Source organism: Hanstruepera ponticola (assembly GCF_002940745.1).
GTDB classification, from domain to species: Bacteria; Bacteroidota; Bacteroidia; order Flavobacteriales; family Flavobacteriaceae; genus Hanstruepera; species Hanstruepera ponticola.
Map to the genome: position 1 here is coordinate 1,845,487 of NZ_POTB01000001.1, position 57,671 is coordinate 1,903,157.

The 57,671-nt window shown below is 33.7% G+C and carries 56 protein-coding genes and 1 tRNA gene (2 of these 57 only partly in view); 31 read left to right on the top strand and 26 right to left on the bottom strand.

Going from position 1 to position 57,671, the window contains the following annotated elements; genetic code table 11:
* The 3 genes in view from rsmI to C1S72_RS08415 are tightly spaced (at most 47 nt apart) and all read left to right on the top strand, a layout consistent with a single transcriptional unit that may run on beyond the window.
* Positions 1 to 502: the 3' portion of a 16S rRNA (cytidine(1402)-2'-O)-methyltransferase gene (rsmI, locus tag C1S72_RS08405; protein ID WP_104735164.1), read on the top strand. It extends 167 nt beyond the left edge of the window; the window shows 502 of its 669 coding nt (coding positions 168–669); the start codon falls outside the window, past its left edge; it ends in the stop codon at positions 500 to 502.
* A 47-nt stretch (positions 503 to 549) separates the two neighbouring features.
* The gene (locus tag C1S72_RS08410) at positions 550 to 1,122 is read left to right on the top strand and encodes a uracil-DNA glycosylase family protein (RefSeq protein ID WP_104735165.1); all 573 of its coding nucleotides are present in this window, start codon (positions 550 to 552) and stop codon (positions 1,120 to 1,122) included.
* A 41-nt stretch (positions 1,123 to 1,163) separates the two neighbouring features.
* Positions 1,164 to 2,879, top strand: coding sequence for a M28 family peptidase (locus tag C1S72_RS08415; protein WP_104735166.1), 1,716 nt, complete (start codon positions 1,164 to 1,166; stop codon positions 2,877 to 2,879).
* Positions 2,880 to 2,945: 66 nt separating this feature from the next.
* Here the strand turns inward: C1S72_RS08415 and C1S72_RS08420 are convergent, their stop codons facing one another.
* Genes C1S72_RS08420 through C1S72_RS08430 form a run of 3 tightly spaced genes read right to left on the bottom strand, consistent with a single transcriptional unit; the run spans position 2,946 to position 5,179 of the window.
* Complete coding sequence (locus tag C1S72_RS08420; RefSeq protein ID WP_104735167.1) at positions 2,946 to 3,383, bottom strand: DUF6527 family protein; 438 nt, start codon at positions 3,381 to 3,383, stop codon at positions 2,946 to 2,948.
* Complete coding sequence (locus C1S72_RS08425; protein WP_104735168.1) at positions 3,367 to 4,545, bottom strand: ThiF family adenylyltransferase; 1,179 nt, start codon at positions 4,543 to 4,545, stop codon at positions 3,367 to 3,369. Before C1S72_RS08425 ends, C1S72_RS08420 begins: the two co-directional genes overlap by 17 nt.
* The gene (locus tag C1S72_RS08430; RefSeq protein WP_104735169.1) at positions 4,520 to 5,179 is read right to left on the bottom strand and encodes a multiubiquitin domain-containing protein; all 660 of its coding nucleotides are present in this window, start codon (positions 5,177 to 5,179) and stop codon (positions 4,520 to 4,522) included. Before C1S72_RS08430 ends, C1S72_RS08425 begins: the two co-directional genes overlap by 26 nt.
* 470 nt (positions 5,180 to 5,649) lie before the next feature.
* Here C1S72_RS08430 and C1S72_RS08435 point away from each other — a divergent pair, with 470 nt between their 5' ends.
* Together C1S72_RS08435 and C1S72_RS08440 are read left to right on the top strand one after the other, a co-directional pair.
* Entirely contained in the window at positions 5,650 to 5,997 is a 348-nt protein-coding gene (locus tag C1S72_RS08435; RefSeq protein WP_104735170.1) for a helix-turn-helix domain-containing protein, read from the top strand.
* Positions 5,994 to 6,902: an ImmA/IrrE family metallo-endopeptidase gene (locus tag C1S72_RS08440; RefSeq protein WP_104735171.1), complete on the top strand. Its 909-nt coding sequence runs from the start codon at positions 5,994 to 5,996 to the stop codon at positions 6,900 to 6,902. The genes C1S72_RS08435 and C1S72_RS08440 overlap by 4 nt, the downstream gene beginning before the upstream one ends.
* Here the strand turns inward: C1S72_RS08440 and C1S72_RS08445 are convergent, their stop codons facing one another.
* Positions 6,903 to 7,493: a carboxymuconolactone decarboxylase family protein gene (locus C1S72_RS08445; RefSeq protein WP_104735172.1), complete on the bottom strand. Its 591-nt coding sequence runs from the start codon at positions 7,491 to 7,493 to the stop codon at positions 6,903 to 6,905.
* Positions 7,494 to 7,571: 78 nt separating this feature from the next.
* Between C1S72_RS08445 and C1S72_RS08450 the strand changes: the two genes are divergently transcribed.
* The 4 genes from C1S72_RS08450 to C1S72_RS08465 all read left to right on the top strand — a co-directional run bounded on the left by C1S72_RS08450 (position 7,572) and on the right by C1S72_RS08465 (position 12,178).
* The gene (locus tag C1S72_RS08450) at positions 7,572 to 7,997 is read left to right on the top strand and encodes an OsmC family protein (protein ID WP_104735173.1); all 426 of its coding nucleotides are present in this window, start codon (positions 7,572 to 7,574) and stop codon (positions 7,995 to 7,997) included.
* A gap of 111 nt (positions 7,998 to 8,108) precedes the next feature.
* Positions 8,109 to 9,809 (top strand): single-stranded-DNA-specific exonuclease RecJ, encoded by a 1,701-nt coding sequence (recJ, locus tag C1S72_RS08455; protein WP_104735174.1) that lies wholly within the window; start codon positions 8,109 to 8,111, stop codon positions 9,807 to 9,809.
* Positions 9,810 to 9,856: 47 nt separating this feature from the next.
* On the top strand, positions 9,857 to 10,903 hold the full coding sequence (locus tag C1S72_RS08460; protein WP_162919947.1) for an OmpA family protein: 1,047 nt from the start codon (positions 9,857 to 9,859) through the stop codon (positions 10,901 to 10,903).
* A 3-nt stretch (positions 10,904 to 10,906) separates the two neighbouring features.
* The gene (locus C1S72_RS08465) at positions 10,907 to 12,178 is read left to right on the top strand and encodes an MFS transporter (protein ID WP_104735176.1); all 1,272 of its coding nucleotides are present in this window, start codon (positions 10,907 to 10,909) and stop codon (positions 12,176 to 12,178) included.
* Here the strand turns inward: C1S72_RS08465 and C1S72_RS08470 are convergent.
* Both C1S72_RS08470 and C1S72_RS08475 read right to left on the bottom strand, forming a co-directional pair.
* A complete protein-coding gene (locus C1S72_RS08470) occupies positions 12,175 to 12,927 on the bottom strand; it encodes a UDP-2,3-diacylglucosamine diphosphatase (protein ID WP_104735177.1) in 753 nt (250 codons plus the stop codon). The two genes, C1S72_RS08465 and C1S72_RS08470, sit on opposite strands and share 4 nt — an antisense overlap.
* A 48-nt stretch (positions 12,928 to 12,975) precedes the next feature.
* Entirely contained in the window at positions 12,976 to 13,425 is a 450-nt protein-coding gene (locus C1S72_RS08475) for a 6-pyruvoyl trahydropterin synthase family protein (protein ID WP_104735178.1), read from the bottom strand.
* A gap of 91 nt (positions 13,426 to 13,516) precedes the next feature.
* On the opposite strand from C1S72_RS08475, the gene C1S72_RS08480 reads away from it, so the two are divergent.
* Complete coding sequence (locus C1S72_RS08480; RefSeq protein ID WP_104735179.1) at positions 13,517 to 14,158, top strand: 2OG-Fe(II) oxygenase; 642 nt, start codon at positions 13,517 to 13,519, stop codon at positions 14,156 to 14,158.
* An 84-nt stretch (positions 14,159 to 14,242) separates the two neighbouring features.
* Here C1S72_RS08480 and C1S72_RS14445 read toward each other — a convergent pair whose 3' ends face one another.
* Genes C1S72_RS14445 through C1S72_RS08490 form a run of 3 tightly spaced genes read right to left on the bottom strand, consistent with a single transcriptional unit; the run spans position 14,243 to position 16,274 of the window.
* A complete protein-coding gene (locus C1S72_RS14445) occupies positions 14,243 to 14,419 on the bottom strand; it encodes a hypothetical protein (protein WP_162919948.1) in 177 nt (58 codons plus the stop codon).
* Between the two features lie 23 nt (positions 14,420 to 14,442).
* The gene (locus C1S72_RS08485; RefSeq protein WP_104735180.1) at positions 14,443 to 15,777 is read right to left on the bottom strand and encodes an MATE family efflux transporter; all 1,335 of its coding nucleotides are present in this window, start codon (positions 15,775 to 15,777) and stop codon (positions 14,443 to 14,445) included.
* Positions 15,774 to 16,274, bottom strand: a complete 501-nt coding sequence (locus tag C1S72_RS08490) for a GNAT family N-acetyltransferase (protein WP_104735181.1) — start codon at positions 16,272 to 16,274, stop codon at positions 15,774 to 15,776. The genes C1S72_RS08485 and C1S72_RS08490 overlap by 4 nt, the downstream gene beginning before the upstream one ends.
* Before the next feature lie 57 nt (positions 16,275 to 16,331).
* Between C1S72_RS08490 and C1S72_RS08495 the strand changes: the two genes are divergently transcribed.
* Together C1S72_RS08495 and C1S72_RS08500 are read left to right on the top strand one after the other, a co-directional pair.
* Entirely contained in the window at positions 16,332 to 17,129 is a 798-nt protein-coding gene (locus tag C1S72_RS08495) for a universal stress protein (RefSeq protein ID WP_104735182.1), read from the top strand.
* A gap of 3 nt (positions 17,130 to 17,132) precedes the next feature.
* A tRNA-Ala gene (locus tag C1S72_RS08500) sits at positions 17,133 to 17,206 on the top strand.
* Positions 17,207 to 17,233: 27 nt separating this feature from the next.
* On the opposite strand, the gene C1S72_RS08505 is transcribed toward C1S72_RS08500, so the two are convergent.
* The 5 genes from C1S72_RS08505 to C1S72_RS08525 form a co-directional block, all read right to left on the bottom strand.
* On the bottom strand, positions 17,234 to 17,767 hold the full coding sequence (locus C1S72_RS08505) for a hypothetical protein (protein WP_104735183.1): 534 nt from the start codon (positions 17,765 to 17,767) through the stop codon (positions 17,234 to 17,236).
* Positions 17,768 to 17,773: 6 nt separating this feature from the next.
* Positions 17,774 to 20,536, bottom strand: a complete 2,763-nt coding sequence (locus C1S72_RS08510; RefSeq protein ID WP_104735184.1) for a PD-(D/E)XK nuclease family protein — start codon at positions 20,534 to 20,536, stop codon at positions 17,774 to 17,776.
* Between the two features lie 70 nt (positions 20,537 to 20,606).
* The gene (locus C1S72_RS08515) at positions 20,607 to 21,971 is read right to left on the bottom strand and encodes an OmpA family protein (protein WP_104735185.1); all 1,365 of its coding nucleotides are present in this window, start codon (positions 21,969 to 21,971) and stop codon (positions 20,607 to 20,609) included.
* Between the two features lie 126 nt (positions 21,972 to 22,097).
* A complete protein-coding gene (gene kbl / locus C1S72_RS08520) occupies positions 22,098 to 23,291 on the bottom strand; it encodes a glycine C-acetyltransferase (protein ID WP_104735186.1) in 1,194 nt (397 codons plus the stop codon).
* Between the two features lie 22 nt (positions 23,292 to 23,313).
* Entirely contained in the window at positions 23,314 to 26,451 is a 3,138-nt protein-coding gene (locus C1S72_RS08525) for a UvrD-helicase domain-containing protein (protein WP_104735187.1), read from the bottom strand.
* Positions 26,452 to 26,574: 123 nt separating this feature from the next.
* Between C1S72_RS08525 and C1S72_RS08530 the strand changes: the two genes are divergently transcribed.
* On the top strand, positions 26,575 to 27,183 hold the full coding sequence (locus C1S72_RS08530) for a superoxide dismutase (protein ID WP_104735188.1): 609 nt from the start codon (positions 26,575 to 26,577) through the stop codon (positions 27,181 to 27,183).
* Positions 27,184 to 27,672: 489 nt separating this feature from the next.
* On the opposite strand, the gene C1S72_RS08535 is transcribed toward C1S72_RS08530, so the two are convergent.
* From C1S72_RS08535 to purN, 4 genes are all read right to left on the bottom strand, one after another.
* The gene (locus tag C1S72_RS08535) at positions 27,673 to 29,571 is read right to left on the bottom strand and encodes an amidophosphoribosyltransferase (RefSeq protein ID WP_104735189.1); all 1,899 of its coding nucleotides are present in this window, start codon (positions 29,569 to 29,571) and stop codon (positions 27,673 to 27,675) included.
* Positions 29,572 to 29,651: 80 nt separating this feature from the next.
* Positions 29,652 to 30,578 carry a PfkB family carbohydrate kinase gene (locus C1S72_RS08540; RefSeq protein WP_104735190.1) on the bottom strand — a complete coding sequence of 309 codons (927 nt, stop codon included), beginning with the start codon at positions 30,576 to 30,578 and terminating at the stop codon, positions 29,652 to 29,654.
* A 56-nt stretch (positions 30,579 to 30,634) separates the two neighbouring features.
* Positions 30,635 to 31,276, bottom strand: coding sequence for a ribonuclease H1 domain-containing protein (locus C1S72_RS08545; protein WP_104735191.1), 642 nt, complete (start codon positions 31,274 to 31,276; stop codon positions 30,635 to 30,637).
* Positions 31,277 to 31,306: 30 nt separating this feature from the next.
* Complete coding sequence (gene purN / locus C1S72_RS08550; RefSeq protein WP_104735192.1) at positions 31,307 to 31,873, bottom strand: phosphoribosylglycinamide formyltransferase; 567 nt, start codon at positions 31,871 to 31,873, stop codon at positions 31,307 to 31,309.
* Between the two features lie 275 nt (positions 31,874 to 32,148).
* Between purN and C1S72_RS08555 the strand changes: the two genes are divergently transcribed.
* The 5 genes from C1S72_RS08555 (at position 32,149) to pyk (ending at position 36,441) form a co-directional block, all read left to right on the top strand.
* The gene (locus C1S72_RS08555) at positions 32,149 to 32,382 is read left to right on the top strand and encodes an acyl carrier protein (protein WP_008269813.1); all 234 of its coding nucleotides are present in this window, start codon (positions 32,149 to 32,151) and stop codon (positions 32,380 to 32,382) included.
* A gap of 11 nt (positions 32,383 to 32,393) precedes the next feature.
* Positions 32,394 to 33,644 carry a beta-ketoacyl-ACP synthase II gene (gene fabF, locus C1S72_RS08560; protein ID WP_104735193.1) on the top strand — a complete coding sequence of 417 codons (1,251 nt, stop codon included), beginning with the start codon at positions 32,394 to 32,396 and terminating at the stop codon, positions 33,642 to 33,644.
* Between the two features lie 8 nt (positions 33,645 to 33,652).
* Entirely contained in the window at positions 33,653 to 34,393 is a 741-nt protein-coding gene (rnc, locus tag C1S72_RS08565; protein WP_104735194.1) for a ribonuclease III, read from the top strand.
* Between the two features lie 120 nt (positions 34,394 to 34,513).
* Positions 34,514 to 34,999 carry an IPExxxVDY family protein gene (locus C1S72_RS08570; RefSeq protein WP_104735195.1) on the top strand — a complete coding sequence of 162 codons (486 nt, stop codon included), beginning with the start codon at positions 34,514 to 34,516 and terminating at the stop codon, positions 34,997 to 34,999.
* Positions 34,999 to 36,441, top strand: coding sequence for a pyruvate kinase (pyk, locus tag C1S72_RS08575; RefSeq protein ID WP_104735196.1), 1,443 nt, complete (start codon positions 34,999 to 35,001; stop codon positions 36,439 to 36,441). The genes C1S72_RS08570 and pyk overlap by 1 nt, the downstream gene beginning before the upstream one ends.
* On the opposite strand, the gene C1S72_RS08580 is transcribed toward pyk, so the two are convergent.
* Both C1S72_RS08580 and dinB read right to left on the bottom strand, forming a co-directional pair.
* On the bottom strand, positions 36,438 to 37,190 hold the full coding sequence (locus C1S72_RS08580) for a DUF6090 family protein (protein WP_104735197.1): 753 nt from the start codon (positions 37,188 to 37,190) through the stop codon (positions 36,438 to 36,440). The genes pyk and C1S72_RS08580 overlap by 4 nt on opposite strands.
* Positions 37,191 to 37,299: 109 nt before the next feature.
* Complete coding sequence (gene dinB / locus C1S72_RS08585) at positions 37,300 to 38,406, bottom strand: DNA polymerase IV (protein ID WP_104735198.1); 1,107 nt, start codon at positions 38,404 to 38,406, stop codon at positions 37,300 to 37,302.
* 108 nt (positions 38,407 to 38,514) lie between these two features.
* On the opposite strand from dinB, the gene C1S72_RS08590 reads away from it, so the two are divergent.
* Together C1S72_RS08590 and C1S72_RS08595 are read left to right on the top strand one after the other, a co-directional pair.
* A complete protein-coding gene (locus C1S72_RS08590) occupies positions 38,515 to 38,988 on the top strand; it encodes a CYTH domain-containing protein (protein WP_104735199.1) in 474 nt (157 codons plus the stop codon).
* Positions 38,985 to 39,515 carry a YciI family protein gene (locus tag C1S72_RS08595; RefSeq protein WP_104735200.1) on the top strand — a complete coding sequence of 177 codons (531 nt, stop codon included), beginning with the start codon at positions 38,985 to 38,987 and terminating at the stop codon, positions 39,513 to 39,515. Before C1S72_RS08590 ends, C1S72_RS08595 begins: the two co-directional genes overlap by 4 nt.
* Here the strand turns inward: C1S72_RS08595 and C1S72_RS08600 are convergent.
* The gene (locus tag C1S72_RS08600; protein WP_104735201.1) at positions 39,507 to 39,821 is read right to left on the bottom strand and encodes an antibiotic biosynthesis monooxygenase family protein; all 315 of its coding nucleotides are present in this window, start codon (positions 39,819 to 39,821) and stop codon (positions 39,507 to 39,509) included. The genes C1S72_RS08595 and C1S72_RS08600 overlap by 9 nt on opposite strands.
* Positions 39,822 to 39,916: 95 nt before the next feature.
* Between C1S72_RS08600 and C1S72_RS08605 the strand changes: the two genes are divergently transcribed.
* Positions 39,917 to 41,791 (top strand): T9SS type B sorting domain-containing protein, encoded by a 1,875-nt coding sequence (locus C1S72_RS08605; RefSeq protein ID WP_104735202.1) that lies wholly within the window; start codon positions 39,917 to 39,919, stop codon positions 41,789 to 41,791.
* A gap of 1 nt (position 41,792) precedes the next feature.
* Here C1S72_RS08605 and C1S72_RS08610 read toward each other — a convergent pair whose 3' ends face one another.
* A complete protein-coding gene (locus C1S72_RS08610; protein WP_104735203.1) occupies positions 41,793 to 42,866 on the bottom strand; it encodes an isoaspartyl peptidase/L-asparaginase family protein in 1,074 nt (357 codons plus the stop codon).
* Between the two features lie 123 nt (positions 42,867 to 42,989).
* Here C1S72_RS08610 and amaB point away from each other — a divergent pair, with 123 nt between their 5' ends.
* From amaB to C1S72_RS08625, 3 genes are all read left to right on the top strand, one after another.
* Positions 42,990 to 44,543 (top strand): L-piperidine-6-carboxylate dehydrogenase, encoded by a 1,554-nt coding sequence (gene amaB, locus C1S72_RS08615; RefSeq protein WP_104735204.1) that lies wholly within the window; start codon positions 42,990 to 42,992, stop codon positions 44,541 to 44,543.
* A 146-nt stretch (positions 44,544 to 44,689) separates the two neighbouring features.
* A complete protein-coding gene (locus C1S72_RS08620; protein WP_104735205.1) occupies positions 44,690 to 45,619 on the top strand; it encodes an OmpA family protein in 930 nt (309 codons plus the stop codon).
* Between the two features lie 16 nt (positions 45,620 to 45,635).
* Positions 45,636 to 46,112 carry a hypothetical protein gene (locus C1S72_RS08625; protein ID WP_104735206.1) on the top strand — a complete coding sequence of 159 codons (477 nt, stop codon included), beginning with the start codon at positions 45,636 to 45,638 and terminating at the stop codon, positions 46,110 to 46,112.
* Between the two features lie 255 nt (positions 46,113 to 46,367).
* Here C1S72_RS08625 and C1S72_RS08630 read toward each other — a convergent pair whose 3' ends face one another.
* From C1S72_RS08630 to C1S72_RS08645, 4 genes are read right to left on the bottom strand one after another with little or no spacing between them, the layout of a single operon-like run.
* Entirely contained in the window at positions 46,368 to 47,501 is a 1,134-nt protein-coding gene (locus C1S72_RS08630) for an ATP-binding protein (RefSeq protein ID WP_104735207.1), read from the bottom strand.
* A 34-nt stretch (positions 47,502 to 47,535) separates the two neighbouring features.
* A complete protein-coding gene (locus tag C1S72_RS08635) occupies positions 47,536 to 48,594 on the bottom strand; it encodes an SIR2 family protein (protein WP_104735208.1) in 1,059 nt (352 codons plus the stop codon).
* A 3-nt stretch (positions 48,595 to 48,597) separates the two neighbouring features.
* Positions 48,598 to 49,353 (bottom strand): SDR family NAD(P)-dependent oxidoreductase, encoded by a 756-nt coding sequence (locus C1S72_RS08640; RefSeq protein ID WP_104735209.1) that lies wholly within the window; start codon positions 49,351 to 49,353, stop codon positions 48,598 to 48,600.
* A 10-nt stretch (positions 49,354 to 49,363) separates the two neighbouring features.
* Positions 49,364 to 50,227 (bottom strand): aldo/keto reductase, encoded by an 864-nt coding sequence (locus C1S72_RS08645; RefSeq protein WP_104735210.1) that lies wholly within the window; start codon positions 50,225 to 50,227, stop codon positions 49,364 to 49,366.
* 304 nt (positions 50,228 to 50,531) lie between these two features.
* Here C1S72_RS08645 and C1S72_RS08650 point away from each other — a divergent pair, with 304 nt between their 5' ends.
* The 7 genes from C1S72_RS08650 to C1S72_RS08680 form a co-directional block, all read left to right on the top strand.
* A complete protein-coding gene (locus tag C1S72_RS08650) occupies positions 50,532 to 51,341 on the top strand; it encodes a DUF4382 domain-containing protein (RefSeq protein WP_104735211.1) in 810 nt (269 codons plus the stop codon).
* A 155-nt stretch (positions 51,342 to 51,496) separates the two neighbouring features.
* Entirely contained in the window at positions 51,497 to 52,498 is a 1,002-nt protein-coding gene (locus tag C1S72_RS08655; RefSeq protein ID WP_104735212.1) for an AAA family ATPase, read from the top strand.
* A gap of 114 nt (positions 52,499 to 52,612) precedes the next feature.
* Complete coding sequence (locus C1S72_RS08660; protein WP_104735213.1) at positions 52,613 to 53,479, top strand: DUF58 domain-containing protein; 867 nt, start codon at positions 52,613 to 52,615, stop codon at positions 53,477 to 53,479.
* A 150-nt stretch (positions 53,480 to 53,629) separates the two neighbouring features.
* Positions 53,630 to 55,207: a hypothetical protein gene (locus C1S72_RS08665; RefSeq protein WP_394338527.1), complete on the top strand. Its 1,578-nt coding sequence runs from the start codon at positions 53,630 to 53,632 to the stop codon at positions 55,205 to 55,207.
* Positions 55,207 to 56,211 (top strand): vWA domain-containing protein, encoded by a 1,005-nt coding sequence (locus tag C1S72_RS08670; protein WP_104735215.1) that lies wholly within the window; start codon positions 55,207 to 55,209, stop codon positions 56,209 to 56,211. Before C1S72_RS08665 ends, C1S72_RS08670 begins: the two co-directional genes overlap by 1 nt.
* Before the next feature lie 2 nt (positions 56,212 to 56,213).
* On the top strand, positions 56,214 to 57,251 hold the full coding sequence (locus tag C1S72_RS08675; protein WP_104735216.1) for a VWA domain-containing protein: 1,038 nt from the start codon (positions 56,214 to 56,216) through the stop codon (positions 57,249 to 57,251).
* A 64-nt stretch (positions 57,252 to 57,315) separates the two neighbouring features.
* A protein-coding gene (locus tag C1S72_RS08680) for a tetratricopeptide repeat protein (protein ID WP_104735217.1) crosses the window boundary here: on the top strand, positions 57,316 to 57,671 show its 5' end (the start). It continues 490 nt past the right edge of the window; the window shows 356 of its 846 coding nt (coding positions 1–356); it begins with the start codon at positions 57,316 to 57,318; its stop codon lies off the right edge, out of view.

Sequence of the window (57,671 nt, forward strand, 5' to 3'; positions counted from 1 at the left end):
GCACAACGAGCATAAAACAGTTGAAGGATTAATAAACAAGCTAAAAAGTGGCGTAAATATAGCCTTGATAAGTGATGCTGGCACACCAGCCATTTCCGATCCTGGTTTTTTATTAACGCGCGCTTGCATTGAAAACAATATTGAAGTAGAATGTTTACCAGGCGCAACAGCATTTGTTCCAGCATTAGTAAACAGCGGATTGCCTAATGACAAATTTGTATTCGAAGGCTTTTTGCCAGTTAAAAAAGGACGACAAACCCGATTAAAATTACTAGCTGAAGAAACCCGTACCATTATTTTTTATGAGAGCCCTCATAAACTTCTAAAAACACTGGCTCATTTTTGTGAATATTTTGGTGAAGACAGACCAGTTTCTGTATCACGCGAACTCACCAAACTCTATGAAGAAACCATTCGCGGAACTGCCAAAGAGGTTTTAGATTATTATAACAATAAACCACCAAAAGGTGAAATTGTGGTTGTGGTTGGAGGGAAAAAATGACGTCAGTTCGAATGTCATTGTGCGCTTAACGTATTTAGAACATATTTATGAAGAGTCTATTAAGCGACATAAAACACTGCAGCATTTGTAAAGACCATTTACCATTAGGTCCAAGACCTGTTGTTTCGGCCGATATAAATTCTAAAATTGTAATTGTTGGTCAAGCTCCGGGAACCAAAGTTCATGCTTCGGGTGTTCCTTGGGATGATGCCAGTGGCAAGCAATTGCGAACCTGGCTGGATGTTACAAACGAACAGTTTTACAATCCTAAACATTTTGCCATTATCCCAATGGGATTTTGTTATCCAGGCAAAGGAAAAACAGGAGATTTACCACCGCGACCGGAATGTGCGCCTCAATGGCACAAACCCTTATTTGATAACATGAAACAAGTTGAATTGGTCCTTTTAATTGGCATGTATGCGCAGAAATACTATTTAAAAAATAATGCAAAAAAAACGTTGACAGAAACCGTTGCCAACTATACTAATTATCTCCCCAAGTATTTACCGTTGCCTCACCCAAGCCCTCGAAACCGATTTTGGCTTACCAAAAACCCTTGGTTTGAGGTCGACGTTTTGCCGGAGTTAAGAACGCGAGTCCAACAATTACTTACTTAAAAAGAGTTACATTTATCTTTTAAAATGTATTTCCAAAACCTATGATTAATACAAAATCACTTGTCACTGCCCTTATTTGTTTGGTAATTAATTTATTATCAGCCCAAGAGCAAAAAGAAAACCACTATTCAGATTTAATAAACGAACAATTCACAGGTGATTTAGCCTATGAAACCACGGCATTTGTAGAACAGTATTGGCGCGTGGTTGGTAATACAGGTTTTAATAAAAGCATTTTTTTTATTGCAGAACATTTAGAGCAAGCCGGATTTGTTTTAGAAGAAAAAGCTGCTTCAACAAACCGCCTAACCTATAGAATTGAAAAGCGCCCTTTAGATAAACCGACTTGGGAAATAGTAGATGCCAGCTTGAATATTGAAGGCGATGATAAACCATTATTAACACATGCCACTAACAGCAACATGGTGGCTTTAAATTCTTATAGTACACCTCAAGTAGGTACCACTGCCGAAGTTATTTACATAAAAGACGTCAAGAAAATTAAAGACCTAGATGTAAAAGGCAGAATTGTCTTCGCTGAAACAAGTCCATATTATCTGTTTAATGCGGCAGTTGTTCAAGGAGGTGCAGCAGGCATTTTAACTTACGATATGCCATCATATCTACAACCAGAAAAAAACACGACATCCATTCAGTTTCGCTCCATTCAATTATATCCAAAACTAAAACCATGGGCAATAGCCTTGTCTTATGAAGCGAAGGAGCGCTTAAAAAAGCGTTTAGAAAAAGGCAAAGTAAATCTTAGGGTTAATATTGAAACCAAGATTTATGAGTCTGAAGAATTGACCCTTGTTGCTGATATTAAAGGAGCGACTTTACCAGATGAGCGATTAGTATTCAGTGCACATGTTCAAGAGCCAGGTGCTAATGACAACGCAACTGGAGTTGGTGTCGCATTAGAAATGGCAGCAGTTACGGCTAAATTAATGCAAGAAAACAAAGTTAATCCGAAACGCACATTAACCTTTCTTTGGGGAGACGAAATCGTTTCAACAAGACGCTATGTTCAGGAAGATAAAGCGCGTGCTAAAAATATAAAATGGGGAATTAGTCTCGATATGGTTGGAGAAAACACAGCAATAACTGGAGGCACGTTTTTAATTGAAAAAATGCCTGACCCAAGCGCCATTTGGACACGCGGAAATGACAAGCACACAGAATGGGGAGGAAGTAAAATGAGTTTGTCTCAAATGAAACCACATTATTTAAACGACTTTTTAATTGGCGAATTTAAGGCGCAAGGCAAGCGAACCAATTGGGTAGTTGAAACCAATCCGTTTGAAGGTGGTAGCGACCATGTACCATTTTTACGAGGCGATATACCAAGTGTGTTGTTTTGGCATTTTACAGATCAGTTTTACCATACGGATAATGACAGGTTAGATAAAGTCTCAAAAGAAACCTTAAAAAATGTAGGAACGGCAGCTTTAGTTTCTGCTTACAAACTTTTAAATGCTGATGAAACCACAGCCAAAGACATTATTAATAATATTGAAACAGCAGCTATTTCTCGACTCAATGAAGAACTCAAACAAGGTAAAAGAGCGATACAGAATGGCGAAAAGCAAGCAGTTCAAATTGAAATTATTAAAGCTTGGGAAGATTGGTATCTAAAAGCATTAGAAACTACAAAAGATATGGTTTTGGATGAAGTGCCTATTGAAGATAGCATTGATAAATCGAAGGCATTTATAAAAGAAACAGCAAGGGATATTATTGTTGGACTTAAAGAGTAGTTTCGCTATTTATAGTCAAAGTTAATAAAAATGCGTTAGCAAGAAACTAACGCATTTTATTCAAAACTATTTCCAAAATAAGAGCTTCTGAAACCAACTCTTCTTTTTAGGTTCATGTTTAGGTAATTCAACAGAATCACTTAACCCCTCCTCTAAATTATGCGAGTCTTTATTACTATAATACTCCTCTCTTTCGGAATCTTCAACTGCTCTAACTTCACGTATAGTTTCGTCAGACCATTTTAATGACCATTCAACCTCGTTGTTAGTAATCCAATAATGAGATTTACAATCAAAACTCCAGTTGCCAACCGATGGTTTTAAACTGATTGCTTCTCCATTATAAATCATTTTCCATCCTGTAGGAGTTAAAGGCGTATTAACTTCACTTCCACAACCACAGGCACATTTATGAATCACAGTACCATAATCTAAAGAAATGTACAGAATACCTTCTTCAATTTTATCTGGTATAAAGTCAACGAACTTATGCTGAAATCTCATCACTTACTAATTGATTAACGTTAATCGAATAAGTGCTGTGATGTTCATTCTCAAGGTCATTTAAAACACCATAACGCTTGTAAAACTTAATTACAGCAAACGTTGCATTTAAACAGTTCAAAGGAGCAATTTGGATATTGGAAGCATACTCTTCATTTTCTTCATCAGCAAATGAAATACATCCACTCCAAACATGATCTCTTTTATTTTTAGTACTCGTAGTAGTCCTAATCATTCCTATTAAGGAATCATCAACTCGTTCCACTCCAATTCCTGTATCAATAAATTCGACCCCTTCATCTTCCAGTTTTTTAAATATTAATTCTTTGATTTCACTTTTGTCAATACAAACAAATACAAAATCCAAATCTTTAAGCATACCTACATTAGATTCATTTATAAACAAACCATGAGTTATAATATGCTTGTGCATTTTAGAATAAATATTGTAAAGATAATCTACCTTTAAAACGGATTCATTGAGTTCTTCCAACGAAGGTGCACCAGGTGCTCTAAAAGCATTATGTTGTAAAAACTTATCACCATCATACAAGTGTATTTTGCCTACATAAGTTTTTGCTATGAAATCTAATATGTAAGAACCTGTACCTCCAAGACCTATAATGCCAATTTTAAGCCCTGACAACTTCTGGTTAATAGCTTCAATTTCAGCTTTTGAAGAATTTGTGTCACTATAATTTAATACTGACTCCCCATCCAATGACTCAATAACTTTATATGTTCGAGCAGTAGCACTAGGGTCAATATTTCTGGCAGGTGCTGAAATTATTTCAGCATACTGCACCATTTTATCATAGTAATTCTGATAACCATTTGCAGGTTTATTTGAAAATGAATGGTTTACAACAATCCTATCAGTTAAATTCGTAGTTCGGCTCGAATGCTGTAACTGACGAATTATAGTTCCATCAATGTTACAAGGAAATTCACCTGCAAAATGAATTACATGTGTATTAGGCTTTGTAACTTGATTGTTAGCAATAGACACGTTGCTAACCAACGTGCCTTTTACTACTTCTTTATTAGCGTTCAAATAAGGAACACTATGCACCAATAAGTAATTTCCAATTACTTCTACTTCGTAACCATTGTCACGAAGTTTTTTGACATCTGAACTATGATCTATTAGTTTGTGTGACATTGAAAATCATTTTATTTTTAACATATATCACTTCACCTTTAACCATACTTCCTTCTGGCTTACTAGGTACACCTCGCTTGTAATTTATTGTATAAATCACATTAGGATTAGTGGAAACTTCTCCATAAGCAAGTTTTACAACATCATCGAAAGAGATTTTTTCATTGCTCCATGCCTTTTCTCTGGCATTTACAATAACGCATTTAATCTCTTCTCGTTCACAGCTCACAAAACATGATGTTTTGGTTATAGCTATCTTATGTTCGACATCATCTTTATAAGATACTTCAACGTTACCTTTACGAATCTCTTTTAGATAGAATCGGTCAGGATTAATACCTGCTACTTCCATTATTTCTAAAGGAGTCATAAAACACTCTTCAACTTCGTATTGCTTGTTATCAACTTTTATTTTCAGCTTTCTATAAGGTTTTGCCTTGAAGCCTTCAATACCTGCTGTTTTGAGGTCAACTGTCTCATCAAGTTGAATTGGCGTAAAACCCTTCTCATTGATTTTGTATAGTAACTCAAAATCCTCTACAGGAGTCAAATTAGCAATAGTTAATAGTTCGTGTCCAGATATTTTTGATTTGCTGGACTCAAATCTTTTGCTATTAATCTTATATATATACATAATATAAATTTTAATTTTTTATAATTTTTTTGCTTCAAAAGTTTTTTGCATCCTATAATTTTGAAGCTCACATCTTCAAGATGTTGAATAAAAGCTCTTAACTTGCTTTCTTTTTAAGGAGTAAACGTTGGAGTTTGCGTAATGTTAATTTTTTGACTGTTAATAAATAACCGAGCATCGTTTCCAGATTTGGCTATATGAAGAAGAAAACATACCTTTATAGTTCCTAAGCTAAAAGGATAACTAGATTTACGAAACCTAGCTTATTCTTAGATAATAACAAAATCAGGTAGTTTTTCTGCCTGGTTTTTTTGTTTAACACATTTATTATTGTAAAATGTATTAGCGCAAATATAAACAAAAATCTATATATAGCAAATTATATTCTAAATATATCTATCTTAATTTAGAGAGAAATTTTCTTGATAAAATAAAAATATTTCATTACCTTTGCAGTAAACAAACAAACAATGAATAAGCTCGGAGAAACTTTAAAAAGCCTCAGGAACCTAAACTCTTTAACTCTTAAAGAGGTTGAATTAAAATTGGGAATATCAAATGCTTATTTGAGTCAATTAGAAAATGATAAAGTAAAACAGCCTTCTGCAAACACTCTTTATAAACTTGCAAAATTATATAATGTAGATTTGGACGTTTTGCTTTATTCTGCAGGTATAATTGAAGAAAACCCTGTTAAAAAAAGAAGCGAAGCAACTAAATTTATGAATGCTATCGCATACTCCTCTAGTGGTTTAACAAAAAAACAAAAAGAATCGGTTTTGGATTATTTGGAGTTCATTAAAAGTCGCAAGAAATGATTGAATCTACAAAAAAGGACATCGAAGAGGTGTCCTTTGAGATTTTAAAACAAAGCAAATCTTTAGATATATTTCCGACACCAGTTGATAAAATTGTTGAGCATTCAGAATTAGTTGTGAATAGTGAAATAGACCTTAATAATATTGAAAGGTCATTTATTGATTCCATAAAAGAAAAAGCTGGCGAAGGATTTAAAGTATTGCAAGATGGATTAGCAAATATAAGAGGGCTTTTTGATCGTACTGAAAGCACTATATACTTATCACAAACTAGACATTTAGGCAGAAGGAATTTTGTTAAATTGCATGAGACAGGTCATGGTGTCCTGCCATGGCAAAACGCAGTAATTGGAGCATTTGATAATTCTTCGACGCTTAACCCTGATTTTGAGGATCAGTTTGAAGAAGAAGCTAATTACTTTGCTTCAATTACTTTATTCCAGCATAATAGGTATGACAGGGAAATGAAAAAGGTTGATTTCGGCCTTCCAGGAGTGATAGCATTATCGAAAAAATTCGGATCTTCTGTTCACGCTTCTTTTAGGAATTATATTTTTAAAACGAATAAGCGCTGCGCTTTATTAGTTCTAAATCCAGTTCAAAACAAGAATTTTAATGAGCCAATATGTTCCAAAAAAAACCTATTTCACTCAAGGTTATTTATAAAAGAATTTGGAAAAATTAAATTCCCTAACAAGTTTAATTATAAATGGGATTTTATTCAAAGGTATCTTTCTAAAGCCGCTTTTATTGTTAATGGAGAAATAACTATAAGCCTAGAGAATGACGAAGTTTTAGATTGTAATTATCATCTTTTTAAAAACGGTTATAATGCTTTTGTATTAATTTTTCCGAGAGGTGAAAAAAATAAAAGAGTTAAGAACAAAATAATACTACATGAGTAATTAACCATGCTTCCCTTTCTCCCAACCATGTTTTCCTAAATACTGATTTCCACTTTCTACAGCGCCATCTTCAATAGATGTTCCCATAGAATCGTTCCAACGGTTCAGATATCCAAACAATGAAATAACACCCAACATTTCAACTATTTCACCTTCATTCCAATATTCGTATAAGCGTTTTTTAATGGTTTCATCAACAGCATTAGGCACTTGGCTGGCAGCTAAACTAAAGTCTAATGCTGCACGTTCGGCTTCAGAAAAAGCAGGATGTGTTCTGTATTCCCAAATGTTATCTAATTGTTCTTGTTCCGCACCATAGCGTTCAGCAGCACGAATGGCATGTGCTTGGCAATAACGACAACCAGTTGCATTACTACTTACCCAAGCAATCATACGTTTTAAGGCAGATGTCACGCGACCTTCGTTAGCCATTACCGCTTTGTTGAGGTTTATAAAGGCTTTTGAAATGGCTGGTCTGCGTTGCATGGTCAATACCGAATTTGGGCAAAATCCTAATGTTTCATTAAAGAATTCTGCTAATTCTTTGGTCTCTAAATCGTGTTCGGCTGATAATGGTGTTACTAATGGCATAGTCTATTTTTTATTGGTATTTTTGAAAGAACAATTCGACATCTTTTATTTATCACAATAAACGAAAAATCTACAGCAATGGCAACAAATAAAGTTACGACACACTGGAAAGGGAATATGCAATTTGAATCAGACAATCCGAATGGGAAAACGGTTTTAATGGACACGAGTCCCGAACATGGCGGACATAATTCCGGTTTGTCACCCAAAGCTATGATGCTCTCGGCTTTGGCTGGTTGTTCGGGCTTGGATGTGGTATCAATTTTAGATAAAATGAAGGTGAAACTCGCCGATTTCAGAATGGATACTTATGGCGAATTAACCGAGGAACACCCAAAATATTATCATTCTGTAACTGTTGAATATCACTTTTATGGAGAAGACTTAAACACGGGTAAAATTCAAAAAGCGGTTGATTTATCCATTGAAAAATACTGCGGTGTTATGGAGATGTTTAGAAAGTTTGCAGACGTGAAGACGTCAATACATTATCATAATAAGTAATTAACTATTATGTCAGGTCGAGCGGAGTCGAGACCTTGTGAAAAAGTAGCGAACACAAATTATATTGAGATGCTTCGACAAGCTCAGCATGACACTTAAGATTTATAAAATATGCGCTGGACGCTAAAACCAAAACCAGATTCTAAAAAACTAAAAGACCTTCAAGCAGCATTACAAGTTGATGAGATTGTTACAACATTGTTATTGCAACGGGGCATCGAAACGTATGAAGATGCCAAAACCTTTTTTCGCCCGAGTTTAAACGATTTGCATGATCCGTTCTTAATGCAAGACATGAATAAAGCTGTTAAACGCATTGAAACAGCAATTGCTGAAGGCGAAAATATTTTGGTTTATGGCGATTACGATGTAGATGGAACGACGTCAGTTGCCTTAATGAGCTCCTATTTAAAAACAAAAACCGAAAATGTTGCCACCTATATTCCAGATCGATATGATGAAGGTTATGGTGTGTCGTTTAAAGGTATCGATTTTGCAGAGGATAACGGATTTTCATTAATTGTTGCTTTGGATTGTGGTGTTAAAGCCGTAGACAAGGTATCTTATGCCAAAGAAAAAGGTATCGATTTTATTATTTGTGACCATCACAGACCAGGAAATAACTTACCAAATGCTATTGCTGTTTTAGACCCTAAACGTGAGGATTGCGAATATCCTTATAAAGAACTATGTGGTTGTGGTGTTGGGTTTAAACTCATTCAAGCGTTAGCCTCAAAACAAGGTCAGACGGTTGAAGATTTAGCCGAATATTTAGATTTGGTTGCCACAGCTATTGGCGCTGATATTGTACCAATTACTGGAGAAAATCGTGCTTTAGCTTATTTTGGTTTACAAGTGATTAATACCAATCCTCGACCTGGCATAAAAGCCATAATAGCGGAAGTTAAAAAAGAAGAACTTACCATTACCGATGTGGTTTTTATTGTGGCTCCACGAATTAATGCAGCAGGACGTATGAAACATGGTAATCATGCGGTAACCTTGTTGACTGAAACCGATTTTAATCAAGCCGTAGAATACGCTGTTGAAATAGATACTTTTAATACCGATAGACGTGAAACAGATAAACGCATTACAGAAGAAGCTCTTAAACAAATTGAAGAACAAAAAGAACAGGAACGTTTTACTACTGTTGTTTACCATGAAACTTGGCATAAAGGTGTTATTGGTATTGTGGCTTCTAGATTGATAGAAACCTATTACAGACCAACTTTGGTTTTTACAAAAAGTGGTGATAAACTAGCAGCTTCTGCACGTTCGGTTTCTGGGTTTGATGTGTATAATGCTTTAGAGGCGTGTAGTGAACATATAGAGCAATTTGGAGGCCATAAATATGCTGCAGGATTAACACTCAAAGAGGAAAATTACGAAGCCTTTAAACAAGCATTTGAAGATGTGGTTTCTGAAACCATCGATACCAAATTATTAACTCCAGAAATAAAAGTTGATTTGAATATTAATCTCTATCAGGTTGATGATAAATTATTGCGTATTATTAAACAATTTGCACCATTTGGACCAGGCAATATGACACCTGTTTTTATGAGTGAAAATTTATGTGATACAGGCTACGGAAAATGTGTGGGTGAAGACGAATCCCATTTAAGATTAACGGTTATGTCACCTCGAGCGGAGTCGAGAGGTCAAAAAATTATAGCTATTGGTTTTGGACTTGGATTTAAATATGATTTGATTTCGGATAGAAAACCATTTAAAGCAGTTTATACCATTGACGAAAACCATTGGAACGGAAAGACAACTTTACAACTGAAATTACGCGATATAAAATAATGAATAAAATCCTATATGTTCTTTTTATATTAAGTTTTAAACTTACTATGTCACAAAATTTGGTTTTAAACTCCAGTTTTGAGGAGCATAAAACATGTCCGAGACTCATAGGAGGGTTTAATCATAATGTTTTGGATTGGAACACACCAAACATTGGCTCAACCGATTATTTTAATTCATGTAGTAAAGAGATTGGTAATATTAACTTTTTTGGAAATCAAAAAGCCAGAACAGGAAAAGGCTATGGTGGCATGTATGCAATGGCTCCTGAAAATTATAAAGAATATGTTCAAGGTGAACTATCAAATACTTTGACTGCTGAAAAAAAATACACATTTACTTTTTACATCAGTTTAGCAGAAAATTGTAGTCATGCTATTCGAGATTTAGGTGTTTTGTTTCTGAAAGAGCCTCTAAAGGAGAATTCAGATAAATATATAAACCTAAATGAGGTTTTAAACACAAAGCACAACAGTCATTTTGTGCTGATAAATAGTCAGGATTATTATTCTGAAAAAGTAGGATGGGAACAAGTAACTTTTGAATATATAGCGAAGGGATTTGAATCCTATTTTATCATTGGAAACTTTGATAAGAATAGTAAAATATCCAAGATAAAAGTTCATAATTCAAAAGATCCAGACGCATCTTATTACTATATAGATGATGTTAGTGTCGAGCCTTTTGAAACGGAAAAACAAGCTAGTATTGAATCCAATTTAATTTCGGAAAACCAAGAATTAGAGAATGATAAAGTTTATATGCTTCAAAACGTCCTATTTGATTTTGACAAACATAATTTGATCGCATCTTCAAAAGCCGAATTAAGCCAACTATACAATTACCTTAACGCTAACAAGCGCTTACAAATTGAAATTTATGGACACACCGATGATGTTGGCACTCAAAAACGTAATGATGAACTATCTTTGTTACGAGCCAAAGAAGTCGCTTTATATTTAATTTCAAAAGGCTTAAGACCAGAACGCATTACTGCCACAGGCTATGGTAATAAATTTCCAGTAGCCAACAATGATACTGAAACAGGACGTGCTTTAAATAGGCGTGTGGAGTTCAAATTAATATTTAAATAATCTATGCAGAAGAATGACCCGTATGCTGCGCTACGCATTAAAGAATTCAACATTTTTTTGATTTTGCGTTTTGCCTTGGTTTTGGCCTGGTCTATGCAATTTGTAGTCATAGAATGGCAAGTCTATGCCTTAACTGAAGATCCTTTGGCACTTGGTATAATTGGTCTTTGTGAGTTTTTACCCGCTTTTTTATTGGCACCTTTTGCTGGACATATTGTCGATAAAAAGGAAAAACGAAATTTATTCATGCGCTGTATTGCCTTGTTTTCATTAATAAGTTTTGGTCTGTTTTGGTTGACATCAGAAACCATTGAAACCTCATGGAGTACTAAAGCTATTTTATATGGTATTTATAGCTTGGTATTTTTTGGAGGTGTATTGCGATCTTTTTTTGGCCCAACTATTTTTTCGTTGATTGCGTTATTGGTGCCTAAAAGAGTTTATCCTAATGCTGCAACATGGAGTAGTAGTACATGGAAAGGTGCCAATGTTTTTGGAGCACTTTTAGCAGGTTTTTTAATTGCGTGGATAGGGGTTCACATGACGTTGGGTATTATATTTTTATTGGTTCTTTTAGCCTTGTTTTTGGTTTTTCAAATAAAACAGAAGCCTATTTTAAACAAAGAAATTTATGAATCTGTAAGAGATAGTTTAGAGGCAGGAATACGGTTTGTATTTAATGACAAGGTTATTTTAGGAGCACTAACTTTAGATATGATAGCCGTATTATTTGGTGGTGCTGTAGCTATTTTTGCCGTATTTGCAAAAGATATTTTAGATGCTGGACCTAAAGGTTTCGGGATGTTAAATGCAGCGCTTTCCTCTGGAAGCATTATTACTATGTTGGCAACAACCTATATTCCCATAACCAAGAATACCGGAAAGAAATTACTGATATCGGTTTTTGGTTTTGGCATATGCATGATAATTTTTGGAGCATCAAAACTGATGTGGTTAAGCATATTGGCCTTATTCTTTTCAGGTGTTTTTGATGGTATTTCTATGGTGGTACGTCAAACGATTTTACAACTGAAAACACCTGACGATATGAGAGGTCGTGTAGGCGCTGTTAATTCTATGTTTGTTGGATCGTCAAATGAACTTGGCGCATTGGAGAGCGGTATTGCTGCCAGAATATTTGGTGCACCATTAGCAGTGATGTTAGGTGGTACGGTTACGTTAGTAGTTGTAGCTATTATGGGTGTAAAAAATAAGCCATTGAGAGAACTAGACTTGACAAGAGATATAGAGGAGCATGAAAAAGAAGATGATTAAAATTTTTTTAGCTCAAAATTCTCACCATCAAAAACACCATAGGTATAGTAATTTATCCAGTCACCAAGATTGATGTATTTAGATGTTTGATTGAGGTCAATTTCCATTGGTAAATGTCTGTGACCAAACACAAAAAAATCGTAATGTCTGTCTTCTAACTTGCGTTTACAGTATTGCACCAACCACTCGTTGTCCTCACCTAAAAACTTAGCATCTTCGTCACCAGATATCAACTTGTTTTTTACACTCATATATTGAGCAAGCTTCACACCCAAATCGGGATGCAACCATCTGAATAGCCACTTGCTAAACGGATTGGTAAAAACCTTTTTCATGCGTTTATACCCTTTGTCACCAGGCCCTAAACCATCGCCATGACCAATTAAAAAGGTTTTGTTGTTAAATGTGTATTCTTGAGGTTTATGATAAACAGGAATGTTAAGTTCTTCTTCAAAATACCCATTCATCCACAAATCGTGATTGCCCACGAAGTAATAAACAGGAATGCCAGAATCACTAATTTCTGCAAGTTTACCTAATGTTCTAGTAAAGCCTTTTGGAACCACAGTTCTATACTCGAACCAAAAATCGAATAAATCACCCATTAGGAAAATGGCAGCGGCATCTTTTTTAACCTCATCTAGCCAAGACACAAACTTCTTTTCACGTGGTCGAGAAGCTTCGGAAGTTGGTGCACCCAAATGATTGTCTGATGCGAAGTATATTTTTTTTCCTTTCGGGATTTTCATGTAGTAAATATAATAGATGCTGAAACAAGTTCAGCATGACAAATTAAATTAATTGTCACTAGCATACCATTCCGCAAAACTGGTTTCGGTTTCCTGCAGTTTTAGTGAGTGCAAATTAATGTGGTTCGGTAAATGTTGCTTAATCTTTTGAGCAAAGTCAATCACCATCATTTCACTTGTTGGTTGGTAATTAACCAACAGCACATTATGGCCTCTATCCTCAAGTTCTTTTGCCAACTCGACATGAGGCGTATTCTTGTTAAAAACTGTTGCATGGTCAAATATATCTACAATTTCAGCTTTTACAATTTTTTTTAAATCTCCAAAGTCTATAACCATGCCATGTTTAACATGTGAGGCATCATCTATAGGTTTTCCAATAACTGTAACCGATAATTTATAACTGTGTCCATGAACATTTTTACATTTGCCATCATAGCCATACAAAGCATGTCCAGTTTCAAAAGAGAATTGTTTGGTAATTCGAATAGTACCCATAATCTTGTTTTTCGATGCAAAGATAATTGTTTTGTAAAAGCAATTGATTTTTAGATTACATTTGCGCACTTTTTTAAAATTTTTGTAAATAATGGATCAGTTGTTTGAAGAAATTTCTTTTGTTGAAAACCCTCAATATGAGCGAATTATAAGCGATCTTTTATTGCATAAATACAGTGTTGTAGAAAACTTTTTTTTAGATGAAGAGGTCTGTATTTTAAGAGACTCTTTAGTAAGCAAGCATGAAGAAAACGTCTTTAAAAAAGCGGCCATTGGCAATCGTTTGAATGAAACGATTGTAAAATCTATTCGCGGTGATGTGATTTTATGGATGGATGAGCAACAAGCTGATGATTCAGAACAATTGTTTTTTAATAAAATAAACAACTTGGTCGATTATTTAAACAAGACTTGCTTTTTGGGAATTATACATAAAGAGTTTCATTATGCCTTATACCCTGAAGGGACATATTATAAACGACATTTAGACACGTTTCAAAATGATGACAGACGAAAATTGTCCTTTGTTTGTTATTTAAATGAAGACGGTTGGTCACCTGAAAACGGAGGCGAACTGGTATTATACCTAAATAATGACGGACAGGAAACTGAAAAGGTTGTTTATCCATTTCCAGGGCGCGTTGTTATTTTTGAAAGTCAGATTTTAGAACACGAAGTTAAACCGGTTAATACAGAACGACTGAGTATTACGGGATGGCTAAAAACCAGATAATCTAACGACGTTTGTTTCTGTTATACACGTAAATAATAATTAGTACTACTGCGAGCACTAAAAAAAGCATATTACCTCCCATAATTATTCTTTGTTAAGTTTGTTTTTGTTATATCTGTAAATGGCGTAGGCTGCTAAAACCAACAGTACAAAAGGCAGCATGGAGCCTATAAAAACACCTATTTCATACCATCCATTAGGCGCATCCTTTATTTTTTCTTCGATGTTAACCTGTTGAAGCCTATTTATTAATACAATCATAATGAGATATTAGTAAATCAAATTTAGCCTTTTTGTGATAGCGGCAAAAATTCTTTTCTAAATTTTATAATGAGCGGAAGACCTCTAGCAATAATCCAGAAAGTAAATGCAATAAAAATGGCGTAAAGTTTATAGTCAAGTGAATCCAGCCAAAACAGAATAGGAACAAAAACTAAAAAGGTTGAAAACAGCAATACATTTCTTAAGGTTTTCATTTTCCCTAAACCTTTAAACATACCATCAAAAATAAAAGCTAATGCACATAAAGGCTGCATGGCTAAAACCATCCAAAACACCTTGTAAAATTCGTTTAACACAGCTTCATCTTTAGTAAAAACCGTGCCTATGGGATAATATACTAACGCACCTACAACGGCCATTACAGCGCCTACAATGATACCGTATTTAATAAGTTGGTTACTTAAGGTAATCAGTTTACTGTAATCTTTGGCGCCATATAATTTACCAGAAAGGATGTTTCCGGCACTGGCATAGCCATCAATAATAAAAGCGCCTAAAAACCATAAGTTAATAGCAATGGTGTAAGCAGCAATATATTCCTTACCATAACTGGTTGAAAAGGCACTCGCGTTATACAACGTCACATTAAGCGCTAAAGTTCTAATAAACAGATTTACAATCATGAGTAGAAATCTCTTAATTTCATTATTAAAAGGTAAACTAAAACGTAAAGGAATAGTCGTTTTTGTTAGTAAAAAATAGGCTGAAACCAATGCCATTAACAGTTGCGCAATAACACTAGCATAAGCAGCTCCTTTAATATTCATGGCAGGAATAAAGCCTTCAATGCCAAATACCAAAACAAAATCTAAAACAATATTTGCTGTGGCACCAACAATCGCAATTATCATAGGATAAAAGGTGTTTTGAAGCCCTCTAAACGTACCAAAAACAGCAATGGTGAATAAAGTAAAAGGAAAACCAAATACACGAATCCTATAATAATCTACGCTATATTTTAAAATCAGGTCTGAAGCATTGTAGAGTTTAAAAATGGAATCAGCAAACGGATAGGTCATAAATATGATTAGGATACTTAATGACGTTATTATAAAAATGGCTTGAGCAGGAAGGTTTTTTACCTTTTCTAAATTATCAGCGCCAACATACTGTGAAACTATAGATGAAATGGCGCTTCGCGTTTGTCCTAAAACCCAAATAAGCATGGAAATAAAAGCACCTACTATTCCAACGGCTGCTAAAGATTCGGTAGCATCAACTGGCATATTCCCAACAATGGCTGTATCAGTAATTGATAAGATAGGCTCTGACACTCCCGAGATTAGTGCAGGTATGGCTAACTTGTTTATATGTTTTAAGGTTATTGGTGTGCTCACAGAACTAGTTCATAACAATAAAAAGGATGATTACTTTGATTTGGAAAATAAACAGAACCTAATTTTTTATAACCACGAAGTTCGTAAAACTTTTGGTTTCTTTTATTCTTTGAAAACGTATCTAATCTTATAGATGTATAGTTGTTATTTATGGCAAATTCTTCTGCAAAGTCCATAAGTTTTTGAGCGTATCCTTGCCCTTGATAATCAGGATGAACAGCGAGTCTGTGGATATATATATTATTACTGTTGGTTGTGAGCCACTTTATGGGAATGTACTCAGAATCCATATGGGTTGAGATAGTGATGGCTCCAATGAGATTCTTATCTACTTCCAAAGCGTACAATTCGCCCATTTTAGCATCATTTACGAAAGCTGACTTATTTGGATAAAACTCATTCCACTGAAAAATATTTTGATTGATCATGAATTGGGCACAAGCTTTGGTGATTTCCAAAATAGAATCAATATCAGCAATAGTTCCTTTTCGAATCATATTTAATGTTTACTTTTGCAAAAATTTCTTGTAAATTTAGTTTTTAAATTATTGATTATGAAGAATATTTTAGTTCCTGTTGGATCATCTAAAAATGCGGTAAGTCATTTACAGTATGCGGTAGATTTCGCGAAAGTTTTTGGAGCAAAATTATATGTAGTTCAAGTCTATAATGTATACACTAAGGCAGGAACAATGATTAAGGTTGATCATATTTTAGAGAGAGAAAGTCTTGATTTTTTACATAGTCATGTGAAAAAAGTGAACACCAAGGGTGTTGAGGTAATTGTAAAAACTTTTAAAGGAAAACTTATTGACACGTTAGAATTGGTTTGCCAATCATTGGATATTGATTTAATCATGATAGAACCTAGAACCAATTCAGTAAACGAAGAGGTGTATTTAGGTAAAACCTCTGGAAAGATTATAAAACAGACCAACATTCCAGCTTTAATTGTTCCTGAAGGCTTAAAATTCAAACCCATTATTTATATATTAATGGCTTTAAAATCGGCCGTGATTAGAAAAGAAAATGCCTTAAAACCATTAATTTCTATAAAAGACCAGTTTAAATCTATTGTGAATTTACTGTTGGTTAAGACACCGTTTTACAATGAAGGTGATTTTGATGTAAATCCTGAATTAGCAAAATTGATTACCAATACCACAAAAAGCGAGAACGCAACAACATTTCAAGGTGTATTAGAACACTACAAAGATAATGATCCAGACTTATTGTGTGTTGTAAGACGAAAGCGAGGGTTTTTTACTAAACTCTGGGAGAATAATACTATATTGAAAAAAGATTTTTATAGTTCGACATTGCCAGTTTTAGTGTTGAGTGGAATAAAATAATCTGGGGCATTAGCTCAGTTGGCTAGAGCGCTACGCTGGCAGCGTAGAGGTCATCGGTTCGAATCCGATATGCTCCACAAAACCGTTCTGAAAAGAACGGTTTTTTATTTTAGTTGATTTTTTAAATCCGTTATTGAGTTAACATTATTTAAATCCTTATTATCAATTTCATACAAATCTGCGAAGGTTGTAAATGTGGTTTTATCAAAACGTGTTCTGATACTGCCTTTTGGATAAAAACGTCTTTTTACCACAAAATCTTCTTTTGAAATCCAACCACAAACGGTTAGAACCTGTTTGATTTTGTGATAGCTACAAAATATATATATATCGGTATCAAAATAATCCTGAAGTTTTAAAAAATTATTTGTGTAACCAGATTTTACGGCAGTAGTTCTTCCCATAGTTTTTACATCAATAGTTTTGTCAGCAAATACCAAGTCAACGCCTTCATCAAAACCATAAGAACCATCAACATAACCCTTACCGAAGAAATCCATCACAACAGATTGACCAATTATGCCAGTAAGTTGTTGTTCTTTAGTCCCATTGGCCGTAAAACGTTTACCAAAATCATGTTTTGAAACCATGACTTTGCAATGCTCAATTAATTTTGGATCAACAGAAACCGTAAACATAATAGATTATTTAATTTCTTTCTCCAGAAAAGGAATATCTGGATTACAAATTTCAATGATTAGGTTTTTCAATTCATTGTAAAAATCATTTAAAAGCTCCTCGTTCAAGGACTCAATCTTTTTAGCGTAAGCTCCAGGCTTATCTTTTTTTGCAAACTTTAAGAAGCCTTCATTTAAATTTTTAAATGAAATGACACCTACTTCAATAGGCTCATTGAATCTATTAAAAACATCCATCATTAAGGCATATGACAAAACTTGAAACGATTTGCTATACTTGTCATAATCTGAAGTGATATCTTCCCAGTTAATAATCTCAAGTTTATTTTTATCTACTTTACCTGATTTGTAATCAATAATTCTAACGACTCCATTTCTTTTATCAACACGATCTACAGTACCTTTTAAAAATACTGGAAAGTGTAATTCTGGTATATCTAACTCCAAACGATTTTCTAGTTCAACTGCAATGATTTCAATGGTGTTACCATTTTTTAAATCCGTAGCCTCTAAATCCAAAAAGTTATTAATATATCTTTTGGCTATTTCAAAAATAATGAGGTTTTTGCCTTTTGAAATATCCCCTTCCTTATAAACTTCTTTAAAATATTTTGTAACTGTTCTATCAACATTGGATTTCATTGAATCGATATTCTCAACTGTTATATTTTTACCTACAAAAGGTTCATAGAATTCTTCTAGGGTATTGTGTATAATAGTTCCTAGTGTATTTGCTGCAATAGTCTCTTCAATATCATCTTGTTCTTTGATTTTTAAAACTTTTTGAAAGTAAAAATCAATGGGATTTCTAACGTAACTAGTAAGAGCTGAAGGGGAAAACCCTTTTGCTGCATAGGTTTCTATACTTTTAAGAACAGAATCTGTTTTAGGAATTTCAATTAGAGGGTTTTCTGTTTTTGGAACTTTAGGAACAACTGTTTTGTGATTAATTTCGTGAATATCTTCTAGTTCCAGTTGGGTAATAAACCTACTTTTTTCACCGCCTGAAAGCGCATCAACTTCGGTATTATAAAGAATAAATACTTTTTTTGCTCGCTGTATTAGTCTGTAAAAATGATAGGCATATACTGCATCTTTTTCTTTATAGGTAGGCAGTTGATTTTCAATTTTTACATCAAAAGGAATAAAGGAGTTTTGAGTTTTTCCCGAAGGTAATGTGCCTTCGTTAACAGATGAAATAATAACTGTTTCAAAATCTAGAACACGAGACTCGAGCATACCCATAACCTGTAATCCTTCTAGAGGCTCACCCTTGAAGTCCAAGGTTTCAGAATTCAGTAGTTCAGTATATACACTATAAAGAGATGAAACAGAATTTAAAAAAGCGTATTCTGAGTTTAATTGAGTAAGCTCGTTAAACAGTGAGTTAAAATGAAATAAGTATTCTAATGATAGTATGTTTTCCTTTTTATTAAGGGTAAGAGCATTTTTTATTTTTAGTATCAAAGATTGACATTGTTCCAAAGCTTTAGATACATTATTATCCCAGTTGGCAAACAAAGTTTCAAATAGTAGTTTATGTGTTGGGCTTATTTTAATTAAATCGGCTATTGAGATGTAAATTAAGTTATTTGTTTTTATTGTTTTAGTGATCTTGTTTAGGTGGTTTTCATCATCAATTTGCAATAAAGGCGTTATAAATGCATGTGATAATATATTTAATACATCTTTATAGTAGAAAGAAGAAGATGGGTTTTTATGAATTAAAAATAAATGCTGAAATAGGGTTGCTAATGGAATTGTTTTTAAAGGTAATCCCATGGTAATGTTTAAAGCGGTTATGTGCTTAGGGATAGAATTTAAAACAGGAATTAAAAGCGATTCGTCACCTAGAACCAACGCGGTTTTATCAAGCGTATGATTGTTCGCTTTTAAGTTGTTTAATATGGTGGCAATATATTTTGATTGCCCCACATTTTTTGGTACGCCTATCACGTCAATTTGTTTTGCTTTGGAATAATGGTTAGATACCCAATTAAAAGGATTCTTTTTAAAGTATTTCCAATTGTCATAGTACTTGGTTACAAATAGACTCGCATCGTGGTTTTTTGCATTAAAAAAACCCTCATCTATATCCCAATATATTTTTGCTAGATTGTTTTGTAGTAACTCTTGAATAATGGTTTCTTCAGCGGTGTTTAGGGCATTAAAACCTAAAAACACATGCATTTTTGAAGATGTATTTTCTATGTAATTTTGAACGTTTTCCAAAGCCTCCCTATAAATAAGCCCTTGATAACCGAAGCCTTTGTTGATAAGGTGATTTGTAAACTGTTTGTAGTAAACCTTGAGCCGTTTCCAAAAGTCTAAATAATTACTTACAAGTCTTGTGGGATTCTCATTTAATGACCAATGGTTTATTTCCTGTATAGCTGATAGATAATCAAAAATGGATTCTTCAGAGATTAAATAGCGATCAATTTCATTGAAATCCTGAATGAGTATTTGTGCCCATTTAGAGAATGTCTCAAAATTATCTTGTTTATTACTAGGTGTTAGCTCTTTATAAACTAAATAAAACTCAAACAGTAGCTCTACATTGTTAATGGATTGCAATTGAGACAGTTCCTCGACAAATGCTTCAATGCTAAAAATTTCAGGTGAAAATACAGGTTGTTCAGTAATTTTAGAAAGTTCATGTCTAAAGAAAACGCCTGCACGTTTACTGGGTAGGACAATAATTAAATTTGATAAATCTGTTTTTGATTTTTTTAAATCCTGTAAAACATCACTAATAAATGTAGCCATATTATAAAAATAAAAAACGCCTCGATATTCGAGGCGTTTTTCTATATAATTAGTGAAAAAATCTAATTAATTACTTAATTAAGTTAATTTCAACTCTTCTGTTGTTTGCTCTACCAGCTCTAGTTTTGTTAGAATCAATTGGTCTTGACTCACCATAACCAGCATGCTCTAATCTACTTGAAGCAATACCGTTAGTGATTAAGTAATTCATAACCGAACTAGCTCTTTCTTGAGATAATTTTTGGTTTAATGACTCACTACCCACACTGTCAGTATGACCATCAATTGAGAATCTAGCATTAGGATATTCTTTTAAGATATCAATAATGTTTTGTAAAACTTCTTCAGATTGAGATTTGATAGTTGATTTTCCAGTATCAAATAAGATAGTTTTAGCATAAGCGTTTAATGCTTTTTTAACAGCTTCAGTAACTTCTGGGCAACCATTGTTTGCTACAGTACCTACTAAATCTGGACACTGGTCGTCTTTATCAACAACACCGTCACCATCTCTATCTGGCCAAGGGCAACCATTGTTAGCAGCAGGACCAGCTTCATTTGGACACTCATCATCTTTATCAGCAATACCATCACCATCAGCATCTGGACATCCATTTAATTCTTTTGGACCAGCTTCAGTTGGACAAGCATCATCTTTATCAGCAATGCCATCACCATCAGAATCAGGACATCCGTTAAATTCAGCAGGACCAGCTTCTTGAGGACAAGAATCTTTTCCATCTTCAATACCGTCGCCATCAGAATCAGGACAACCATTAAATTCAGCTAAACCAAATTCTTCAGGACAAGCATCGTCTTTGTCATAAATGCCATCGCCATCAGTATCCTTTCCACCAAACTTAACAGTTACACCAGCAGTGTGTTGGAAATGTGTATCTAAATAATCCTCGAATGCATGCTTATATGAAGATTGAACTGTTAAGCCAATATTTTCTGTAACCCAGAAATTTAGACCAAAAGTACCGTTTAAAGTACCTGCACCGATTTTGTCAACCCAAGTGTAACCACCACCAACGCCTAAATAAGGGTCAATGCAGTTTGAGCCAATCAAATCAGCAAAACTATATTTTACAATACCGTCTAATCCGAAATAAGTAACTTCGTTATATCTATCACGGTCGTCACCAAATTTATCAATTTTATTGATAGACGCAGTTGCACCTACAGAAAACCCGCTGTTTACATAGCGTGCCACTGAAACGGATGACAATGAAGGTAAAATGTTGTAATGATCTTCTGAGTTAAAGAATTCATCAAAATAACCTCCAAGTGGAGCGTCTTCACCAGTTGGATAAAAATCAACCGCATTTATACCAAAACTGATAGCCCATGGGTTGTCCTCATCTTGTGCGTAAGTATTGCTTAAACCTAAAATAAGCAACATAGCGAACAATAATCTGCTAAGATTTTTCATATTCAAAAATTTAATTTTTAAGTGTTAATTGTAAGCAAAAGTAAGTTGTTAAATATTATTAACAAAGACAAATATAGAAAAATATTGGATAATTAACCTAAAATGTCATTGTTTGTCCTAAAAAATTTAAATAATTTCGAGTGTTTTTCCAACTTTTATAAAAGCAGAAACAGCTTTATCCAAATGTTCTTTTTCATGAGCAGCAGATAATTGCACTCTAATACGTGCTTTTTCTTTGGGTACTACTGGAAAAAAGAAACCTATAACATATATACCTTCTTCCAATAACATATTTGCCATTGTTTGCGATAATTTGGCATCATATAACATGATTGGAACTATAGCTGAATCACCATCAACTATATCAAAACCTGCTTTTTTTATTTCGTTTTTAAAATAACTAGTATTCCATTCTAGCTTATCTCTTAAGGTTGTATCATTTTTTAGCATATCAAACACCTTTATTGAAGCCCCTACTATTGCAGGTGCTAGAGAATTAGAGAAGAGATATGGTCTTGAACGTTGTCTTAAAATATCAATTATTTCCTTTTTTCCTGTTGTATAACCACCCATGGCTCCACCCAGTGCTTTTCCAAGAGTGCCTGTTATGATATCTATTCTACCCATAACCTTTTTTTCCTCAAGTGTTCCACGACCTGTTTCTCCAATAAAACCAGCTGCATGACACTCATCAATCATGACCATGGCATCGTACTTGTCTGCGAGATCACAAATTTTATCTAAAGGTGCTACTAAACCATCCATTGAAAATACACCGTCTGTTACAATAATTTTAAACCTGGCGTCACTTTCATTTGCTGCAATAAGTTGTTTTTCTAAATCAGCCATATCATTATTTGCATAACGGTACCTGGCCGCTTTACACAAGCGAACGCCATCAATTATGGAAGCATGGTTTAATGAATCTGAAATAATGGCATCTTCAGGACCTAAAAGAGGCTCAAACACACCGCCATTTGCATCAAATGCTGCTGCGTAAAGAATGGTATCTTCAGTGTTATAAAAATCAGCGATTTTTTCTTCAAGTTCTTTATGTATGTCTTGTGTTCCACAAATAAATCTAACTGATGACATGCCAAAACCATGTGTATCCATAACATCTTTTGCAGCTTGAACTACTTCTGGATGAGAAGAGAGACCTAAATAGTTGTTGGCACAGAAATTTAAAACGGTTTCTCCTGTATTCAAGGTTATTTCGGCTCCTTGAGCAGACGTTATTATGCGTTCGGTTTTATATAGGCCATTATCTTTAATGGTTTGAATTTCTTTTTTTAAATGATCTTGAATGTTTCCGTACATAGTTTTTGTATTTGATGCAAATTTAAAATTCTTTTACATGAATTCCATCATTTATATAAATGAGTATTTTCTTAATAATGTTAAAAGTCATTTTTGATAAGGTAACTTCGTAATTTTCAAGTTGTATTTCATGTTTTTTGTTTTCTAATCCAGATTTGTAATCAATAATTACAGCATCGTTGTTTGGAAAAACGACTAATCGGTCAGGTCTTATAATTTCACCATTTGGTGAAACAATATCTCGCTCAATATAAATGTTGTTTTGTCCATTAAAATATTCATTCAATTGCGGATGAGATACTAATTCTTCAATAATGGCCCTTAAATGACTTGCTTGGTTCTTGTCAATCTTGTATTCCATTGAAAATTGGCTGAACGCATATGCAATGTCGTCTTTGGTTTTTATCAAAGCCATAATATCATGGACTAAATTTCCTTTTTCAATAGCCTCTTTTTGGGACGTGTCCCATAAATATCCAGCATTTGTTATTATCTTGATATTGTTATCTTTTCTATCAACACTTGTGAACTCATGCAGTTCAATCATGTTGTCTTGATGGCTTTCCTTGCGATAATCTCTAGTTTTTTCTCCAAATGAATAGTTTAAAGTTTGGTCATCCCAAATGTTTTGTTGTTGCAAATAGTTTATAAAAAAACCTGAAAAAGTATTGTTGTTTACAACACCTTTTGAACTAATATCTTTTTTTGAAATAATATAAAGTTGTTCAATTGGTCTTGTTAAGGCAACGTACAATAAGTTTGCATTGTCAAGCTCTAAATCCGATTGATGTTTGTTAAATATTTCCATACCATTTTCACCAAAATTCTCAAAGGAACTCGTGTAGTTTAGTAAGGCATACGAGAAACCATTAAAAACTTCTGGGTTTAATGGAAACCACTCTTGAGGGTTAACCTCTCTATAAATATTGAGTTCAGCAAAAGGGAAAATAACAACAGGAAACTCCAACCCTTTTGATTTGTGAATGGTCATGATTTGAACAGCATCATAACCTTCTGGAGCAACAATACTTAAACGACCAGAATGGGTGTCAAAATAATCAATAAAACTTTGTATGTCAGCGTTCTGCTTATTAGTAAATTCCAAAACAACATCCATAAAGTATTGTACATAGGCATTGGATTCTTTCACCAAATTAAAGTCTCTCACTATAGTTTCAACTAGATCATATAATGATAATTGGAGTAATTCTTCATACTTAATAACGTAGCCATGATGCTCAAAACTTTTGAAGAGTTGATTTAAATTTAAGTCTATATGGGTTTTTAAATAGTTGTGTTTGTTTTCTATATTGAAAATAGCTGTAAGCTCAATTAGAACATGCGCTTTTACTTCAAGATTTTGTGGCTCTATTAATAACTTTAATATATTATTTATAAACCGCACCTGTACAGAATTGCTTAACAGTAAGGTCTCTGATGACATGATATTTATGCCTGAAGCACTTAAAAATTCGGCAATAGCAATACCTTCTTTTTTCTTTCTAACAAGAACGCAAATATCATTCATTGAAAACCCTTGGTCCATACAATCTAAAATAGTTTCATATACTTTTTGTGAATATACATGAGCCTTATCATCATCATTCTCAAAATCTAAAAAATTCAATTCAACAAAACCATTATTTGAGTTCTCAATATCTTGCCTGGAGCTTTTGTAAAGCATTTTGTGCGAATTCTTATTGAAAAGTGTTTCAGATAAATAATTAAAAAAGCTGTTGTTGAAATCTATAATATTCTTAAAACTTCTAAAATTTGATTCAAGGGGTTTAATTTTGGCTTCTACATGAAACGGATTTTTAGACTTATTAAACAAATCAATAAACTGTTCGGCTTTACCGCCACGCCATCTATAAATTGCCTGTTTGGCATCGCCCACCAGCATGGTACTTCCATTTTCAGAAGATAGCGCATTATCAATTAAGGGTATTAAGTTTTTCCATTGTAATACAGATGTGTCTTGAAACTCGTCAATGAAATAATGTTTGAACCGTTCACCAAACCGTTCATAAATAAAAGGTGTGGGCTGGTCTTTTATTTCATTACTTATTAAGGTATTGAATTCCGAAATTAGAATAACGTTTTTCTCGTCTTTAATAGCGGTAAGTTCTTTTTGAATCTCATTTAAAACAGATAATGGCGTTATATTTCTGTAAAGCCCTTGCAAGAATTTATAATGAAAAACCAAATCTGTGGTTTCGTTAAAAAATGCGGCAAGTTGAACTTGAATAGCTTCAATAGTAGATGCCACGTCTGTTGAAACGCGTGCTGGATAAATTTTATTTCCTTCAATAAGATCTGTTTGCCAATTTGAGTCAAATGATACTTGAAAATTTTTATGTTGAAGATTTATAAAATGCCGTGGTAGTGATTTTCTATTAAAATCATCATGTTCTAGACCAGACTCTGCAATCAGTGTCAATGCGTTGCTTGCAATTGAGATGATACCATTCTCTGTGGTTTTTAAATCGTTCTTTATGCTATTTTTTAAAGTTTTAAAATCTTCAAGTGTTTTATCTCTCAATGTTTGTAGAAAGGGAATATCGTTTTCATTCACCAGTAATTTGGAGATAGCATACAAATCTTTTGAAATGTCCCAACTCTTATCGTCATCAGCTTTTTCCAAGGCGTAATCTACTAGAACCGTTGTGAGTTCTTTGTTAGTTCCTGCTTTGGATATAAGTCTATCTACTGCTTCAGTCAACAAAGAGTCGGTATCTAGTTCAACCTCAAAATTCAGTGGTAACTTTAAATCGTAGGCAAACGTTCTAATAAGTTTATGTGTAAATCCATCAATAGTTGAAATATCAAAAGCAGCATAGTTGTGAATAATAGCATCTAAAATTTGAGAACTTTTTTGGATTAAGGTTGCTTCAGAAAGATTTAGTTCTTTACAAATTTGATGAAACATGGGGCTTTTTTCAGAATCGGAAGAATAATTCTTGAAGGTTATTAGTGAATCAATAACCCTTGATTTCATCTCGCCAGCAGCTTTATTAGTAAAGGTTATGGCTAAAATATTTTTAAACGCCGTTGAGCTTTTTGAGATAAAAAGAATCTTTAAATATTCTTTAACAAGGGTAAAAGTTTTTCCGCTTCCAGCAGAAGCATTATAAATTAAAAAAGAACTGCTTTCAGTCATTGAGCTAAATTTAACACAAGATAAAAACTATCAATGATTTGATAGGTATTTATTATTTTTTATTGCGTTTGATAATCCGTAAATTTGAGGGAAATTAATATAAACACTTAAAATAAAAATATTATGGCTTTTGAATTACCAAAATTAAAATATGCATATGATGCTCTTGAGCCTCACATTGATGCTCGCACAATGGAAATACATCACTCAAAGCACCATAACGGTTATACTACAAAATTAAATGCTGCTATTGAGGGAACTGATTTAGAAGGAAAAACAATTGATAATATCCTTATTAATTTAGACATGAATAACATGGCAGTAAGAAACAATGGTGGTGGATTTTACAACCATTCATTATTTTGGGAAGTTATGAATCCTAATGACAAAGGTTATCTTTCAGGAGATTTGAAAGATGCTATTGAAGCTGAATTTGGATCAAAAGATGCTTTTGTTGATGCATTTAGTAAAGCTGCAGCCACACAATTTGGATCTGGTTGGGCTTGGCTTTGTGTTCATAAAGGTGGTAAAGTTGAGGTCTGCTCAACGCCAAATCAAGACAATCCATTAATGCCTGGCGTAGGTTGTGGAGGTACACCAATTTTAGGTCTAGATGTTTGGGAGCACGCTTATTACCTAAATTATCAAAATAGAAGACCTGATTATATTGATGCTTTTTTCAAAGTGATTAATTGGAATGAGGTTGAAAGAAGATATGCTGAAGCAAAATAATTAGTAAAGAATTACTATGTAAAGCGGACCTATTGGGTTCGCTTTTTTTAGTTATATCGTAAGTAGATTTTCTACTCATTAATTTTCCGCTTTGGTTGGAATTGGAAATGAAAAAAGGTGAACAGAAGTTCACCTTTTTTGCCCCAAATCTACCATAAACTTAACCTACTTATGTTATGGTGAAGCAAATATAACATTGCTTATTCCTAAACTTAAAAATTATTAGATAAACGACTTATAAATTAGGCTAAAATAAACTAAATGAGAAATTTAGTTATTGAATGATTGTTTAAAATCGGAGAAAAATAAAAAAAGCCGAACCTAAGTTCAGCTTTTTTTGCCCCAAATCTACCATGAACTTAACCTACTTATGTTATGGTGGTACTAATGTAATTTTTATTTATTTAGAATTTGATATAAAATAGATGAAATGCATTTATTTTAGCTAAAACGCACTTTTTTTCAGATAAAATGCACATTTTCAATATTTTAATAGGCTCTCTCCTTATTGCCTTCATAAAAATTAATGAAGGCTCTATTCACAACACGATTTCCACCAACGGTTGGATAATTTCCAGTAAAATACCAGTCGCCTAAATTTTTTGGACATGCATTGTGCAAATTCTCTATTGATTGGAATATAGTTTCAACTTGAGCATTCACGTTTTCATCAGAAATTAGTTCAGCTATTTTATTTGAAATTTCATTGGCTGTAAATTCAGCATATAAATCTTTAACAAAATTACGAACTTCTTTATCTTCTAAATTTACTTGTGCTTTACATTTATCATAAACCTCCTGAACCAAATGATATTTGTTATGCTCTTCAAGTAATTCAAGCATGGCTCTAAACGCAATAAGATCCTCCAATCGTGCCATGTCAATACCGTAACAATCAGGATAACGTATTTGAGGAGCAGAAGAAACTACAACAATCTTTTTTGGATGCAAGCGATCCATCATTTTAATAATACTTTTCTTGAGCGTTGTTCCTCTAACAATACTGTCGTCAATAATTACAAGGTTGTCAGTGGGTTTAATCACACCATAAGTTACATCATAAACGTGTGCAACTAAATCATCACGGCTACTATCTTCAGTTATGAATGTTCGTAGTTTGACATCCTTAATGGCTATTTTTTCAATTCGGGGTCTTTCTGAAAGAATATCAGTAACTGTCTCTGCGGATAGACCACCTTTACCATCGAGGATTGCCTGCGTTTTCTTTTGATTTAAATGTTCTTCAACGGTTTCAATCATACCAAAAAAAGATGTCTCAGCTGTGTTAGGTATGTATGAAAACACAGTGTTTTTAGTATCATTATTGATAGATTCCAAAACCTTTGGCATTAGTAATTTGCCTAATTCCTTGCGTTCTTGATATATTTCAGCATCACTACCTCGTGAAAAATAAATACGTTCAAAGGAACAAGCCTTTCGTTCTAAAGGCTCTATGATTTTTTTTATAGAAACTTCACCAGATTTTTTGGTTATAATCGCATGACCAGGATCTAGTTCTTTGACATCATCAAAATCAACATTAAAAACGGTTTGAATTACAGGTCGTTCAGAAGCTACTACTACTACCTCTTCATCTTTGTAATAATAGGCAGGTCTTATTCCTGCAGGATCACGTAAAACGAAAGAATCGCCATGACCTAACAAACCAGCCATAGCATAACCACCATCCCAGTTTTTAGAAGCCTTTTTCAATATTTTGGCTACATTTAGTCTTTCGGCAATTAATGGTGAACACTCACTTTTACTATAGCCTTCTTTTTTTAATTTTTTATAAATTTTAGAAACGGCATCATCCAAAAAGTGGCCTATTTTTTCCATAATCGTAATGGTATCAGCTTTTTCTTTGGGGTGCTGTCCTAAATTTACGAGACCATCAAATAACTGATTTACATTAGTCATGTTAAAGTTACCAGCTACAATCAGGTTCCTGTGCATCCAGTTATTTTGACGCAAAAAAGGATGTACACTTTCTACACTGTTTTTTCCAAAAGTTCCATAACGTACATGGCCCAGTAAAACCTCACCTATGTATGGAATATGCTTTTTTTGAAGTGCAACATTATCAGCGTATTCAGGATGCTCTGTTAAATCTTTATTGATACGTTCATTTATTTGAGCAAAAATATCTTGAATAGGTTGTTGAGCAATCGAGCGTACACGACTTATATAGCGTTCTCCTGGTTTTGTGTCTAATTTAATACTTGCAAAACCAGCACCATCTTGACCACGATTATGCTGCTTTTCCATCATTAAATACATTTTGTTTACACCGTAAAAGGCACTACCGTACTTTTCCTTATAAAATTCTAAAGGTTTAAGAAGCCTTATTTGGGCAATTCCGCATTCATGTTTTAAAGCGTCACTCATTATTGTTTAGTTGTGAGTTAAATTTAATAAATGTTACTGTATATAATTAAAAAACGCGCTCCATTTATGAGCGCGTTTTATTATGCTAATTCGATTTCAAATTGTGTTAATTGTTTGAATTGTTGCAAACGTTTATGAACCTCATTTGGTTTTAAATTAACCATGCGCTCTGTTCCAAATTTCTCTACACAGAAAGAAGCTAGAGTGGATCCATAAATAACTGCATTCTTCATGTTTTCAAAACTCAAGTCTCCAGATTTTGCAAGATAACCAGCAAACCCACCAGCAAAAGTGTCACCAGCTCCAGTTGGGTCAAAAACCTCTTCTAAAGGTAAAGCTGGGGCATAAAAAACATTATCGTCATGAAATAATAAAGCACCGTGTTCCCCTTTTTTTATCACCACATATTGTGGTCCCATATCATGTATTTTACGCGCAGCAACAACCAAGGAGTATTCGCCTGTTAATTGTCTTGCTTCTTCATCATTAATGGTGATAACATCAACTTTTTTGATAACATTGTGCAGTTCTTCCAAAGCGCAATCCATCCAGAAATTCATGGTATCCAAAATCACTAATTTAGGTTTAGTATCCATTTGCTCTAACACACTCATTTGAACGTTAGGATGTAAATTTCCTAACATTACTACCTCGGCATCTTTATAATCTTCAGGGACTTTAGGATTGAAGTCTGCCAATACATTTAGTTCAGTAGCCAATGTATCACGCGTATTCATATCATTATGATACTTACCACTCCAGAAAAAGGTTTTACCTTCTTTTATTACTTCAACACCAGAAATATCAATCCCTCTTTCCGATAATAAATCTAAATATTCTTGAGGAAAATCACCACCAACAATGGATACAGCTGCAGCATCAACATGAAATTGCGATGCGGCAAGGCCAATAAAAGTAGCTGCGCCACCAAGTATTTTATCGGTTTTTCCAAAAGGGGTTTCAATGGCATCAAAGGCAACAGTTCCAACAATTACTAACTTACTCATAAAATGGTTTCAAAATTTGCTGCAAATATACGCTTTTTAAAGACTTAAAAACGAATTTATTTCCTACCAAAATCTGCAGGAATTTCTCCCCAAGCTTTAGTTTCCCATTTTACAATAGTTGTACTATAGGAGTTGTTTTTTAACCAGGTAACCGCACGGTCAACCAATTCAAAGAGAGGTTTGTTTTTTTCTGTGCGTTCTAGTTTGGTATTACAGGTTTTCTTTTTCACCCAACTTATAGCCGTCTTTGAATCGGTGTAAATAATGAAATCACTATTGTGTTTTTTTAAAAAAGCCAGACCATGAACGATAGCTAAAAATTCACCAATGTTATTAGTTCCCTCGTCAAATGGGCCTTGATGAAAAAGTTGCTTTTTTGATTTAGTCTCTACGCCTCTGTATTCCATTTTACCAGGATTACCACTAGACGCTGCATCAACACTTATGGAATTTAGGTTTGGCTTTCCAATTTTTTTGAGCTGGTCTTCAGAGAGCTCACTTTTAAATTTTTTGGACTTTCCAATATAATCTTTGTAGTTGCCTTTTAAAGCTTTTTTTGCTGCGTCAAACGTTGCAAACGATTTGTATTGAGCGCCTTCAAAATCTTTTATTTGGGCCTTGCAATCATCCCAAGATTCAAAGACACCTGTGTGGTGACCTTTCCATACAGTGTAGTATTTTTTCTTTTTTTTGCTCATCTTTAGTTTCCGTGAAAACGGGAATCTATTTTATGCTTTCAATAAGTCATCAACCACCTTCGGAAAATGCGTCATTTCCAATTCATGGATTTTTCTGGCAACATCTTCGGCAGTATCTGTTGGTGTCACTTCGCATCTTGCCTGAAAAATAATGGCACCTTCATCATAATGCTCATTTACATAATGAATCGTGATGCCTGTTTCAGTTTCTTTATTAGTAACAACAGCTTCATGCACATATTTCCCGTACATACCTTTTCCACCATATTTTGGTAATAATGCAGGATGTATATTGATAACTTTATTAGGGAATACCTCTAAAATTTTTTCTGGAAACTTCCATAAAAAACCAGCTAATACAATTAAATCTGGATTTACAGATTTTAGTAAATGTAATACATCATCTGTTTCAGTAAATGCTATTTTATTGAATGACAGTGCGCTAACCCCTAGTTTTTTTGCTCTATCTAAAACTTTGGCATGAGGATTGTTAGTCAATACTTGAATAACAGACGCTTGTTCTCTGTTGTGAAAAAACTTAATTAAATTTTCAGCATTAGTACCACTTCCGGACGCAAAAATTACAATACGTTTCATCTGTTGGTTTTTATTTTAAAATTAATGTCAGATGTAATTCGCAAATTGAAATTACCACAGTGTTTTGCAAAATTCGTAAGCTCATTTCATTTACAGACAATAATGTTAAGATTGTTCAACAAAAAAAAGAATAATAATTAACAATTAGAAGGCAAAAAGCATTTACTTCAATCTAATTTTAGTAAATTACAAGCACATTTTTAAACTAAAGGTGTGTTTATAAAAATAAAGTTTTTTATTTTTGCCCACTAATTAAAACTTAAAATTAAAAGATTATGTCAGACATTGCATCAAGAGTAAAAGCGATTATCGTAGACAAATTAGGTGTTGATGAAAACGAAGTTGTAACTGAAGCTAGCTTCACAAACGATTTAGGCGCAGATTCATTAGACACTGTTGAATTAATTATGGAATTCGAAAAAGAATTCGATATTCAAATTCCAGATGATCAAGCTGAAAATATTGCAACAGTTGGTCAAGCTATTTCCTATATAGAAGAAGCTAAATAAGAACAAACTTTATGGAACTTAAGCGAGTTGTAGTTACAGGTCTAGGCGCTTTAACACCTATAGGAAATTCCAAAGATGACTATTGGGATGCTCTTGTAAGTGGAAAAAGTGGTGCTGCACCTATAACCTATTTTGATACTGAAAAGTTCAAGACAAAATTCGCTTGCGAATTAAAAAACTTTAACGCAACCGATTTTCTTGACAGAAAAGAGGCTCGTAAAATGGACAAGTTTACGCAATATGCCATGGTGGCTTCTGATGAGGCCATCGCAGATTCCAAACTTGATCTAGATGTTGTAGATAAACTTAAAGTTGGTGTAATTTGGGGTGCTGGAATTGGTGGATTGGAAACCTTTCAGGACGAAGTATTGAATTTTGCTGCTGGAGATGGTACGCCAAGATTCAATCCGTTTTTTATCCCAAAAATGATTGCAGACATTGCACCTGGAAACATATCCATTAAACATGGTTTTATGGGTCCAAATTATACAACAGTTTCTGCCTGTGCTTCTTCGGCCAACGCTATGATTGATGCCTTAAACTATATACGTTTAGGTCACTGTAATGTTATAGTAACAGGTGGAAGTGAAGCTGCTGTAACCATTGCTGGTATGGGTGGTTTTAATGCCATGCATGCACTTTCTACAAGAAATGAAAGTCCAGAAACGGCATCTAGACCTTTTGACGCAACCAGAGATGGTTTTGTATTAGGGGAAGGTGCGGGCGCTATCATTCTCGAGGAATATGAGCATGCGAAGGCAAGAGGCGCTAAAATTTATGCGGAAGTATTGGGTGGTGGACTATCATCTGATGCGCATCACATGACAGCGCCACATCCTGATGGCATAGGAGTTATTGCAGTAATGAAAAATTGTTTAGAGAATGCAGGAATTAAACCAGAAGAGGTTGATCATATCAACACGCATGGTACATCAACACCTCTAGGAGATGTTGCTGAACTCAAAGCGATATCTGAAGTGTTTGGTGAACATGCTAAAAATATTAATATCAATTCAACGAAGTCCATGACAGGACACTTGTTGGGAGCCGCAGGTGCTATTGAGTCTATTGCTTCTATTTTAGCAATGGAACATGGTATTGTGCCTCCAACTATAAATCATGAAGTTGTTGATGAGAATATTGATCCTAAATTAAATTTAACATTAAACAAAGCACAAAAGCGCGACGTTAAAGTAGCTATGAGCAATACGTTTGGTTTTGGAGGACACAATGCCTGCGTACTGTTCAAGAAAATAGATTAATCATTCGAATGAAGAACATTCGTAACATATTAAATTCCCGTTCTAAATACGACGGGAATTTTTTTGTGTCCATTCAGAAAATATTAGGTTTTAAACCTCGGAAAATTAAATTCTACCAAACAGCATTTACCCATCGGTCCATGAACATCAAGGATAGCGAAGGGCATCCAATTAACTACGAGCGTTTGGAGTTTTTAGGTGATGCTATGCTCGGTTCGGTTATTGCATCACATTTATATACTGAAGTGCCTAGTGGTGATGAAGGCTATTTAACCAAAATGCGCTCTAAAATAGTCAGTAGAGAACATTTAAATGAATTGGGTAAAGACCTAAACCTAGTAGATTTGGTTGAAAGTAAAATTCCTAAAGGACAGTTTGGTGACAACATTTATGGCAACTTATTTGAAGCATTGATAGGAGCTATATTTTTGGACAGAGGCTACAAGTACTGTGAAAAATTTATTTACAAAAAGGTCATTATTCCATATGTAGATATTGAAAAACTGGAGGGCAAAGTCATTAGCTACAAGAGCTTATTAATTGAATGGTGTCAAAAAGAAAAAAAGACGTTTGATTATAATGTTTATGAGGACACAGGTAATGATGATATTCGTCATTTTTCGGTTAAACTATCTATTAATGATAAAATTGTTTCAAAAGCGCGAGCAACTTCAAAAAAGAAAGCTGAAGAAAAAGCTTCAAAACGCGCCTTTTTTGTTTTTCAAAATCAAATTTCAAGAGCATATTAATTGTCTTCTACAAATTGTTATAAACTATAACGTTTTCGTAATAACGTATTGCTAAATTTAATTTAAAGGCTATAAAAATAATGCTTTTAAACACTATATTTACATTCAATAGGATTGATGATGGCAGTACAAAAACTAATTCTCGATGATTTTTTAGACGTACATGACTATGGATTGGTAGGCATTCATTGCTCCATTGAAGATTATAGGTTGGCTTATTTTTTAAACAAGTATTTAAATATAAACCTAACAAGAAATCATAAGGATGTGGATTTTAACAATCAGGTGTATTACCCCATTTTTGAGTGGTTTGACGAAAATAAACTAATTACATGGAATTTAGTTTCTAACATATGTAAAGTTGATAGTGAAACCCTCGAAACTTCGGAATCACTTTTTGACAGCCCGCAAACCACTACAAAAACACACTATTTAATTCCAGAGTACCGTAAAGTGAATTATTTTTTAAAAATAACGGAAGAGGATATAAGCCAAACTAAATTGAAATTGATTTTGAATAAAATTCTCAATATTCCCCAAATAGTCACGGCATATAATCTTGTTCCTGAAGATTTAAAATCAAAAAACAACTTAATTTTTTATTAATGTTAAAAAGAAAAAAAACCAAAATAGTCGCCACGTTAGGTCCAGCTACAAGTACAAAAGAAGTGCTAAAAGGCATGCTTGATGAAGGTGCTAACGTGTTTAGAATTAATTTTTCACATGCTGATTATAATGATGTCAAGGAACGTGTTGCCATGATACGTGAATTGAATGATGAATTTGACTATAATGCAGCCATTTTAGCTGATTTACAAGGGCCTAAATTACGTGTTGGCAATATGAAAGGTGAAGTTGTAGTTAATGAAGGAGACGAGATTATTTTCGCAACAGGTAAACGCTTTGAGGGCAACAAAAAACGTGTATATATGACCTATGAGCGTTTTCCACAAGATGCTAAACCGGGTGAGAAAATTCTTTTGGACGATGGTAAATTAATTTTTGAAGTTGTTTCAACCGATAAAAAAAGCGAAGTTAAAGCACGTGTCATTCAGGGAGGACCATTACGTTCTAAAAAAGGTGTCAATTTACCAAATACTAATATTTCGCAGCCAGCTTTAACAGAGAAAGATATTGAAGATGCGCTGTTTGCTATTGAGATGAAAGTAGATTGGATTGCACTATCTTTTGTACGTCATGCAGAAGATTTAATGCAATTGGAGGAACTCATTAACGAGCATAGTGATCATAAAATTCCGATTATAGCCAAGATTGAAAAACCAGAAGCCGTTGAGAATATTGATAAAATTGTAGCTTATTGCGATGGTTTAATGGTTGCAAGAGGTGATTTAGGTGTTGAAATACCAGCAGAAGAAGTACCGCTCATTCAAAAGAAGTTAGTCCTCAGGGCCAAGCAAGCAAGAATACCTGTAATTATAGCGACACAAATGATGGAAACCATGATTTCTAGCTTAACACCAACACGTGCCGAAGTAAATGATGTTGCTAATTCAGTTATGGATGGTGCTGATGCTGTAATGTTATCTGGAGAGACTTCCGTTGGGAGTTACCCTGTTCAAGTCATTAAACAAATGTCTGATATTATCAAGAGTGTTGAAGATTCAGAATTAATAAAAGTACCACAAATACCACCGCATATTCGTACCAAGCGTTATATTACAAAATCTATTTGTTATCATGCGGCAAATATGGCAAATGAAATAGACGCCAGAGCAATTTCCACGCTTACCAATAGTGGATACACAGCCTTTCAAATTTCAGCATGGCGACCAAGTGCACACATTTTAGTGTTTACGTCTAATCGTAGAATTCTTACGCAGCTGAACTTACTTTGGGGTGTGAGAGCCTTCTTTTACGATAAGTTTGTAAGTACCGATGAAACTATTGAAGATGTAAATGCCATTGCTTGTAAAAAAGGATATTTGGAGGAAGGCGATATGTTAATTAGTTTAGCCGCTATGCCTATAAAAGATAAAGGTATGGTAAATACGTTACGGGTTACCGAAATTACAACTTGTAGTTTTTAAGGATCTTTAATTTCCTTTTCTATTTGCAAAATCATATTTTCTGAAAAAGTAATAAGTCCATTTATATACCGTTCACCAGTATTTAACGTTTCCAGTTTAAAGGTGGCAATGTTCCATAATTCCATGCTTGATATAAGACTATTATAATCCGTTTTTGGACCACCTTGTATCAGGCCATCTTTAAAATAATCTATAGCTATTTCGCTATAGTTAATGTTTTCAACAAAATAGGGCTCTATAGTATTGGTGTATTGTGTTTGGTTATAATCCGTGTTAATACCGAAAGCGTCTCTAATTTCTCTAAAATATTTAAAGTACAATTTAAGCGAGTCATTTTTTATTTGAGCTTGAAGATTTTGATTGATAAATTCATCAGTAACAGGATAGGAAAGTGTCATGCCCCAAAATGTAGCCGTATTGCCCAGAAGCTTTTTAAGAGTAGGTATAGAATCTGGGTTTTTACTATCAAGTATGCTTAAAACTCGTTTACTGCTTTTAATTTGAGAAGCAACATCGTCTTTAGCATATTTTAAATCTTCAATTTGATTTTTAAGTTCTTCAGAAATACGGATTAAATAATCGGTTTTTTTATTTGTTATAATTCTATCAGAGTTCCAGTTGTTAATACTTAAGGCAATTAAAATTCCTATAACTACAAGAATGATTTCACCAATGGCATATTTAAAATATGTTGTGGTTTTACCTATAGAAAGCAAATTTTTTCTAATTTTTCTAAAGAATTTTATCATTGGTTAGTAGTTATTTTTTGTGGTGTATAATATTAAAGTGAAATACATCTTTTGCTTTTAATTATATGCCTCAACGAATTTCGACTTTTTTTATACAATGTCAAAATCATTAAAATTCAAATTGTAATTGCACGCTTACTTCCTTTTTGGGCTCCAATTTTTTTATTGGTTTCTTTTCAGTGTTGAGGTTTGATAATGAAATTCCTAACAAGCGTACAGAATTATGTAGCTTTTCTTGATACAATAAGTCTTTAGCAGTTTCAAGAATGATACTCTTATCATGTATAAAATAGCGTAAGGTTTTGCTACGAGTTTGAAGTGTAAAATCACTATACTTTATCTTTAAAGTTATGGTTTTTCCAGCCACTTGACTTTTTTGTAAACGACTAGAAACTTCTTCAGCAATATGCTCCAATTTTTCAAGCATGAACACTTCAGAGGATAAATTTTCACTAAAAGTCCTTTCGGCAGCTAATGATTTTCGGGTTCTGTTGGGTTTTACTGGACTGTTATGTATTCCTCTAACAATATAGTAGTACGATTTCCCAGATTTCCCAAATTTTTCTTCAAGGTATTCAGCCGTTTTCGATTTTAAATCCTTTCCTGTAAAAATACCTTTTTGATACATTTTTTCGGCAGTAACCTTACCAATACCATAGAATTTTCTGATATCTAATGCTTCTAAAAATCCTAAAACATCTTCAGGGTTTACGGTTTTTTGCCCATTAGGTTTATTATAATCACTGGCTACTTTAGCTATAAATTTATTAATAGAAACACCTGCCGACGCCGTTAAACCAACCTCTTTAAAAATCCGTTCACGTATTTCTTTTGCAATTAAGGTTGCGCTCGGATTCCCTTTTTTATTTTCGGTAACATCTAAATAGGCTTCATCCATTGAGAGTGGTTCAACCAAGTCCGTGTAATCATGAAATATTTTACGAATTTTTTTCGAAATTTCTGCATAACGTTCAAAACGTGGGCGCACAAAAATAAGTTCTGGGCAATTGCGCCTTGCTTGCACACCGCTCATGGCGCTTTTAACACCAAATTTACGCGCTTCATAACTCGCTGCACTTACCACACCACGTTTACCACCACCTCCAACAGCTAAAGGTTTACCTCGTAATTCAGGATTATCTAGTTGTTCTACAGAGGCATAAAAAGCATCCATATCCACATGAATAATTTTCCGTATTGGTAAATCGTTTGACATGATGTAAATTTATGACATAAAAACCAACGTCAGTTCGAGTGTTTTCATTTTTTGAATGAAAATGTATAGAGAACGTTTAAAGATTCCTTTTTTTCAAGGGAAGTAGGCATGATAGAAATAGAACGTAAATTTTTAACACTTTCAGATGCTTTTAAAGGCGAAGCAAAGCGTAGCTTTAGAATTAAGCAAGGATTTTTAAACACTAATCCAGATAGAACAGTTCGTGTGCGCTTGAAAGATGATAACGGTTTTCTAACAGTGAAAGGAAAATCATCTGATGATGGCTTATCACGGTTTGAATGGGAAAAAGAAATTTCTAAATCAGATGCTGAATCATTACTTGGCTTATGTGAAGAAATTGTGATTGATAAAATACGCTATGAGATTCCTTATGGAAATCATATTTTTGAAGTCGATGAGTTTTTTGGAGAAAATGCTGGTTTGATAATTGCTGAAGTTGAATTGCAAAACGAAAACGAGTCTTTTGAAAAGCCTCACTGGCTTGGTAAAGAAGTCACTGGACAAGTTAAATATTACAACGCTCAATTGAGTAAAGAACCTTTTAATACTTGGAAAAAATGAAACATATAAATTTAATATTATTAATACTTCTTGTAGTAAGCTGTAAAAAAGAAGCACAAACAACTGATTCAATAACTGAAACGATTATCACTAAAACAGATACGGTTTATATAGAAACCTATAAAGGCGAACCTATAAAAACCGCTAAAGCACTTAAAGCAGAATTAACAGAAAAAGGTTATCAAACTTTCGATTATTTTGACGAAAAAACTCAAGATACAATCTTAATGCAACAATATTTCATTGCCTTTTTGAAATCGGGCCCAATACGCTCTCAAAATGAAGAGGAAGCGGCAAAACTTCAAGAAGCACATTTAGCGCATTTAGGTAGAATGTATGAAGAGGGCTATGCTGATATATCTGGTCCCTTTGGCGACAATGGCGATATTAGAGGAATCACCATATATAATGTGCCAACACTTAAAATGGCTGATAGTCTAGCTAATGCCGACCCAATGGTAAAGGCTGGTAGATTGGTAATAGAAATTCATCCTTGGTGGGCCGCAAAAGGGTTTCCTTTACGGTAATTTAAATTCGTATTCGCGTTCAACTTTACAAATTCTCACATGGTACCACTTATACCATTGACTACGTCCTTTACTTTGCGCCATAAGATGTTCGCTATTTAGTTTCCATGCTTTAATAGCCTCTAAAGATTGCCAGTAGCTGACTGTTATTCCTAATGTGTCTCTTGCTGATTCTATACCTAAAAAACCATCTTGGTTTTTGGCTAAAGTTTCCATTTTAATTGCCATTTCAGCATATCCTGAAACATCTTCTGAATGTTTAGAAGTAAAAATTACTGCATAATATGGATTTTTATGTGATTTCATTATCATTCTTATTTACGAAAACGATTGCGTGTTAAATATATCTTATTATCAATTCAAAGCAAGTAATTAAATTGACTATTCCGTATTTTTATAACATGTATAAAGTTAATACATATACATTTATTTTTTTGAGCTTAATTCTGTTATTGAGTGGTAATTTTGGTTATGCCCAATTGAGTTTTTGTTCTGGAAATTCAGGTGATCCTATTTATTTTGATGATTTTGGTTCAGGTACCACAAACGGACCTGCGCTTCCTTCTGGTACAACTTCATATACCTATGCCAATTCTGAACCTGAAGATGGCTTTTATACCATTTCCAGCAATACCAATTGGTTTGGGTGGCATAATACCCAAGACCACACTCCAGGTGATACTAATGGCAGAAGCTTGATTGTTAATGCCGATTTTACTGCTGGAGAGTTTTACAGAACAACTATCTCTGGATTATGTGACAATACGACTTATGAATTTTCTTCTTGGCTTTTAAATCTACTGCCTCCAGGTGGGTTTTGTGGAACGGGTATTCCTATAAATGTAAAATTTCAAATTTGGGATAACACTGATACTGTACTACTAGCTTCAGGAGATACAGGTGATATACAAGGCACAACTACTCCAGTTTGGGAAGAATATGGACTTGTTTTTACAACAACGGCTGGGCAATCGTCAATAATCTTAAAAATGCTAAACAATGGTGTTGGAGGCTGTGGAAATGATTTGGCCATAGATGATATTGTTTTCAAAACGTGTGGTGATTTTATATCTATTGCGGATAGCTCATCTAATTCAAGTGTCTCCTTGTGTACTTATGATTTACCCTATAACACACTATTGGAAGCCACTCCAGATTTTTCGGTTTACGATACCCATTTTTATCAATGGCAACAAAGTAATGATGGAATAAACTGGTTTGATATTTCAGGCGAAACGAATCAAACCCTTCAAATAAATAATCTTACGACCACGACACATTATAGAGTGAAAATGGCCGAAACACAAGCTAACCTGTTAAATGAATCTTGTAATACGATTTCAGAAGAATTTGAGATAATTGTTTTTCCTGAAGTAAGTCCGCCAACGAGCGATGGAGATGTTAATTTAAATTGTTCCACGGGTGTTTTGTCTGTAACAGTACCTGATGGAATACAAGTAGATTGGTACAATGCGCCAACTGACGGTCAATTATTAGAGAGTAATAGCTTAAATTTTAGCCCTAATATTTTGGGTGTTTATTATGCTGAAGCAATTGATTCTAATTCAAACTGCAGCTCAACTACAAGAACAGCTGTAGCTTTGTTATTTGGAGAAGAAATCCCTGTTATTGAAGATGAATATCTCACATTTTGTGAAGGTGAAAGCATCATTCTAGAAGCTGGTTTAATGGATATGGATTATTTATGGAATACAGGTGAGACGACCAGTCAAATAACAGTAAGTACGCCAGGTATTTATACTGTTGAAGTCACGAATTCTTCTAATTGTTCTGCGATTAAAACAATAGAATTATTACAAATTGATGAGCCAGTTATAGAAGCTATTAATTCAAATGGATACCTAATTGAAGTTCATGTTTCAAGTAATGGCAACTACTTATTTTCACTTGATGGTACAAACTTTCAGTTAAGTAATATATTTGAGATTGAAGGTGGTAATTATACCGTATTTGTTAAGGCTGAAGGGGATTGTGGGATAGTGTCTGAAAACTATATACATTTTGTGATTCCAAAGTTTTTTACACCAAATAATGATGGTCAGAATGATACTTTTAATTTGAAAGGAATTGAAAGTTTTTCCGAATCAGAAGTATACATTTTTGACCGTTATGGCAAACTAATAAAGAGTGCTTTAAACCAACCCTTTTCATGGGATGGAACATATAGAAATGAAGTATTACAAACTTCAGATTTTTGGTATTACATTCGAATTGAAAATCAAATTTTCAAAGGGCATTTCACCTTAAAACGATAAATTAATTCTTGTAAATACCGACATATAATTCACCTTTATCATTCATAGAGGCTCTGTACATTCCAGCTGTATTAAACTCCATGGTTATATTTCCGTGTTTGTCTACAGCAATAATGCCTCCATCACCACCAAGTTCAGGTACTTTTTTCTGAATAACTTCTTTGGCAGCTTCTTGTAAAGTCACGCCTTTATAGTCCATCAATGCTGAAATATCATAAGCAACCATAGCACGAATAAAAAATTCGCCCCAACCTGTACTTGAAACCGCACAAGTGTTATTGTTAGCATAGGTTCCTGCACCAATAATAGGTGCGTCTCCAATACGTCCCCAACGCTTGTTAGTCATGCCTCCAGTTGAGGTTCCAGCTGCTAAATTGCCGTTTTTATCCAAAGCTACGCATCCTACAGTTCCAAATTTTGAGTCTTTTATAATTGGGTCATAAAAGGCAGTTTTATCCTCGGCTTGTTTTTTAGACTCATAGTCTTTAACGCTTTTCAAGGATTGGTAACGGTTTTCGGTGTAGAAATAACTAGAATCAACAATTTTTAAGTCTTGCTCTTGAGCAAATGTTTCGGCTCCAAATCCTGACAGCATCACATGCGGTGATTTTTCCATTACTGCACGAGCCAAATTTATTGGGTTTCTCACAGTTTTTGTTCCAGCGGATGCTCCTGCATTCAGTGTTTTTCCGTCCATGATAGAAGCATCTAATTCATTAGTTCCAGCATTGGTAAAAACCGCACCTTTTCCAGCATTGAATAATGGGGAATCTTCTAATATATTAATGGTTTTTTCAACCGCATCTAGGCTGCTACCACCATTTTTTAAAATGTTGTGTCCTATCCGTATAGCTTCTTCTAATTTGGCTATATAAGCAGCTTCTTTTTCAGGAGACATGTTTTCGCGTAAGATGGTTCCAGCACCACCATGAATAGCAATGGCAAATTCATTCACTTGAGTAGGAATACTGTCTTTCTCTGTGGGCTTTTTGGTTATGGTAGATTGCAATTCTTCCTTATTTTTGCATCCGATAATAATAAAGCAAAAAGCGAATAAGTATATTAGTTTATTCATAATGATTTCGATAATTTATGGTTGCTTAAAGTTACATTATTTATAGAATTAGTCTTTCTCTGAAAACGACTTTTTATTAGTATATTCGCAGATAATTAAATAATAATTAAAAAAACAAAATTTATGCAAGCAGTTGCAACAGATTTCGGAATTGATAAAGCCCTAAAAGCATTAGGCGTAAAAGATATAAATGAAGGATCTTCAACAGGTTCAAATAATTTTTCTAATGGAGAACTTATTGAGAGTTACTCGCCAGTAGATGGTAAATTAATAGGAAAAGTTAAAGCAACAACCAGAGAAGATTATGACAGAGTAATGGATGCTGCAACCAAAGCATTTTTATCTTGGAGAGATGTGCCTGCACCTCAACGTGGCGAAATAGTTCGTCAATTTGGAAATAAATTAAGAGAATTGAAAGAGCCACTGGGTAAGCTAGTTTCCTATGAAATGGGAAAATCTCTACAAGAAGGTTATGGTGAAGTTCAGGAAATGATTGATATCTGTGATTTTGCTGTTGGATTGTCACGACAATTAAACGGACAAACCATTCCTTCGGAACGTCCTGGTCACGTAATGAGAGAACAATGGCATCCAATAGGTGTAGTTGGTATTATTTCGGCATTTAATTTCCCAGTAGCTGTTTGGTCATGGAATACGGCTTTGGCTTGGATTTGTGGTGATGTTTGTGTTTGGAAAGCTTCTGAAAAAGCACCTCTATGTTCTATTGCTTGCCAAAATATCATAGCAGATATTTTAAAAGACAACAACTTGCCAGAGGGTATTTCTTGTATCATTAATGGCGATTATAAAGTTGGAGAATTTATGACAACTGACCCAAGAATTCCTTTAGTGTCTGCAACAGGTTCTACAAGAATGGGTCGCATTGTTGGTAAAACAGTTGCTGAACGTTTTGGAAAATCTTTATTAGAGTTAGGGGGTAACAATGCCATTATTATCACTCCTACGGCAGATTTAAAAGTTGTGGTTCCTGGTGCAGTATTTGGTGCTGTTGGAACTTGTGGACAACGTTGTACCTCGACAAGACGATTAATTATTCACGAATCGGTTTATGATAAGGTACGTGATGCTATTGTTGGTGCTTACAGTCAATTAACGATTGGAAACCCGTTAGATGAAAAAAATCATATTGGTCCATTAATAGATCAGGATGCTGTTAATACGTATTTAGCTGCGATCGAAAAAGCAAAAGCTGAAGGCGGAAACGTATTAGTTGAAGGTGGTGTTTTAGAAGGTGAAGGTTACGAGTCTGGATGTTATGTAAAGCCGGCAATTATTGAAGCTGAAAACGATTTTGAAATCGTACAACACGAAACCTTTGCTCCAATATTATATTTAATGAAATATTCAGGGGATGTCGAAAATGCTATTACTAAACAAAATGGCGTTGCTCAAGGATTATCATCAGCCATCATGACCAACGAAATGAAAGAAGCTGAAAAATTCTTGTCATACGCTGGTTCTGATTGTGGAATCGCAAATGTGAATATTGGTACTTCGGGTGCCGAAATTGGTGGTGCTTTTGGAGGTGAAAAAGAGACTGGTGGTGGACGTGAGTCTGGATCTGATGCTTGGAAAGTTTATATGAGACGTCAAACAAATACAGTTAATTACTCTGATGAATTGCCTTTAGCACAAGGGATTAAGTTTGATTTGTAATAAACGTGTTTTTCAAAATTTAAATTTAGCCGTATCATTTTTGATACGGCTTTTTATTTGATTTAAACTCAATTTTTTTACTTCTGTTAGTATAGCTTGATTTTTTTTAATATCTTAATAGTCACTAACTAATAAACAACCATCTAATGAGCAAAAAAACTCAATATCTTCTAGGTATTTTGTTCACCATTCTTGTTGGCTCTATTCTTAACTATTACTTGTGCTGTGAAGGTAGTGAAGCAGATTTAAATGCTGATTCTGACTCAAGCGTTACAGCAGTTGAGCCTATTGATAACTCTACCAAAACTGCATTTTTGGTTGCAGATGAGGAAGGTGACTTGAATGTTGAACTTAACGATAACTTTAATTTTAAAGAATCGTATTTCACAATTTTAGAGCCGCTGTCAAACCCATTAAATGAGGCAATAGTTAAAGTTAAAAATTACATGCAGCAGGACTCTATGAAATTACTTCATATTACAGGTTATTATAAATCTGATGAAAGTAATAATTCAGCATTTCCTAATTTAGGTTTAGCAAGAGCAAATGCCGTAAAGAATTATTTTGTTTCAACGGGTATTTCGTCAAAAAATATTGATACTTATGGTGAACAAAACAATGATATGGTTGCTGACAATAGTAAAATATATTACGGTCCAGTTACTTTTAAAATGTCAACTCATGATGAATTAGATACATCAAGAATGGAGGCTATACAAGCACTAGGTGATGCTATAAAATCAGACCCATTAGTTCTTTATTTTGAAACGGGTGCTTCAACATTGAACCTTACTGCTGAACAGCGTGAGAAAGTAGCAAATATTTCAAGATATATAGATAAAGTTCATGAGGCTCAAATTCATGTAATTGGCCATACTGACAATACAGGAGATGCTTTTAGTAATACAAAACTTGGGCAAAAGAGGGCAGATTTTGTTAAGCGCTATTTAATGGGTAATGCTATTTCAGAAAGTCAAATAGAAACGCTTTCTAAAGGTCAAGAGGAACCCATTGCATCAAATGCAACTGATGAAGGAAGAAAACAAAATAGACGTGTAATCGTAACAATTAACTAACTAAAAAAATAAATTTATGAATTGGTGTATTATAATTCCATTGCTTGTAGGTGCAATTTGTGCGCTGCTTGGATATTTATTAGGTAAAATACTTAAGAATGAGGAAAATAGTGGTGTTGATGTAGATGTTTGGAAAAATAAAGTGGCAAGACTTGAAGCTGATTTAAAAGCTTGTAAAAGCGCAAAAGAGTTAGTGCCATTCAACGCAGCAGAAGCTGCAGCAATATTTGGTAAGAAAATAAAAGAGAATGACTTAACCTTAATTGAAGGTATTGGACCTAAAATCGCTGAATTGTTTCATAATAAAGGCATAAACACATGGAAAGCCTTATCTGAGTGTAACGTAGAACAATGTCAAAGCATCCTTGATGAGGGAGGAGACCGCTTTAAGATTCATAATCCTGGAACATGGCCTGAACAAGCCAAAATGGCTTATGAAGGACATTGGAAAAAATTATTTGATTGGCAAGAAGAATTAGATGGCGGAAGATAATAGCTTGTAATCATTACAATAGAACAAAACCCATGGTGTAATTAGCTCTGGGTTTTTTTGTGTTAAATGATAAATGAGTTTTTGGCAAATAAAAAAGCCTTGAAAACAATAGAAACTACTGTCATGATCAAGGCTGATTTGGATATTGATTAATAGCAATTCAAAGGTACATAAAATACTATAGTCAACTATTTATTTTACATACTTGGTAGGAAAAATCACATAATTGGTAGTGTTTTTTGTATAACCAACAGTTTAATTGTACTTCACTTTTCGTAAAATTCTCATGGCCTCTTTGTATAATTGATATACATCGGGATTATATGCTTTTAGTAGATTTTTGGCTTCTTCTAATTTTGTTAAAGCATTTGAGAAATCATTCAAATAACAAATAAGATAGGTGGCTGGTAAATTTTTTAAGTCGGTTTTTTCGTTGTTGTTGAGTTGTAAACCCTTCTTTAACTTTGCTAGAATCGAATTATTAGCATTAAAAATATGATGCAACACCTTTTTATCATATTGAGGAGGTTCAAAAATAAGGTTGGTCTCGATGTTATAATTTACATTTTCAGCAAAGTGAATGGTGGTTTCTTCTAAAGGGTAATACTTAAAAGCATTCTGTAAACCGAGATTAACATACTCAATAATTTTAAAAGAGTCTTGGGTAATATCTATTGAAACTTCATCTAAAGCAGAATAGAATAGTCTGACTTGTTCATTTATTAATTCAATATCTACTCTGGAGTAAAATGTTTCATTCTTAACAACCTTCTTTTTACCTGCCCAACAAACCACAAAATATTCTTTAAAAACTTTGTATTTAGGTTCATAATCTTGGCGTTTGTTCATAAAGTCAAAGACACCATCCAGCGTATGCTCCATATTGTTTTGAGCATGAGCTTCAATAGCTTCAACTATTTTTGAGTTCACATCCTTAATTTCAATATCAAAAACCTTTGGCATGCTCATGCTACCATCTCTAAAGAATACAGAACCACCATAATACTTCCATATGTTTTTGCGTAATGAGGTTATTTCATTATTCGGACGAATAGTAACCAAACCCACAACTTTATCATCTGGTAAATGCGGAAATGAAATGTTCTCGTATTGAACAATTGGTGGATGGCTTAAATAAGCATTAATGAGATTTTGGATTTTGCTATCATCAAAAAAATCGACACCAACAATGTTGTTGTCCTCATCTTCAACACCAATCACTATATAGGAATTGTTCTTTGGATTACTGTTAGATAGTGCACAAATGTGTTTCAAGAACTTGGCTTTACCTTCTTTGAAGCTAATATCAATTTTTCGCTTTTTATCATAAAAACTATTCTCATCATTATGAGCAAGTAGGTTTTTAATAAGTAAGCGTTTGTTAATCATATCAACTTCCAGCTAATGCTGGAGTCTATTTTAGTTAAAATTCAACTGGAATATAAAATTGATCTGCAAATGTTACAGGAATATATTGGATAGATCTAGTAGCACCATCAAAATAAGCTTTCTTTTTTGGGATCAAACTTTTAATTTTTTGAATAATTCCTTCTGAATTATTTGGGTCTTGGACATAAATCTTTTTTAGTTCTGGCATAGAATCTAGTATATCTTTATCTATTTTTCTATTAAAAAAGGGAAATGAATAACCAACTATAACTAAAAGATCTGTGTTTTTAAGTGATTTAAATAGGTTCTTGAAAAAATTATTATCCTCATTTTTATATTCCCAAGCAAAAGACATCGAAGATTCAAAGCTTCTATATACTTCCTGATCATAAACAGATAAGATTTCTTCCATCATTTTAAACTTATCATAGTCAAAGTTATCAATGAAGATTCCTTTTTTCTCGGAGGTCATACCATTTAGCTTGAATATAGAGAACATATTTGGATCAAAAAAGTCATTTTCAACTCCATTAATTTGAGTGTTTAAGGTTTTTCTTGCTGAATCTATTGTTCCTTTTGAAAACTCTTTAAATGCTATTTCAAATTGAGAATCATAATTCCAAGAAACTATTCGTATGTTTTTAGGTATTGTATCTAAATTATCTAGGATAGACGCAAAAAAACTATCATATCGTTTATCAAAACTTTGTGTTTGGCAGAAATAAAAAAAACAAGACATAATTACTTTTAACCTTTTCAAATTTTTGTAGTCTTTTTGAAGAAAAAGCTTTTTTGCCAATGTGTCAATACTACTTTGATTTTTCGATTCATTATGTAACCAAATAATTTCATCATAAATCTGTTTGATTAAATTATATTTTTCATAAAAAACATCAGACTTATATTCATATTTTGAAAGGTAACTATTTGAAAAATTACTACTATCTTGAGTAAAATAAATGCCACTATTGATTTCTTGTAGACCATATGGTTTAAAGAGTTCTGAAAACTCTAAAAGTCTAGGTTCAATTTGATTAACAATAGGTAGTGATTCAAAACTAGCACCTGCTCCAATTAAATAAGTAATGTTCATAATTTAAATTTCCTTTTTCACAATGGTACTACTAGCTTGAGCGGTACAAAACATTAAAACATCAGCAATATTTACATGGCTGGGTCTGGAAACAGCAAAATAAATAACTTCAGCTACATCTTCTGGCTGTAAGGCTTTGTAGCCTTTATAAACAGTATTAGCTTTAGCATCACCTTTAAAGCGCACTTTAGAAAATTCGGTTTCAACCAATCCAGGATTTATTGCCGATACTTTTATGTTATACGGATTTAAATCCATACGCATCCCATCGGTTATAGCCAAAACTGCATGTTTACTTGCGCAATACACGTTGCCTTTTGGATAAACTTCTTTTCCTGCGGATGACCCTATATTAATAATGTGCCCAGCCTGTCGTTCAATCATTTGTGGCATTATAGCTTTACTAACATACAATAATCCTTTCACGTTTATGTCCATCATGGCATCCCAATCTTCAATATCACCATCGTGAATAGGATCAAGTCCGTGTGCATTTCCTGCGTTATTGATTAGTATGTCAATGGTTTTAAATGCTTCAGGTAAGCTATTTATAGCCGCTATAGTTTTTTCCTTATCTCTAACATCGAAGTTTAAGGTATGGACTTCAACTTTTTTGCTCAATGCTTTTTGAATAGTGTTTAATCGTTCTTGTCGTCTACCACATAAAACAAGGTTGATGCCATGCATGGCGAATTCATGTGCTGTTGCACGTCCAATACCACTTGTGGCTCCTGTTATTAAGGCTGTTTTTTTTATCATATTATAGTTTTTAGGGCACTTTATGACCTTGTGATTCTACTAAAAGTTTAAACCAATCTTCTAATTCTAAATTTATATCTAGTGCTTCATTTGCTTGTGAGATGCGCTCGGTATTTGTTGTTCCAATAACGGGCTGAATGTTAGATGGATGTTTTAAAATCCAAGCTAATAATAGTTGATCTTTAGTTGTATTATATTTACTTATCAATGTGTCTAGAAGATTTTGAATGCGTTTGCTTTGCTCATTATCTTCTTTAAATACAGAACCTAATGGCGACCAAGCCATTGGTGTAATATTATGAGTTATCATATAATCTAAAGTTCCATTATGCATTGCTCCATTAGATGTTAATGAAAATTCAATTTGATTCACATCTATTTTCTGAAACTTTGAAATAAGTTCCATTTGACTAACGGTGAAATTAGACACACCAAAATCACGAATTTTACCATTGGCTTTTAAAGTTGAAATAGCTTCGGCAATGGTCTCGGGATGCATTAACGGGCTTGGTCTATGTAATAGTAACAGATCTAAATAGTCGGTTTGTAGTTTTTTAAGTGATTTTTCAACAGACCAAATGATATATTCTTTACTATAATCGTAATGTTTAACAGTATTATTTCTGTTCTCACTTAAATATTGAATACCGCATTTAGAAATAAGCTGAATAGTTTCTCTTTTTATTCCAGAATCCTTAAAAGCGTTGCCAAAATCGGCTTCTGTGGTGTAGCTACCATAAATATCAGCATGATCAAAAGTTGTAATCTGGTTTTCTATACAATGATGCATAAGTAATATCATGTCCTTTTTAGAAAGTTGTTTGCCCCAACTTCCCCATGTCATTGTTCCAGCAATTATTTTTGAATATGTCATAAATAGTTTTAAGATTTCTGTATAAAAATACTTATTCGCTCTTTAAAAATAGAGTCAGTTAACAATTATTTATTGCAAGATTTTCTGTTATTACGTACTTATATTCCATTTGAAAAATGGTTCTAAAGTACATTTAACATTTTTTTATCATTCTCAATAATGTCTTTTAAATTGCTTGTTTTTCAATTGTTTAAAAAGAATACCTAGAAAATAAATAATGGATACCACTATGATTTTATTGAATAAAGCATCTATTATACATAGTCGCCACGTATATTTCTAAGAACCAAAACCTATAATATTTATGAATACATTAAAACAGCTTAAATTAGTGTTACTAACAATTTTGACTATTACGTTTTTTAGTTGTAGTGATGACGATAGTAACAACACACCTTCTCAAGGAACTTCGACTATTTCAGTAAAATTAATGGATAGACCTGGAGACTACGAACATGTTTATGTGGATGTTGTAGATGTTAGAGTTAAAGTAAATGACGCTAGTGATGATGATAATTGGGTAAGTCTGGAAGCCATAAACACAGGTGTTTATGATTTATTGGAGTTAACAGGTGGTATTAATGTGTTACTTGTTGATGATTTTGTTGTTCCATCAGGAACCTTAAATCAAATTCGTTTGGTATTGGGTAATGATAACTCCATTGTAATTGATGGTGAAACATTTCCTTTAAACACACCAAGTGCCCAGCAATCGGGATTAAAAATTCAAGTTAACGAGACATTAGAGCCTAATATAGCCTACACGTTTTTATTAGATTTTGATGTTGATGAATCTATTGTAGTCGCTGGAAATTCTGGTAATATTAATCTAAAACCTGTAATTAGAGCTAGTGTTGAAGCACAATCAGGAGCTTTAAGTGGCAGTATAACACCTATTGATGTTCAAACAGAAATTACAGCAACCAATGGTATTGAAACTGTTTCGTCTTATGCTGATGTTGATGGTAATTTTGTTTTGGTCGGTTTAACCGAAGGAACATATACTGTTACTGTTACACCAGATCCAGCTTCTGGATTACCAATTCAGATTATAGAAGATGTTGAAATTACAGTAGGATCTACAACGGAGTTAGGTGTTATTTTACTAGAATAATTGTAAAAACATTTCAAAAAGTTATAAGAGCAGCACTAATCAGTGCTGCTCTTATTTTTTTAACCAATTGTTAACAGCATTAAAGCAAAAATTTTAACAATTTAGCCGTGCTAAAATAAATCCTATTTTAAATAGAATTTTAAAACACATACATGATGGAAGAAACGAGTGCAATTGATATTAAAGCGATTAATGAAAAGATAGAGAAAGAAAGTGCTTTTGTTGATTTGCTTACAATGGAAATGAATAAAGTTATCGTTGGACAGAAGCACATGGTTGAACGATTACTGATTGGTTTGTTAGGGCAAGGACATATTTTATTAGAAGGTGTTCCTGGTTTAGCAAAAACATTAGCAATTAATACGCTTTCACAAGCCGTTGATGGCTCTTTTAGTAGAATACAGTTTACACCAGACTTATTACCAGCAGATGTTGTAGGTACTTTAATTTACAACATAAAAGAAAATGATTTCACCATAAAAAAAGGACCAATTTTCGCCAATTTTGTTTTAGCAGATGAGATTAACCGTGCTCCAGCCAAAGTGCAATCGGCTTTGTTGGAAGCCATGCAAGAGAAGCAAGTTACCATTGGTGATGAAACGTTTATTCTTGATAAACCATTTTTGGTAATGGCAACTCAAAACCCAGTTGAGCAGGAAGGAACCTATCCACTTCCAGAAGCGCAAGTTGACCGTTTTATGCTAAAAACAGTAATTGATTATCCTAAACAAGATGAAGAGCAACTGATTATGAGAGCCAACATGAAAGGTGCTTGGGATAAAGTCAATCCAGTAGTTTCTGTTACTCAAATCTTAAATGCCCAAAAAGCAGTTCGCGAGGTTTACATGGATGAGAAAATAGAAAAATACATACTAGATATCATCTTTGCTACACGTTATCCAGAAAAATATAAGTTAGCAGACCTAAAACCATTAATTTCGTTTGGAGCTTCGCCACGTGGTAGTATTAATTTGGCAACTTCGGCCAAGTGTTATGCCTTTATTAAGCGTCGTGGATATGTTATTCCTGAAGACGTACGCGCTGTTGTGCATGATGTGTTGCGCCATAGAATAGGGATTACTTATGAAGCTGAAGCTGAAAATGTAACTTCTGAAGACATTATCAACAAGATTGTAAACGAGATTGAAGTACCTTAATCAGTAGACAGTATTCAGTCATAGTTATCAGTTTTACTCATATGCAAACTGAAAAATCTAACTGAATACTATTTTGGACTGCTTACTGCAAACTGAACACTGCAAACTGAAACAATGGATACTAAAGAATTACTAAAAAAAGTTCGAAAAATAGAGATTAAGACACGTCGATTGTCTGATCATATTTTTGGAGGTGAATATCATTCCACCTTCAAAGGACGTGGTATGACCTTTAGTGAAGTACGCCAATATCAATATGGAGATGATGTTAGAAATATTGATTGGAATGTTACGGCTCGTACAAACGAACCACATATAAAAGTTTTTGAAGAAGAGCGTGAATTAACCATGATGCTTATGGTTGATATTTCAGGATCAGAATTTTTTGGAACAGCATCCCAATTTAAAAATGAAGTAGTTACTGAAATTGCTGCAACTTTAGCATTTTCAGCGACTCAAAATAATGATAAAATTGGTCTGATTTTATTTTCTGATGAGATAGAGCTTTATATTCCTCCAAAAAAAGGGCGTTCACACGTATTACGTATAATTCGTGAGCTAATTGAGTTTAAACCAAAAAGTAAGCAAACTAATATTACTGAAGCATTGAAATTTTTATCCAATGTGATGAAAAAGAAAGCTATTGTTTTTGTGCTTTCAGATTTCATTGCGGACGATTATCAACATACTTTAAAAATTGCATCTGGTCGTCATGACGTCACTGGAATTCGTGTATATGATAAGCATGAAGAAAGCATTCCAAATTTAGGAATGGTTCAAATGCAGGATGGGGAAACGGGTGAATACATGTTAGTGAATACAGCATCTAAAAAAGTGCGTAACAACTATGCCAAGTTTTATAATGATAAAGTAGCATATTATCACGATAGTTTTTCAAAATCAGGAGCAGGAACCATCAATTGTCGTGTTGATGAAAGTTATGTAAAAAAATTATTAGGCTATTTCAAAAGAAGAGGATAGTCCCAATTAAGAATTATGTTGTTCGAGCGCAGTCTAGGCCTTATAAAAATGAGAAAAAAGAATTTACATACTAAAGAATCGAGAACCATAAGCCAAGAATCAAGATTTTCTTGTGTGTTAAAGTCTTTGGTGTCTTTTGCATTGGTTTTCATGTCTTGTTTCTCTTACGCTCAAGTCAAATCATCAATAGATACAAACCAAATTAAGATTGGCGAGCAAATCACTTTTAAAATTGAGGTTAGTACAGATACAACTAATCTGGTGGTGTTTCCAGAAGGGCAAACCTTTATGCCCTTGGAGGTTATTGATTCGTATGATGTTGATACCACAAAACAAGACGCTAAATTTAATCTGATAAAAAAATATGGTCTAACACAGTTTGACTCTGGTGTTTACACTATTCCCAGACAGAAATTAGTTATTGGAGACAGAACCTTTTTTACAGATTCGTTAAAAGTTATCGTAAATCCTGTTGTAGTTGACACTACAAAACAAGGGTTATACGGTATAAAACCAATAATTGAAGTTGAAAAAGGAAAAAGTAATTGGTTGAGAAATCTACTTATCATTCTATTAGCGATTGGTGTAGTAGTATTTTTAATTTATTGGTTTGTTTGGCGTAAAAAACCATTAACCGAAGAAGAAAAAATTGCTTTATTGCCACCTTATGATAGAGCGAAATTAGCACTAGAAAAACTAGATGAAAGCAACTACTTAGAGCAAGATGAATTTAAAGCTTATTATTCTGAATTAACATTAGCAATTCGTAAGTATTTAGATGAAAAAGTATATGATCACGCTTTAGAAAGCACTACAGACGAACTAATTTCCAGATTACGATTGTTGAAAGACGGTAATCAAATTGATTTAAGTCCAGAAACCATAAAAAACCTCGAAAGCATTTTTAAACGCGCCGATTTAGTAAAGTTTGCCAAATCTGCACCAGATAAGGAATTAGCCAGACTAGACAGAAATACAGTTGCAGTTGAAATTGACCATGTAAAAGAAGTCCTGCCAGAACCTTCCGAGGAAGAAAAACTGCTAGATAAACAATACAAAGAAGCACAAGAACGTAAAAAGAAGCGTAGAAAAATAGCTATTACAATAGTAGCTGTTATTGCTGTTTTGGCTGCCACTTTTGCTGGTTTCGGTATAAAGTACGGTTTTAAATACGTGACAGATACGTTGTTGGGTAACGATAATTTAGAATTGTTAGAAGGCGAATGGGTACAGAGCGCATATGGTTATCCACCTATTACCATTTCAACACCAGAAGTTTTAAAGCGTATTGAAACTGATAGTCTAAATGTGGTTGATGGACCTGTAAGCTTTACAGAATTCCGTTATGGCAATGTATTGGATGATTTAAGCATTAGTTTATTGACAGCTAGTTTAAAAGATCATAAAGCAGATGAGCCTATTGACTTAAACCAAGTTTCAGAAAAAGCAATTTCACAATTAGAAGATAAAGGTGTTGAGAATATTTTTGTAAAAACAGACAAATTTGTAACCCCTAATAATGCTGAAGGACTTAAAACACATGGTTCAGCTAGTTTCCCATATCCTAATTCTGATAAGTTCGTTGACGGTGAATATATCATGTTGCATTTTACAGCACAAAATATCATACAACAGATTATGATTACTTATCATAAGGAGGATGAATATGCTCAAGAGATAGTAAATAGAATTTTAAATTCAGTCGAACTTAAACCAGCTGCCGAATGATGTTTGAAGGAATTGAATTTTTAAATAAGGAGTTATTCTGGTTGATGTTGTTACTGCCATTAGCTTTAGTTTGGTACATTTTCAAATTTCAAAAGCAAACGGCAGAATTAAAAATATCGAGTCTAAAAGGCTTTAAGGTTACGTCATCTATTCTTCCAAAATTTAGACACTTTTTGTTTTTCCTTCGCTTACTAGCTTTGGCAGCGTTAATTACAGCTCTAGCAAGACCGAGAACTGTGGATGTAAGCACCAAAACAAAAACAACTCGCGGAATAGATATTGTTATGGCCATTGATGTATCTGCTAGTATGTTAGCCAGAGATTTAAAACCAAATAGGCTTGAAGCGCTTAAAAATGTTGCAACCGAGTTTATAAAAGGGCGTCCAAATGATAGAATTGGCTTGGTTGAATATGCAGGTGAAAGTTATACAAAAACACCCATTACAAGTGACAAGGCTATTGTTTTAAGATCGTTAAGTGATATTCAATACAATACGATAATTGAGGGTGGAACTGCTATTGGTATGGGATTAGCAACTTCGGTTAACCGTTTAAAAGACAGTAAGGCCATTAGTAAGGTTATTATTTTACTTACAGATGGTGTGAACAATACAGGATTTATAGATCCTAAAATAGCGAGTGAATTGGCTGTTGAATATGGTATTAAAGTTTATACTATTGGTTTAGGAACAAATGGTATGACACTTTCACCAATCCGTATTAAACCAAATGGACAATTCCAATATGGTCGTGTTCAAGTTGAAATTGACGAAGAATTATTAAAAGAAATTGCCGATGCTACTGGAGGTAAATATTTTAGAGCTACTGATAACAAAAAGCTGGTTGAGATTTATAACGAAATTAATAAACTTGAGAAAACGGAAATTGAAGAATTTAAATTCTATAATTACGAAGAAAAGTACAGACCGCTTGTTATTTTAGCATTACTGTTGTTGTGTCTGGAGTTATTAATGCGCGTAACTATTTTTAGAAGTTTTATATAAGCATGTATCAATTAGAAGAAAAAATATGGTTTTGGATTTTAGCAGCGATACCTGCAATATGGCTTATTTACATCATTCTGCATATTTGGAAAAAAAGTGCTCAACGAAAATTTGCCGATAAAAAGCTACTAAAACGATTAAGTCCAAATCAGTCGGTCTTCAAAACTGTTTTGAAATTAGTAGTAGTTAGTGTGGCAATTGCGGCTATCGCTATTGCTTTAGTAAACCCTAAAATTGGTACGAAATTAGAAACCGTAAAGCGAGAAGGTGTGGATATTGTTTTTGCGGTTGATGTCTCAAAGAGTATGCTGGCAGAAGATATCGCGCCAAACCGACTTGAAAAGTCAAAACAACTGGTAACACAAATCATAAACAATTTAGCAAGTGACCGTATTGGAATAATTGCTTATGCAGGTAAAGCCTTTCCGCAATTGCCAATTACAACCGATTATGCTTCGGCAAAAATGTTCTTACAGAGCATGAATACTGATATGTTATCGTCACAAGGTACAGCAATCAATGAAGCCATAGAATTGGCAAAAACCTATTATGACGATGAAGAACAAACCAATCGTGTACTTATAATCATTTCTGATGGTGAAGATCATAGTGAGGTTTCAGCAAGTATAGCAGAAGAAGCCAGTGAAGAAGGTATTCGAATATTTACTATTGGTGTAGGTGATACAAAAGGTGGTCCTATTCCAATTAAACGCAACGGTGTTGTTTTAAACTACAAGAAAGATCAAAATGGCGAAACGGTAATTACCAAATTAAATGAAGAAACATTGATGGATATCGCAGAAGAAGCTAATGGTATTTATATTAATGGTCAAAACACCAATGAAGTTGTAGAGTCCATAAGAGATATATTAAACAACATGGATAAAAAGGAATTTGAAGCCAAGCAGTTTGCTGATTTTAAAGATCAGTTTCAATGGTTTATTGGTTTGGCAATCTTTTTATTATTTGTTGATGTTTTTCTTTTAGAGCGCAAAACAGCATGGCTAAAGAAGCTCAATTTATTTAACGAAAACCTTTAAAACAGTAATTTTATAAAATATTTAACTCATTCAAAACCAGTAGTTTTATAATTTAGATGTTTGTATGAAGCGTATTATATTATACATATTAGCAATTTACACGGTTAACGCCTTTTCTCAAAACGATGAGAAACAGCAGCTAAAGGATTTGGAACAGGCTAAAGGGTTGGTTTATCAGGCCAATCAATTAGCTTCAAATGATAATTATATAGATGCTGAAATGGAATACCGAAAGGCCATTTCCAAAGAACCTAATATGGCAGTTGGGAATTATAATTTAGCAAATTCTTATTACAAAAAAGGAAACTTTGACGAAGCCTTCTACAGATTGCAACAAGCGGCTAAAGTTGCAAAAACAAAAGAGGAAAAAAATAAAGCTTATCACAATATCGGGAATGTTTTAATGCAAAATAAAAAATG

What these genes read in the sequence shown, in the direction of transcription:
- C1S72_RS08435 (WP_104735170.1), top strand. Translation starts at nt 5,650, where the DNA reads ATGAATAAGCTCGGAGAAACTTTAAAAAGCCTCAGGAACCTAAACTCT.
- C1S72_RS08510 (WP_104735184.1), bottom strand. Translation starts at nt 20,536, where the DNA reads ATGGCTACATTTATTAGTGATGTTTTACAGGATTTAAAAAAATCAAAA.
- C1S72_RS08535 (WP_104735189.1), bottom strand. Translation starts at nt 29,571, where the DNA reads ATGAGTGACGCTTTAAAACATGAATGCGGAATTGCCCAAATAAGGCTT.
- C1S72_RS08610 (WP_104735203.1), bottom strand. Translation starts at nt 42,866, where the DNA reads ATGAATAAACTAATATACTTATTCGCTTTTTGCTTTATTATTATCGGA.
- C1S72_RS08480 (WP_104735179.1), top strand. Translation starts at nt 13,517, where the DNA reads ATGGATCAGTTGTTTGAAGAAATTTCTTTTGTTGAAAACCCTCAATAT.
- purN (WP_104735192.1), bottom strand. Translation starts at nt 31,873, where the DNA reads ATGAAACGTATTGTAATTTTTGCGTCCGGAAGTGGTACTAATGCTGAA.
- C1S72_RS08420 (WP_104735167.1), bottom strand. Translation starts at nt 3,383, where the DNA reads ATGAGATTTCAGCATAAGTTCGTTGACTTTATACCAGATAAAATTGAA.
- C1S72_RS08655 (WP_104735212.1), top strand. Translation starts at nt 51,497, where the DNA reads ATGGAAGAAACGAGTGCAATTGATATTAAAGCGATTAATGAAAAGATA.
- C1S72_RS08545 (WP_104735191.1), bottom strand. Translation starts at nt 31,276, where the DNA reads ATGAGCAAAAAAAAGAAAAAATACTACACTGTATGGAAAGGTCACCAC.
- C1S72_RS08670 (WP_104735215.1), top strand. Translation starts at nt 55,207, where the DNA reads ATGTTTGAAGGAATTGAATTTTTAAATAAGGAGTTATTCTGGTTGATG.
- pyk (WP_104735196.1), top strand. Translation starts at nt 34,999, where the DNA reads ATGTTAAAAAGAAAAAAAACCAAAATAGTCGCCACGTTAGGTCCAGCT.
- C1S72_RS08620 (WP_104735205.1), top strand. Translation starts at nt 44,690, where the DNA reads ATGAGCAAAAAAACTCAATATCTTCTAGGTATTTTGTTCACCATTCTT.
- C1S72_RS08530 (WP_104735188.1), top strand. Translation starts at nt 26,575, where the DNA reads ATGGCTTTTGAATTACCAAAATTAAAATATGCATATGATGCTCTTGAG.
- C1S72_RS08415 (WP_104735166.1), top strand. Translation starts at nt 1,164, where the DNA reads ATGATTAATACAAAATCACTTGTCACTGCCCTTATTTGTTTGGTAATT.
- C1S72_RS08460 (WP_162919947.1), top strand. Translation starts at nt 9,857, where the DNA reads ATGTCACAAAATTTGGTTTTAAACTCCAGTTTTGAGGAGCATAAAACA.
- amaB (WP_104735204.1), top strand. Translation starts at nt 42,990, where the DNA reads ATGCAAGCAGTTGCAACAGATTTCGGAATTGATAAAGCCCTAAAAGCA.
- C1S72_RS08625 (WP_104735206.1), top strand. Translation starts at nt 45,636, where the DNA reads ATGAATTGGTGTATTATAATTCCATTGCTTGTAGGTGCAATTTGTGCG.
- C1S72_RS14445 (WP_162919948.1), bottom strand. Translation starts at nt 14,419, where the DNA reads ATGATTGTATTAATAAATAGGCTTCAACAGGTTAACATCGAAGAAAAA.
- C1S72_RS08605 (WP_104735202.1), top strand. Translation starts at nt 39,917, where the DNA reads ATGTATAAAGTTAATACATATACATTTATTTTTTTGAGCTTAATTCTG.
- C1S72_RS08675 (WP_104735216.1), top strand. Translation starts at nt 56,214, where the DNA reads ATGTATCAATTAGAAGAAAAAATATGGTTTTGGATTTTAGCAGCGATA.
- C1S72_RS08600 (WP_104735201.1), bottom strand. Translation starts at nt 39,821, where the DNA reads ATGAAATCACATAAAAATCCATATTATGCAGTAATTTTTACTTCTAAA.
- dinB (WP_104735198.1), bottom strand. Translation starts at nt 38,406, where the DNA reads ATGTCAAACGATTTACCAATACGGAAAATTATTCATGTGGATATGGAT.
- C1S72_RS08665 (WP_394338527.1), top strand. Translation starts at nt 53,630, where the DNA reads ATGTCTTGTTTCTCTTACGCTCAAGTCAAATCATCAATAGATACAAAC.
- C1S72_RS08410 (WP_104735165.1), top strand. Translation starts at nt 550, where the DNA reads ATGAAGAGTCTATTAAGCGACATAAAACACTGCAGCATTTGTAAAGAC.
- C1S72_RS08595 (WP_104735200.1), top strand. Translation starts at nt 38,985, where the DNA reads ATGAAACATATAAATTTAATATTATTAATACTTCTTGTAGTAAGCTGT.
- C1S72_RS08630 (WP_104735207.1), bottom strand. Translation starts at nt 47,501, where the DNA reads ATGATTAACAAACGCTTACTTATTAAAAACCTACTTGCTCATAATGAT.
- C1S72_RS08505 (WP_104735183.1), bottom strand. Translation starts at nt 17,767, where the DNA reads ATGTTTACGGTTTCTGTTGATCCAAAATTAATTGAGCATTGCAAAGTC.
- C1S72_RS08540 (WP_104735190.1), bottom strand. Translation starts at nt 30,578, where the DNA reads ATGAGTAAGTTAGTAATTGTTGGAACTGTTGCCTTTGATGCCATTGAA.
- C1S72_RS08425 (WP_104735168.1), bottom strand. Translation starts at nt 4,545, where the DNA reads ATGTCACACAAACTAATAGATCATAGTTCAGATGTCAAAAAACTTCGT.
- recJ (WP_104735174.1), top strand. Translation starts at nt 8,109, where the DNA reads ATGCGCTGGACGCTAAAACCAAAACCAGATTCTAAAAAACTAAAAGAC.
- C1S72_RS08470 (WP_104735177.1), bottom strand. Translation starts at nt 12,927, where the DNA reads ATGAAAATCCCGAAAGGAAAAAAAATATACTTCGCATCAGACAATCAT.
- kbl (WP_104735186.1), bottom strand. Translation starts at nt 23,291, where the DNA reads ATGTACGGAAACATTCAAGATCATTTAAAAAAAGAAATTCAAACCATT.
- C1S72_RS08590 (WP_104735199.1), top strand. Translation starts at nt 38,515, where the DNA reads ATGATAGAAATAGAACGTAAATTTTTAACACTTTCAGATGCTTTTAAA.
- rnc (WP_104735194.1), top strand. Translation starts at nt 33,653, where the DNA reads ATGAAGAACATTCGTAACATATTAAATTCCCGTTCTAAATACGACGGG.
- C1S72_RS08660 (WP_104735213.1), top strand. Translation starts at nt 52,613, where the DNA reads ATGGATACTAAAGAATTACTAAAAAAAGTTCGAAAAATAGAGATTAAG.
- C1S72_RS08430 (WP_104735169.1), bottom strand. Translation starts at nt 5,179, where the DNA reads ATGTATATATATAAGATTAATAGCAAAAGATTTGAGTCCAGCAAATCA.
- fabF (WP_104735193.1), top strand. Translation starts at nt 32,394, where the DNA reads ATGGAACTTAAGCGAGTTGTAGTTACAGGTCTAGGCGCTTTAACACCT.
- C1S72_RS08490 (WP_104735181.1), bottom strand. Translation starts at nt 16,274, where the DNA reads ATGATTCGAAAAGGAACTATTGCTGATATTGATTCTATTTTGGAAATC.
- C1S72_RS08450 (WP_104735173.1), top strand. Translation starts at nt 7,572, where the DNA reads ATGGCAACAAATAAAGTTACGACACACTGGAAAGGGAATATGCAATTT.
- C1S72_RS08515 (WP_104735185.1), bottom strand. Translation starts at nt 21,971, where the DNA reads ATGAAAAATCTTAGCAGATTATTGTTCGCTATGTTGCTTATTTTAGGT.
- C1S72_RS08445 (WP_104735172.1), bottom strand. Translation starts at nt 7,493, where the DNA reads ATGCCATTAGTAACACCATTATCAGCCGAACACGATTTAGAGACCAAA.
- C1S72_RS08555 (WP_008269813.1), top strand. Translation starts at nt 32,149, where the DNA reads ATGTCAGACATTGCATCAAGAGTAAAAGCGATTATCGTAGACAAATTA.
- C1S72_RS08475 (WP_104735178.1), bottom strand. Translation starts at nt 13,425, where the DNA reads ATGGGTACTATTCGAATTACCAAACAATTCTCTTTTGAAACTGGACAT.
- C1S72_RS08440 (WP_104735171.1), top strand. Translation starts at nt 5,994, where the DNA reads ATGATTGAATCTACAAAAAAGGACATCGAAGAGGTGTCCTTTGAGATT.
- C1S72_RS08495 (WP_104735182.1), top strand. Translation starts at nt 16,332, where the DNA reads ATGAAGAATATTTTAGTTCCTGTTGGATCATCTAAAAATGCGGTAAGT.
- C1S72_RS08525 (WP_104735187.1), bottom strand. Translation starts at nt 26,451, where the DNA reads ATGACTGAAAGCAGTTCTTTTTTAATTTATAATGCTTCTGCTGGAAGC.
- C1S72_RS08640 (WP_104735209.1), bottom strand. Translation starts at nt 49,353, where the DNA reads ATGATAAAAAAAACAGCCTTAATAACAGGAGCCACAAGTGGTATTGGA.
- C1S72_RS08465 (WP_104735176.1), top strand. Translation starts at nt 10,907, where the DNA reads ATGCAGAAGAATGACCCGTATGCTGCGCTACGCATTAAAGAATTCAAC.
- C1S72_RS08580 (WP_104735197.1), bottom strand. Translation starts at nt 37,190, where the DNA reads ATGATAAAATTCTTTAGAAAAATTAGAAAAAATTTGCTTTCTATAGGT.
- C1S72_RS08650 (WP_104735211.1), top strand. Translation starts at nt 50,532, where the DNA reads ATGAATACATTAAAACAGCTTAAATTAGTGTTACTAACAATTTTGACT.
- C1S72_RS08635 (WP_104735208.1), bottom strand. Translation starts at nt 48,594, where the DNA reads ATGAACATTACTTATTTAATTGGAGCAGGTGCTAGTTTTGAATCACTA.
- C1S72_RS08645 (WP_104735210.1), bottom strand. Translation starts at nt 50,227, where the DNA reads ATGACATATTCAAAAATAATTGCTGGAACAATGACATGGGGAAGTTGG.
- C1S72_RS08570 (WP_104735195.1), top strand. Translation starts at nt 34,514, where the DNA reads ATGGCAGTACAAAAACTAATTCTCGATGATTTTTTAGACGTACATGAC.